Annotated in this window: 50 protein-coding genes, 3 pseudogenes and 1 riboswitch (1 of these 54 running past the window's edge); of the genes and pseudogenes, 24 read left to right on the forward strand and 29 right to left on the reverse strand. The window is 37.2% G+C overall.

The genetic code is table 11. The features are described from left to right. On the forward strand, positions 1 to 1021 hold a 1021-nt coding region (locus BAU27_RS00290; RefSeq protein ID WP_071769810.1), incomplete at its 5' end, for a polyamine aminopropyltransferase. Positions 1022 to 1039: 18 nt separating this feature from the next. Continuing rightward, the gene (gene speD / locus BAU27_RS00295) at positions 1040 to 1411 is read left to right on the forward strand and encodes an adenosylmethionine decarboxylase (RefSeq protein WP_044738101.1); all 372 of its coding nucleotides are present in this window, start codon (positions 1040 to 1042) and stop codon (positions 1409 to 1411) included. 352 nt (positions 1412 to 1763) lie between these two features. Here the strand turns inward: speD and BAU27_RS00305 are convergent, their stop codons facing one another. From BAU27_RS00305 to BAU27_RS00315, 3 genes are read right to left on the reverse strand one after another with little or no spacing between them, the layout of a single operon-like run. Beyond that, positions 1764 to 2081 (reverse strand): PTS sugar transporter subunit IIA, encoded by a 318-nt coding sequence (locus BAU27_RS00305; RefSeq protein ID WP_071769811.1) that lies wholly within the window; start codon positions 2079 to 2081, stop codon positions 1764 to 1766. 9 nt (positions 2082 to 2090) lie between these two features. Further along, complete coding sequence (gene celB, locus BAU27_RS00310; protein WP_071769812.1) at positions 2091 to 3392, reverse strand: PTS cellobiose transporter subunit IIC; 1302 nt, start codon at positions 3390 to 3392, stop codon at positions 2091 to 2093. Positions 3393 to 3406: 14 nt separating this feature from the next. After that, complete coding sequence (locus tag BAU27_RS00315; RefSeq protein WP_071743925.1) at positions 3407 to 3709, reverse strand: PTS sugar transporter subunit IIB; 303 nt, start codon at positions 3707 to 3709, stop codon at positions 3407 to 3409. A 225-nt stretch (positions 3710 to 3934) separates the two neighbouring features. On the opposite strand from BAU27_RS00315, the gene BAU27_RS00320 reads away from it, so the two are divergent. The 3 genes from BAU27_RS00320 to BAU27_RS00330 all read left to right on the forward strand — a co-directional run bounded on the left by BAU27_RS00320 (position 3935) and on the right by BAU27_RS00330 (position 6891). Continuing rightward, positions 3935 to 5152, forward strand: coding sequence for a dicarboxylate/amino acid:cation symporter (locus BAU27_RS00320; RefSeq protein ID WP_000649358.1), 1218 nt, complete (start codon positions 3935 to 3937; stop codon positions 5150 to 5152). 159 nt (positions 5153 to 5311) lie between these two features. Continuing rightward, positions 5312 to 6469, forward strand: coding sequence for an acyltransferase (locus BAU27_RS00325; RefSeq protein WP_071769813.1), 1158 nt, complete (start codon positions 5312 to 5314; stop codon positions 6467 to 6469). A 41-nt stretch (positions 6470 to 6510) separates the two neighbouring features. Next, positions 6511 to 6891: a VOC family protein gene (locus BAU27_RS00330; protein ID WP_071769814.1), complete on the forward strand. Its 381-nt coding sequence runs from the start codon at positions 6511 to 6513 to the stop codon at positions 6889 to 6891. 39 nt (positions 6892 to 6930) lie between these two features. Here the strand turns inward: BAU27_RS00330 and BAU27_RS00335 are convergent, their stop codons facing one another. After that, a complete protein-coding gene (locus BAU27_RS00335) occupies positions 6931 to 8931 on the reverse strand; it encodes a YhgE/Pip domain-containing protein (protein ID WP_071769815.1) in 2001 nt (666 codons plus the stop codon). A gap of 135 nt (positions 8932 to 9066) precedes the next feature. Here BAU27_RS00335 and BAU27_RS00340 point away from each other — a divergent pair, with 135 nt between their 5' ends. Next, complete coding sequence (locus tag BAU27_RS00340) at positions 9067 to 9951, forward strand: LysR family transcriptional regulator (protein WP_071769816.1); 885 nt, start codon at positions 9067 to 9069, stop codon at positions 9949 to 9951. A gap of 66 nt (positions 9952 to 10017) precedes the next feature. Here BAU27_RS00340 and BAU27_RS00345 read toward each other — a convergent pair whose 3' ends face one another. Both BAU27_RS00345 and BAU27_RS32170 read right to left on the reverse strand, forming a co-directional pair. Further along, complete coding sequence (locus tag BAU27_RS00345) at positions 10018 to 11103, reverse strand: transcriptional regulator (protein ID WP_071769817.1); 1086 nt, start codon at positions 11101 to 11103, stop codon at positions 10018 to 10020. A 90-nt stretch (positions 11104 to 11193) separates the two neighbouring features. Further along, positions 11194 to 11343: a hypothetical protein gene (locus BAU27_RS32170; protein ID WP_000283176.1), complete on the reverse strand. Its 150-nt coding sequence runs from the start codon at positions 11341 to 11343 to the stop codon at positions 11194 to 11196. Positions 11344 to 11611: 268 nt separating this feature from the next. Here BAU27_RS32170 and cydA point away from each other — a divergent pair, with 268 nt between their 5' ends. The 3 genes from cydA to BAU27_RS00365 all read left to right on the forward strand — a co-directional run bounded on the left by cydA (position 11612) and on the right by BAU27_RS00365 (position 15683). Further along, the gene (gene cydA, locus BAU27_RS00355) at positions 11612 to 12967 is read left to right on the forward strand and encodes a cytochrome ubiquinol oxidase subunit I (protein ID WP_071769818.1); all 1356 of its coding nucleotides are present in this window, start codon (positions 11612 to 11614) and stop codon (positions 12965 to 12967) included. Next, positions 12960 to 13985, forward strand: coding sequence for a cytochrome d ubiquinol oxidase subunit II (locus BAU27_RS00360; protein ID WP_000544179.1), 1026 nt, complete (start codon positions 12960 to 12962; stop codon positions 13983 to 13985). Before cydA ends, BAU27_RS00360 begins: the two co-directional genes overlap by 8 nt. A 339-nt stretch (positions 13986 to 14324) precedes the next feature. Continuing rightward, complete coding sequence (locus BAU27_RS00365) at positions 14325 to 15683, forward strand: arsenic transporter (protein WP_071769819.1); 1359 nt, start codon at positions 14325 to 14327, stop codon at positions 15681 to 15683. A gap of 252 nt (positions 15684 to 15935) precedes the next feature. Here BAU27_RS00365 and thiC read toward each other — a convergent pair whose 3' ends face one another. Both thiC and lldP read right to left on the reverse strand, forming a co-directional pair. After that, on the reverse strand, positions 15936 to 17696 hold the full coding sequence (gene thiC / locus BAU27_RS00370; protein WP_071769820.1) for a phosphomethylpyrimidine synthase ThiC: 1761 nt from the start codon (positions 17694 to 17696) through the stop codon (positions 15936 to 15938). A gap of 112 nt (positions 17697 to 17808) precedes the next feature. Next, a riboswitch (TPP riboswitch) is annotated at positions 17809 to 17924 on the reverse strand. Positions 17925 to 17995: 71 nt separating this feature from the next. Then, positions 17996 to 19654: an L-lactate permease gene (gene lldP / locus BAU27_RS00375; protein WP_071769821.1), complete on the reverse strand. Its 1659-nt coding sequence runs from the start codon at positions 19652 to 19654 to the stop codon at positions 17996 to 17998. Between the two features lie 284 nt (positions 19655 to 19938). Between lldP and BAU27_RS00380 the strand changes: the two genes are divergently transcribed. Next, positions 19939 to 20256, forward strand: coding sequence for a magnetosome magnetite crystal formation protein family (locus BAU27_RS00380; protein ID WP_071769822.1), 318 nt, complete (start codon positions 19939 to 19941; stop codon positions 20254 to 20256). A 161-nt stretch (positions 20257 to 20417) separates the two neighbouring features. Here the strand turns inward: BAU27_RS00380 and BAU27_RS00385 are convergent, their stop codons facing one another. Next, entirely contained in the window at positions 20418 to 20909 is a 492-nt protein-coding gene (locus BAU27_RS00385; protein ID WP_071769823.1) for a metal-binding protein, read from the reverse strand. Between the two features lie 50 nt (positions 20910 to 20959). Next, positions 20960 to 21325, reverse strand: a complete 366-nt coding sequence (locus tag BAU27_RS00390; RefSeq protein WP_071769824.1) for a YkvA family protein — start codon at positions 21323 to 21325, stop codon at positions 20960 to 20962. 548 nt (positions 21326 to 21873) lie between these two features. Here BAU27_RS00390 and BAU27_RS00395 point away from each other — a divergent pair. The 6 genes from BAU27_RS00395 (at position 21874) to BAU27_RS00420 (ending at position 31002) form a co-directional block, all read left to right on the forward strand. Next, positions 21874 to 23802: an LTA synthase family protein gene (locus BAU27_RS00395; protein WP_071769825.1), complete on the forward strand. Its 1929-nt coding sequence runs from the start codon at positions 21874 to 21876 to the stop codon at positions 23800 to 23802. A gap of 503 nt (positions 23803 to 24305) precedes the next feature. After that, positions 24306 to 25190: a D-amino-acid transaminase gene (locus BAU27_RS00400; protein ID WP_071743912.1), complete on the forward strand. Its 885-nt coding sequence runs from the start codon at positions 24306 to 24308 to the stop codon at positions 25188 to 25190. A gap of 210 nt (positions 25191 to 25400) precedes the next feature. After that, positions 25401 to 27119: a C40 family peptidase gene (locus BAU27_RS00405; protein ID WP_071769826.1), complete on the forward strand. Its 1719-nt coding sequence runs from the start codon at positions 25401 to 25403 to the stop codon at positions 27117 to 27119. A 362-nt stretch (positions 27120 to 27481) separates the two neighbouring features. Continuing rightward, positions 27482 to 28693: a NupC/NupG family nucleoside CNT transporter gene (locus BAU27_RS00410; RefSeq protein ID WP_071769827.1), complete on the forward strand. Its 1212-nt coding sequence runs from the start codon at positions 27482 to 27484 to the stop codon at positions 28691 to 28693. A 255-nt stretch (positions 28694 to 28948) separates the two neighbouring features. After that, positions 28949 to 29704 (forward strand): diguanylate cyclase domain-containing protein, encoded by a 756-nt coding sequence (locus tag BAU27_RS00415; protein WP_071769828.1) that lies wholly within the window; start codon positions 28949 to 28951, stop codon positions 29702 to 29704. After that, positions 29701 to 31002 (forward strand): glycosyltransferase family 2 protein, encoded by a 1302-nt coding sequence (locus BAU27_RS00420; RefSeq protein ID WP_071769829.1) that lies wholly within the window; start codon positions 29701 to 29703, stop codon positions 31000 to 31002. The genes BAU27_RS00415 and BAU27_RS00420 overlap by 4 nt, the downstream gene beginning before the upstream one ends. Before the next feature lie 220 nt (positions 31003 to 31222). On the opposite strand, the gene BAU27_RS33180 is transcribed toward BAU27_RS00420, so the two are convergent. Both BAU27_RS33180 and opuD read right to left on the reverse strand, forming a co-directional pair. Beyond that, a complete protein-coding gene (locus BAU27_RS33180; RefSeq protein WP_000833065.1) occupies positions 31223 to 31357 on the reverse strand; it encodes a hypothetical protein in 135 nt (44 codons plus the stop codon). A 248-nt stretch (positions 31358 to 31605) separates the two neighbouring features. Next, positions 31606 to 33123 carry a glycine betaine transporter OpuD gene (opuD, locus tag BAU27_RS00430; RefSeq protein ID WP_071769830.1) on the reverse strand — a complete coding sequence of 506 codons (1518 nt, stop codon included), beginning with the start codon at positions 33121 to 33123 and terminating at the stop codon, positions 31606 to 31608. 677 nt (positions 33124 to 33800) lie between these two features. Between opuD and BAU27_RS00440 the strand changes: the two genes are divergently transcribed. Together BAU27_RS00440 and BAU27_RS00445 are read left to right on the forward strand one after the other, a co-directional pair. Continuing rightward, on the forward strand, positions 33801 to 34682 hold the full coding sequence (locus BAU27_RS00440; protein ID WP_071769831.1) for a cell wall-binding protein EntA: 882 nt from the start codon (positions 33801 to 33803) through the stop codon (positions 34680 to 34682). Between the two features lie 85 nt (positions 34683 to 34767). Further along, the gene (locus BAU27_RS00445; RefSeq protein WP_071769832.1) at positions 34768 to 35070 is read left to right on the forward strand and encodes a DUF3910 family protein; all 303 of its coding nucleotides are present in this window, start codon (positions 34768 to 34770) and stop codon (positions 35068 to 35070) included. Positions 35071 to 35303: 233 nt separating this feature from the next. Here BAU27_RS00445 and BAU27_RS00450 read toward each other — a convergent pair whose 3' ends face one another. After that, the gene (locus BAU27_RS00450) at positions 35304 to 36683 is read right to left on the reverse strand and encodes a zinc ribbon domain-containing protein (protein WP_071769833.1); all 1380 of its coding nucleotides are present in this window, start codon (positions 36681 to 36683) and stop codon (positions 35304 to 35306) included. Between the two features lie 397 nt (positions 36684 to 37080). Here BAU27_RS00450 and BAU27_RS00460 point away from each other — a divergent pair, with 397 nt between their 5' ends. Beyond that, positions 37081 to 38700, forward strand: a complete 1620-nt coding sequence (locus BAU27_RS00460; protein WP_071769834.1) for an SWIM zinc finger family protein — start codon at positions 37081 to 37083, stop codon at positions 38698 to 38700. Then, entirely contained in the window at positions 38684 to 41440 is a 2757-nt protein-coding gene (locus BAU27_RS00465; protein WP_071769835.1) for a DEAD/DEAH box helicase, read from the forward strand. Before BAU27_RS00460 ends, BAU27_RS00465 begins: the two co-directional genes overlap by 17 nt. Positions 41441 to 41570: 130 nt before the next feature. Here BAU27_RS00465 and BAU27_RS00470 read toward each other — a convergent pair whose 3' ends face one another. Next, positions 41571 to 42056 carry a VanZ family protein gene (locus BAU27_RS00470; protein ID WP_001080721.1) on the reverse strand — a complete coding sequence of 162 codons (486 nt, stop codon included), beginning with the start codon at positions 42054 to 42056 and terminating at the stop codon, positions 41571 to 41573. A gap of 111 nt (positions 42057 to 42167) precedes the next feature. Here BAU27_RS00470 and BAU27_RS00475 point away from each other — a divergent pair, with 111 nt between their 5' ends. The 3 genes from BAU27_RS00475 (at position 42168) to BAU27_RS32175 (ending at position 43427) form a co-directional block, all read left to right on the forward strand. Further along, positions 42168 to 42338, forward strand: coding sequence for a DUF1659 domain-containing protein (locus BAU27_RS00475; protein WP_071769836.1), 171 nt, complete (start codon positions 42168 to 42170; stop codon positions 42336 to 42338). Positions 42339 to 42552: 214 nt separating this feature from the next. Next, complete coding sequence (locus BAU27_RS00480) at positions 42553 to 43191, forward strand: hypothetical protein (protein ID WP_098322725.1); 639 nt, start codon at positions 42553 to 42555, stop codon at positions 43189 to 43191. After that, positions 43191 to 43427: a hypothetical protein gene (locus tag BAU27_RS32175; protein ID WP_175546512.1), complete on the forward strand. Its 237-nt coding sequence runs from the start codon at positions 43191 to 43193 to the stop codon at positions 43425 to 43427. The genes BAU27_RS00480 and BAU27_RS32175 overlap by 1 nt, the downstream gene beginning before the upstream one ends. On the opposite strand, the gene BAU27_RS00485 is transcribed toward BAU27_RS32175, so the two are convergent. The 3 genes and pseudogenes from BAU27_RS00485 to BAU27_RS00495 form a co-directional block, all read right to left on the reverse strand. Further along, on the reverse strand, positions 43424 to 43609 hold the full coding sequence (locus BAU27_RS00485; RefSeq protein ID WP_071769838.1) for a hypothetical protein: 186 nt from the start codon (positions 43607 to 43609) through the stop codon (positions 43424 to 43426). The two genes, BAU27_RS32175 and BAU27_RS00485, sit on opposite strands and share 4 nt — an antisense overlap. A gap of 382 nt (positions 43610 to 43991) precedes the next feature. After that, positions 43992 to 44141, reverse strand: a pseudogene (locus tag BAU27_RS00490) (IS6 family transposase); the annotation flags it as partial. A gap of 147 nt (positions 44142 to 44288) precedes the next feature. Continuing rightward, a complete protein-coding gene (locus tag BAU27_RS00495; protein WP_070170703.1) occupies positions 44289 to 44687 on the reverse strand; it encodes a DUF4359 domain-containing protein in 399 nt (132 codons plus the stop codon). A 195-nt stretch (positions 44688 to 44882) separates the two neighbouring features. On the opposite strand from BAU27_RS00495, the pseudogene BAU27_RS00500 reads away from it, so the two are divergent. Beyond that, a pseudogene (locus BAU27_RS00500) lies at positions 44883 to 45370 on the forward strand (competence protein ComK). Between the two features lie 84 nt (positions 45371 to 45454). Here BAU27_RS00500 and BAU27_RS00505 read toward each other — a convergent pair. The 12 genes and pseudogenes from BAU27_RS00505 to BAU27_RS00560 all read right to left on the reverse strand — a co-directional run. Continuing rightward, positions 45455 to 45762: pseudogene (locus BAU27_RS00505) on the reverse strand (sigma-70 family RNA polymerase sigma factor). A gap of 1039 nt (positions 45763 to 46801) precedes the next feature. Then, positions 46802 to 47482, reverse strand: coding sequence for a YknW family membrane protein (gene yknW, locus BAU27_RS00510; protein ID WP_071769839.1), 681 nt, complete (start codon positions 47480 to 47482; stop codon positions 46802 to 46804). A gap of 121 nt (positions 47483 to 47603) precedes the next feature. Next, complete coding sequence (locus BAU27_RS00515) at positions 47604 to 48806, reverse strand: ABC transporter permease (protein ID WP_000054401.1); 1203 nt, start codon at positions 48804 to 48806, stop codon at positions 47604 to 47606. Next, complete coding sequence (locus BAU27_RS00520) at positions 48803 to 49483, reverse strand: ABC transporter ATP-binding protein (protein ID WP_071734692.1); 681 nt, start codon at positions 49481 to 49483, stop codon at positions 48803 to 48805. The genes BAU27_RS00515 and BAU27_RS00520 overlap by 4 nt, the downstream gene beginning before the upstream one ends. After that, positions 49480 to 50673, reverse strand: coding sequence for an efflux RND transporter periplasmic adaptor subunit (locus BAU27_RS00525; RefSeq protein WP_071769840.1), 1194 nt, complete (start codon positions 50671 to 50673; stop codon positions 49480 to 49482). The genes BAU27_RS00520 and BAU27_RS00525 overlap by 4 nt, the downstream gene beginning before the upstream one ends. Before the next feature lie 243 nt (positions 50674 to 50916). After that, positions 50917 to 52251, reverse strand: coding sequence for an MFS transporter (gene pgtP, locus BAU27_RS00530; protein ID WP_000477572.1), 1335 nt, complete (start codon positions 52249 to 52251; stop codon positions 50917 to 50919). A 19-nt stretch (positions 52252 to 52270) separates the two neighbouring features. Further along, complete coding sequence (locus tag BAU27_RS00535; RefSeq protein ID WP_071769841.1) at positions 52271 to 53305, reverse strand: ABC transporter substrate-binding protein; 1035 nt, start codon at positions 53303 to 53305, stop codon at positions 52271 to 52273. Further along, on the reverse strand, positions 53302 to 54084 hold the full coding sequence (locus BAU27_RS00540) for a DUF3919 family protein (RefSeq protein ID WP_071769842.1): 783 nt from the start codon (positions 54082 to 54084) through the stop codon (positions 53302 to 53304). The genes BAU27_RS00535 and BAU27_RS00540 overlap by 4 nt, the downstream gene beginning before the upstream one ends. 66 nt (positions 54085 to 54150) lie before the next feature. Then, the gene (locus BAU27_RS00545) at positions 54151 to 55581 is read right to left on the reverse strand and encodes a sensor histidine kinase (protein ID WP_071769843.1); all 1431 of its coding nucleotides are present in this window, start codon (positions 55579 to 55581) and stop codon (positions 54151 to 54153) included. 11 nt (positions 55582 to 55592) lie between these two features. Further along, positions 55593 to 56261 (reverse strand): response regulator transcription factor, encoded by a 669-nt coding sequence (locus BAU27_RS00550; RefSeq protein ID WP_000699582.1) that lies wholly within the window; start codon positions 56259 to 56261, stop codon positions 55593 to 55595. Between the two features lie 124 nt (positions 56262 to 56385). Continuing rightward, positions 56386 to 57300, reverse strand: coding sequence for a polyisoprenyl-teichoic acid--peptidoglycan teichoic acid transferase TagU (tagU, locus tag BAU27_RS00555; RefSeq protein WP_033658499.1), 915 nt, complete (start codon positions 57298 to 57300; stop codon positions 56386 to 56388). Between the two features lie 259 nt (positions 57301 to 57559). Continuing rightward, positions 57560 to 57671, reverse strand: the final stretch of a protein-coding gene (locus BAU27_RS00560; protein ID WP_071769844.1) for a class D sortase. It continues 524 nt past the right edge of the window; 112 of the gene's 636 nt are visible here — the last part of the coding sequence; the start codon falls outside the window, past its right edge — the gene reads right to left on this strand; the stop codon is at positions 57560 to 57562.

The following is a 57671-nucleotide window of genomic DNA, read 5'->3' on the forward strand; positions in this document are numbered from 1 at the left end:
GGACAAACAAGATAAACAGGACAAACAAGATAAACAGGACAAACAAGATAAACAGGACAAACAAGATAAACAAGACAAGCAGGATAAGCAAGTACAATCGGAAAATGTAATGATAGTACCCACAGATTCGCACAGCTTAGATATATGGGATGAAATTTCGCTAAAAGAAATACAAACTGGTGAACATACAAGTTTATTTGAAAAAAAAAGCAATTATCAAAACATTGATTTACTCCAAGTAAGCGATATCCGTCTATATTTGGATAAACAGCTACAATTTAGTTCCGTCGATGAGCAAATCTATCATGAAGCACTTGTTCACCCGATTATGTCAAAGGTAATAGATCCAAAGCGTGTTCTCATATTAGGCGGTGGCGATGGTCTTGCTTTAAGAGAGGTTTTAAAATATGAAACGGTTACCCATGTAGACCTCGTCGACTTAGACGAAGAAATGATTAAGATGGCTCGCAATGTTCCAGAATTAGTTTCTTTAAATCAACAAGCATTTTTTGATGATCGTGCAAATGTACATGTATGTGACGCGAAAGAATTTCTGAAATCTCCTTCCTCTTTATATGATGTAATTATTATTGATTTTCCTGATCCAGCGACAGAAGTGCTAAGCACTTTATATACAAGTGAACTTTTTGCCCTTATAGCTACATTCCTAACTGAAGATGGAGCATTTGTCTGCCAATCTAATTCACCTGCTGATGCACCTCTTGTATATTGGAGCATCGGTAACACAATTGAAAATGCCGGATTAATTGTAAAAAGCTATCATACAATTGTTCCTTCTTTCGGAACTGACTGGGGATTTCATATTGCTGCTAACTCCTCGCTTGTACTCAATCAAATCGAACAATTTTACGTAGTACCATCCCCTCGAACATTACCTTCTCTTCTTACTCCTTTATTTCAATTTAAAGAAGAACAGTTAGAGCACCGTAATAATGCCGTTTTAAATTTAGAATCTGATCTTACCCTACATCATTGCTATCAAATAGAAATGGAGTTTTAACAAGGAGGCTACAAATATATGGACTATTCTACATTTGGGCGTCATATAATAGTAGATTTATGGGGCGTAGATTTTTCTCTATTAAATGATATTCATTTTTTAGAGCATCATTTAATTGCTGCTGCGAATCGCTCTGGTGCTCACGTTTTAAATGTAAGTAACAAAGAATTCCACCCATATGGAGTGACGGTATTAATTTTATTATCAGAAAGCCATCTCTCTATTCACACTTATCCTGAAAAGGAATTTGCAGCCATTGATTGTTATACTTGCGGTACATCTGTTGATCCTCAAAAAGCCATTGATTCTATAATAAGCGTTTTAAAACCAGACCGTATGCATATAAAAAAATTAATTCGTGGTGTAGGAGAATTTGTTACTATCGATTAGTTATCACCCCCATTTATCCATGAAAAAGGAGGCTTGTTAATATAAAAATACCGTCAGTGGAACTTATAACACTCCACTGATGGTAAGCACACATACATAGTTTATTCACTCCGCTATTCGCCGGGCAGTAAAACCCCCACTGATTAAAGTTTCACTTTATCTTAATTGATGATTTAATTTTGCTATTTTTCGTTTCCAATATAAAGTCATCATAAACCATATAATGAAGCTCACTTTACCCTTTCATTTTTACATAAACCTGGAAATAACACATGCAATCCTGCGTAAGTGGCCCTCTTATTGTCATAACTGTCTCTTTTAAAAACATGAAAAAACCTTGCATAAGCAAGGTTCATTCAGCTACTGACATCTTCCTATATAATTCTACAAACTCACTCGCCAATTCCTTCACTGTAATTGCGTTCATTAAATGATCTTGCGCATGTACCATCAGCAGGGTAACTTCTGTCTTTTCCCCGCCAGCCTCTTTCTGTATGAGCTCTGTTTGTAAGCGGTGCGCCTCTTGCAATTCATTTAACGCTTCTTGTAGTTTAGCTTCTGCTTCCTGAAATTCACCACGCTTCGCGCAATCAATTGCTTCCATTGAACAACTTCTCGCATTTCCTCCATGCAAGATTAAATGAAAAGCTTTCGTCTCTATCGTATCCATTTTAGTTCTTTACTCCCCCTTTTCTTCAGCTAATTTTTGTTTATCCCATATTTTTAAGAATGGTAAGTAAATAAAGAATGCTAGTGCAAAGTTAACAAGTTGCAGAATAACACCTGAAATTTTCCCACCCGATCCTAAATATCCACTAAAAAGAATAGGTGTCGTCCAAGGTACAGCCGCTCCGCTCGGACGAGCAACTAATCCCCATTCCATTGCAAAATAAGAAACAATCGTTAACACGACTGGCACCAATATAAATGGAATAAGTAAAAGTGGATTCATCACAATCGGCATACCGAAAGTCACCATTTCATTAATATTAAAAATACCTGGAGCAATCGATAATCGTCCGATACTTTTTAATTGCTGACTTCGTGCAAATAATAACATTCCTACAACTAAAGCAAGTGTTGCACCAGAACCTCCCATATAAATCCATAAGTCAAAGAACTGTGCAGTAATCGTATTCGGTACGTCTTGCCCAGCCTGAAAAGCAATTCGATTTTGGTCCATTAACGACAACCAAATCGGACTCATTACACCACCAACAATTGCAGCACCATGAATTCCGCATGCCCAAAGAACATGGACAATAATAACTGCAATTACTGCGCCCCAAAGACTAGCACCAAGTACACTAAGTGGCTCTTGCAGTAGCTTCCCTACAACATTATGAATACTTCCGAAAGTTGTGTGTTCAAAAACCAATCTAATGATCCAAACAACTGTCACAACAATAAATCCTGGAATAAGAGCAGCAAATGAACGTGTTACTGCAGGTGGAACTGTCTCAGGCATCTTTATAATCATTTTTTTCTGTACAATAAATCGGTATATTTCAGTAGATATAATTGCAATAATCATCGCTACAAATAAACCTTGACTGCCCATTAACGCCGCTGGGATTGCTCCATCTACAATCACACTTTCCTTCGTGCTTGGTATAATATATGCAACTTGAAATGGAGTCGCAAGTAAAAATGTCACCAGCGACAATGCCCCGGATGCTAAAGCATCCACTTTATAATATTCTCCAAGCCTGTAAGCGATTCCAAAAACAGCTATTAAAGCCATTATATTAAAAGTTGCACTAACTGGATACCCCAAAGCTGTTTGCCAATTCTCACCAAACAACCCTGCCATAAAATCATTATAACCTGGTATTGGTAATGCACTAATAATAAGAAAAAATGATCCAATAATTAAGAAAGGCATCGTTAAAACAATTCCATCACGAATCGCTTGCAAATGTCTCTGTTCTGCAACCTTTCCTGCCACTGGCATCACATATTTCTCTAAAAACCGTATCATCTATCCCACTCTCCTCATGGTTTCATTGACAAAGCTGCTTGTAAGATAGCTTCTCCATTACAAAGCCCGTAATGGACGGATTGAATTACATCAACAGGTATTCCCTTCTCTTTACATAATTCTTTCATTTTCGGTAATAAATAGCGTACTTGCGGCCCAAGTAAAAGTACATCTGCATCATCAATATGATTTCGTACTTCTGAACCTGATACAGCCCAAATCTTTACCTCTATCCCCTTTGCCCCTGCTGCTTTCTCCATTTTTGTAACTATCAAACTGGAAGACATTCCCGCTGCACAGCAAAGTAAAATATTCATCCCGCTTCCCTCCCCCTTTTTCTACACCTAATTTATGGTGCAGCCCTTGCCACCACTAGGTTACAAATATATATGTCTAGATTTCTAACTGTATGCCGAGCTTAAAAACAAAAATTTCTTGGTTTTCATGCTATTCCATCTATCGTATTTTCCTAGTAAAGATGTCTCTAACTCGCTATAATGATTCAGTATGATTTTTTTTATAATCGATAGGAGGGTTTATTTATGAAGGCATATCGCTTTCCACTTATTTTATTATCTTCTATCCTAATTGGTGGTTTCATTGGTTATTTCATGGGTGCCGATGCAGTTGCTTTAAAGCCGCTTGGTGACATTTTCTTAAACTTAATGTTTACGATTGTTGTACCTTTAGTATTCTTTAGCATCGCGTCATCTATTGCTAATATGGATGGATTAAAACGTTTCGGTAAAATTATGTCTAGTATGGCTGGAACTTTCTTATTTACAAGTATTTTAGCTGCTATTTTTATGATTATTATCGTGAAAGTATTCCCGCCAGCACAAGGTGTTGTATTAGAACTAACACAGCCTGATAAAGCTGAAAAAGCAGTTAGTGTTGCGGATCAAATCGTCGGTATCTTAACAGTATCTGACTTCTCGAAGTTACTATCTCGTGAAAATATGTTAGCCCTTATTTTCTTCTCTATCTTAATGGGGATTGCAACTTCAGCAGTTGGTGAAAAAGGTAAACCGTTCGCTACATTCCTACAAGCTGGTGCAGAAATTTCAATGAAAGTCGTATCTTTCATTATGTACTACGCTCCAATCGGACTTGCTGCTTACTTCGCAGCATTAGTTGGTGAATTCGGGCCACAACTTCTTGGAACTTACTTCCGAGCAGCAATGGTATACTATCCTGCATCTCTAATTTACTTCTTTGTATTCTTTACGTTCTATGCATACCTTGCAGGTCGCAAGCAAGGTGTTCAAATATTTTGGAAGAACATGGTCTCTCCTACAGTTACATCACTTGCAACTTGTAGTAGCGCCGCAAGTATTCCAGCGAACTTAGAAGCAACGAAGAAAATGGGTATTTCTTCAGACGTTCGTGAAACAGTTGTCCTTCTTGGGTCTACACTTCATAAAGACGGATCTGTTTTAGGCGGCGTATTAAAAATTGCTTTCTTATTCGGTATTTTCAACATGGAATTCGAAGGACCGAAAACATTGGCAATCGCACTTGTCGTTTCTCTATTAGTAGGAACTGTAATGGGTGCTATTCCAGGCGGCGGTATGATTGGTGAAATGTTAATCGTTTCTCTATACGGATTCCCGCCAGAAGCATTGCCGATTATCGCGGCAATTAGTACAATTATTGATCCTCCTGCAACGATGTTAAACGTAACAGCAGATAACGCTTGTGCCGTAATGACAGCTCGCCTTGTAGAAGGTAAAAACTGGATCAAAAACAAATTTGCTTAATAGATAGAAAGAAGATGCTCGTTTCGAGCATCTTCTTTTTTTCGTTATTTATTGATATCAATTACTATCGCCACAAATTTGTTGAAATCTTCACAAATATTCCACACCTATCATCCATTCTCCGTACTATAATCATGTATGGAAAAGGAGATGGACACAATGACACAAAGCGCACCAGAATTTAAAGTTTTGCAAAGCATTGCATTTCTTGCTGTCGTTTTGCAAAGTTCCTTATTATATACAATGAACCAAGGAAATGCCTTACTCGAGCAATCCCTCATTATGGGCATGCTATTTAATCTCGCAAAATTTTCAGCACCTGCATTCATATTTATCGTCGGCTTCCATTTAATTCGGCTATATACGAAGCAACTCGTTTACAGAGAATATATTTATGAAAAAGCCGCACATTTACTCATTCCTTATTTCTTCTGGTCTATTCTTTATCTATTAACAACAAACGATGTCATTACACTGCAAGGCGGAATAAAAAGTTTATTACTCGGAACGGCTGCACCTCATCTTTGGTACGTTATTATGATGTTCCAAATTCACTTATTGTTCCCTTTACTATGCACACTATTTTATTGGTTTCAAAAACGAACAGAAAATAAAAAAGACATATACAAATATATGACCATTTTCGCTTGCCTATATTTCCTTTTAATGTGGTACTCTTCTCACTACATTTTTAATGGAGAGAAATTGACGAGCTCAACCATTTTACATTATACAGATCGTTCCTTCTTCTTCTACTCATTCTATTTCGTCATGGGGGGAATAGCTGCTGTCGCATTAAAAACTTGGCGTTTATTCGTCATGAAACATATCCCGCTCATAACAATACTATTTTTCATCTTATTTTTATTCATCAATTATGAGTTATTTAGTTTTTACGGCGTGAACTCTATTCATTTAACTGTTTCTACTTATTTAAAACCATCTATGTTTCTATATATCGTATGCGAAATTATCATACTATACGTGCTATCTATTACAATTGTACAGCGACGCGGTTTCTTATATAAAGCTTTACGATTTATCGGGAATTACACGTATGGTGCTTATTTAGCTCATTTTTTCTTCTTACAACTATGTACAAAATTTCTTTCTTTATTCACATTGCAAGAAAACACAATATTATATAGCCTATTATTATTTATACTAACAGCCACAATCTCTATTTCAGCAATGGTCATTTGCAGCATACTACCCTTTCATACTTGGATTACAGGGCCTTCCCCTACGACAAATATGAAATGGGCCAAGATTGCCATTCGGAAGAATCATGAAAAAGTATTTAAACCATATATTTGATATAATAATACCTATATAAAAAAAGAAAGCAGGAGACACCTATGATTACTCAAATCGGACAAATTATGTTATATGTAAATAACCAAGATGAATCAGTGCAATTCTGGACAGAAACAGTAGGATTCCAAATCGTTGCGGAAGAAAATAACGGTCAAGGATTTCGATGGATTGAAATTGCGCCGGCAAAAGAAGCTGGAACAAGCATTGTCCTTCACGATAAAGCGTTAATCGCGAAGATGCAACCTGAATTAAACTTAAATACACCGTCTCTAATGTTCTTCTCTACTAACTTAGATCAACTATATAAAGATCTTTCTGAGAAAAATGTCACAGTTGGACAAGTTGTAGATTTACCTACTGGTAGAGCCTTCAATTTTGCTGATAATGAAAATAATTACTTTGCAGTTATGGAAAAGAAATAAGAAAAAGCTATCCGGAAAAATCGGATAGCTTCTTTTATTTTAAGAAACTTGTTCTGCACTTTTTTCTCTATGCTGTATATGACTCGTGATCCAAGCAATCCCTCCAGCAACAACGAGGTAGCATAACAATATTAAAATTTGCATTTGTAATTGCGACCAATCTCCTAAAGAGATAACATCTTGTAATCCTCGAAGGGAATGAGACATTGGGAGAAACTGTCCAATTTTGCTAAGAACAGCTACGTTTAATTCTCCTGGGAAAGTCCCCCCACTCGTCGCTAATTGCAGGACAAGGAGCGTTACCGCTGCGAACTTCCCAACAAGACCAAATACGGTTACTAACATAAGAATAAACGTCATGAACGTAAAGGAAATAACAATACTGGATAAAACAAAGAGTGGCACACTGGCAACTTCTAATTTCATAACGCCTAGCACAACTACATCTACAAGTAGCGCTTGAATAAGTCCAATTAAATATACCAATCCTAGTTTATTAACAAAGTGTACCGTTCCACTTACCTTCATATTTTGTCTACGGCCAAGCGGTAAAATATTCGATGCCATAATTCCACCAACATAAAATGCAAGCGATAAGAAATATGGTGCAATACCTGAACCGTAGTTAGGCACGTCAGAAACTGTTGACTTCACTAATTGAACTGGTTCTGCAAACATCGTATTGCGTGCATCATCATTGCGAACATCTGCTATCTTCTCTGCGCCCTCTCCCAATTTCGTGGAAAGTTCTTTCGCACCCTCGTCAAGTTTGACAAGTCCGTTCGTTAACTTCTCAGCACCGTTATTTAGCTCCGTTCCACCACTCGCAAGCTGATTTACACCTTCTTGTAGAGAAGTAAATCCATTCCCCCACTTCGCAAATCCATCAGCTAAATTCGAAGTGCCATCTGCTATCTTTTTCGTTCCAGCAGTAGCTTCACTTAACTTAACTCCGAATGTATTCATGCCTTCTTCAACCTTATGCTGACCGTCAGCAAGCTTCTTCGCGCCTTGTGTCAATTGTTGTTGGCTATTATTCAAAGTATTTGTTGCTTTAGCTAATCCATTAGAAGTAGCAACGATTTTTTGAAAAGCAGGATCTTGCTGTGCTTCTGGATGATTTTTCATGTACTCCTCTAATTGCTTCTTCATACTACTTGCCACATCATCCGCATTTACTTGTCCCTCAGCAAGTTTCTCACTTCCGTTCACCCATTCATTTGTACCGGCACTTAATTCACTAACTCCTGATTGTAAAGTTTTTTCACCTTGCGCTAGTAACTCCATACCACTATGAAGTGATGTCGCTCCTTGACTAAGCTCATTTGCTCCCCCTGTTAACGCCGATTGGCTAGAAGCAAGCTTACCACTTCCTTCTTTCAACTTCACTGTCCCGTCACTTAAACGATTAATACCATCTGCAAGCTGATTCGCCCCATTTTTTGCATCCGTCGTTCCTTCATGTAACTTCCCAGCACCGTTACTCGCATCACTCAACCCTTGTGCCAAATCTTGAAACTTTGAAAAGACACCTTCTGTATAAGATTTCGTAATGCTATTCGAAATTTTTGTTTTCATATTTTCAACAGCTGTCGTTCCAATTTGAGCTGCTACAAAGTTTTTACCCGGATTTACTTTGTACTGCAACTTTGCCGGCTCTGGTTTCTCATCCATAAGTGTACTTACCTTTTTAGAGAAATCCTCTGGAATCGTAACAACCATATAATACTTGTCTTCTTTTAGCCCTTCATCAGCATTTTTTTCTGATACGAAATGAAAAGCCAGTTCCTTATTCTCTTTTAAATTTTTAACAAAATCGTCTCCTGCATGAATTATTTTTTCATCCATCGCAGCACCCTTATCTAAATTTACAACTGCAACAGGTAATTTATCTAATCGTCCGTATGGATCCCAATATCCAGCTAAGAAAAATCCTGAATAAATTAAAGGAACGATTAACAAAAAAATTAAAGCGATACGTCCATGTTTATGGTTCCACATCGCCTTCCAATCTTTAAATATAAGTTGAATTCCCTTCATGAAACATACTCCTTCTCCTAATTTAACACCCTTCGAATGGTTTAACAGATTCACTATACACGTCACTTTCCATACTGTATAATACATCTTTAATTATAAATTCATTCCTTTTGGTCTATAGAAAGGAGATTCGAAATGGAACTTCTTCAATTAAAATACTTTCAGACAGTCGCACGACTAGAACATATGACAAAAGCAGCTGAGGAATTACATATCGCGCAGCCTTCACTCAGCAAAACAATTGCTAGACTAGAAAAGGACTTAGGCGTTCCATTATTTGATCGCCAAGGTCGACAGATTACATTAAACTCTTTCGGAAAAGTATTTTTAAAACGAGTAGAACGTATTCTTCATGAATTAAGTGAAGGAGAACGAGAAATTAAAGACTTAGCTGAATTACAACAAGGCTCTATTACACTTGCAGTTTCTATTCCAAGAATATTACCCGAGCTACTCGGTTCTTTTTTACTAGAACATCCTAATGTTCGATTCCAGCAATTTCTCGCATCTACTCCTTCTATGAAAAGACAACTAGATAATATGGAAATCGATTTTTGTATCTCATCTGTGCCAATTGAAGGCGAGGAAATAGTTTGGGAACCACTTATTACAGAAGAAATTTTCTTAGTCGTTCCTTCAGGCCATCGGTTATCAAACCGCGAAAGTATTCATCTACATGAAGTAAAAGACGAACCGTTCATTAGTATGAACACTGGTTACGGATTTCGGCACTTAACAGATGAATTTTGTAAAGAAGCTGGTTTCACTCCGCATATCGCTTTTGAAGTAGATGAACCAACCGTGATTAGCGACCTCATTAAGCAAGGTCTTGGCATCGCATTTGTTCCAAGCTTAACTTTATTAAAAAACTCTACTTTAGCACCAAATAAGTTACGTATTATTGAACCTAATTGCGAGCGAACCATCGGCTTAAGTTGGTCGAAGAAACGTTACTTATCAAAAACTGCCCAGCAATTTCGTGAATTCGTGATTGATTACTTCTCCAATATTAGGGCGTAAAATTATATCGCTTTACAAACAAATAACGACACAAATAGAAGGTGCCACCCTATAGGATGGCACCTTCTATCCCTTGCTCTTCTCTAATTCCATTTCAGCTAAAAGCGGTAATACATTATCGAAAATATGTGTATTATTATTCTCACCTGTTACATATCCACCATAATATCTACTAAATACATTATCATTTCGGAATGTAGTCATCCGGTCATACAATTCCTTCGCAAACTTTGTATTACCTGTTTGTAATACGTACAAAATTGTTAATCCATAAGATGCTGGCGATTCATAGTTTACAGTTTGTTTTCCCGTTTCTAAGTTATAACGACCGTATAACTTTCCGTCCTCATGGAATTTTTTCTTTATAAATTCCAAATAAGCATCTGATGAAAGACCGCCTAAGCTACGATGATACGCAACGTAGGATTGATCAATAAGATTCACTTCTTTATCGTATGTAAATGTACCATCTTCTTTATACTCTTTCGGAAACGCCCAACCCTCTCTCGGATAATCTGCTAAAAACTGAACTACTTCCTGATACTGCTGTGCAGAAATTTTTCCGTACTTTTTCATATACGAGAATGCATGAGGATTTATGTAAGATGTTGTTGTAAATTTATTTTGTTTACCTGCATCTGCATCATAATAATCCACGTAATAATTATCTTTTTTATTATAACGAAGTACAGCATTGCTCAATTGATCAGCAAGGTTTTTATAGCGCTCTTCCTTATACATTTCATAAGCACGATATAATTGTTCAATAATACGAAGATCATCTATAAGTGCATTGGTGGCTGACTGCATTTCTCCCTTTTCAGAGATTTTCCATAAAATGATGTGATCCTTATGTACAAAATTATTTTGAATAACCTTTACTTGTTCATCGAATAGTAACTGATCATCTTTATCAAGCGTATATTGTAACCATAGTCCTGCCGATTCTGATAAAGCTTCACGGCCCTTCGCCTCACCTGTTCCTGCCTTTGTATCTGCTAAACGGTAGGTTGCAAGTGTTCCATTTTCATTTACCATATGCCTTAAAATAAAATGCTCCGTACGGTTTCCTTGTAAAGCTGACCAAAATACAATTCCGCCTAAAGCGATTAAGAGAATAACCCCAATCCCTATATATAAACGTTTTCGCAAACTTTTCACCTCTTTAGTAAGGCTAACCTTAATTTTATCAGAACATACGCGAATATAAAAAAGACAATCCTTTAGATTGTCTTTTTCTCACTACCCCTCACAAACCTCTTTAGAAGGTCTATATAGCGATTCCACAAGTCGATCATATTCACGACGCGTAATTTCTTTATTATATAACTTTAATAATAAATCTCTATGCTCTTTTGAAAATGCCATCTTTTTAATGACTTCAGGATACATAAGACACCCTCTCCATTTCACATAAACTTCTTCATTTCATAAACGTAACACGCCGAATCAGAACTTATGTTCGCATAAAAGATTATAAAATATTCTTCTCTAAAAAACAAACAAAATATTACCTAATATATATTTCTTTCTTTTTCGAATATTCAAAACTATGTTAACACATTCTCTTTTTTTAATGCATATATATTTTCGGCATTTTATTGAATAAATCTTCCAATTCAATCAGAAAATAATGGCAAAAAAGAAGAGGAGTATACATATGGATACCGTAACATTAGCAAGAGCATTTTTTGGTTCTTCATTAGCATTCCACATTATCTTTGCAACACTTGGAGTTGGGCTTTCATTGATGATTTTTATAAGTGAAGTACTCTATCACTGGAAGAAAGATTCCGACTATGCCATTATGGCAAAAAGATGGACAAAAGCTTTTGCGATTCTTCTCGGTGTAGCAATTCCAACTGGAACCATTGTTGGTGTGCAAATTTCACTACTTTGGCCTGGCTTCGCTAAAATTGTTGGGCAAGTTATTTCCGTGCCGTTTCAAATTGAGATTTTCGCCTTCTTTTTAGAAGCTTTATTCATGTCTATTTATGTATATGCAGCTGATAAACTACCTCCATTTATGAGATTAGTCTCGTTATTTTTCGTTATGCTTGGTGCCACTGCATCTGCCGTGCTTATTACATCAGCAAACACATGGATGAATACACCTGCGGGCTTTTCAATGGGACCAGATGGCTCAGTTTTTAACGTTGATCCGTGGAAAGCTTTCTTTAATCCAAGCTTTGGCACAAGTGCATTCCACGTCGTTATTACAGCTTATGCAGCCGGAGCAGCCGTCATCGCTTCCATCGCTGGATTTAAATTATTAAAGAAAAATTTAAGTGCGCGTGAAATTGCTTATCATAAAAAAGGATTATTGTTAGGTCTTGTCGTTACATTTATCACAGGTGCTACGATGTGGATTTCAGGACACGAATCAGCTATTGCCTTACATAAACATTCACCTGAAAAACTAGCATCTGCTGAAGCTCTGTTTGAAACGACATCACACGCCCCTTTATCGATTGGCGGGGTTGTGGATCCTAATACACTTGAACTAAACTATGCACTCGAAATTCCGAATATGCTCAGCTTACTAGTAGGACTCGATCCTAGCACCGTCGTAAAAGGGCTCAATGAATTCCCTCAAGAAACGTGGCCACCATTTTATACACATACACTTTTCAACTTAATGGTTGGAGCTGCCGCCTTTACCTTTGCAGTTGCAGCGATTGCTCTCTTGTATTGGTACTTTGTTTATCGAAAAAAAGGGGCGGAGTTACCGAAGTGGCTTCTTTGGGGCACTGCAGCATGCGGACCAGTTATGATGCTCGGTATTGAATTTGGATGGATTTTCAGTTGTAGTGGTCGTCAGCCATGGACAATTTATGGCATGCAACGCACAATAGATGCTTCTACACGCGCTGATTTCGTCGGACCTTTATTTGTTCTATTCATCATTTTATATATCGGACTCGCTATTTTAACAGTCTTTGTACTACGGACATTCTTTAAGAAACATCCGTTAAAGAATGACTTACATCACCAAGGAGGCGATTCTCGTGCATGAGGAAAGCATTGCAATCATCATCTTATGGGCTCTTATTTTCGTATATAGCATACTAGGGTCCATTGATTTTGGAGCTGGTTTTTGGGGCATGGTATACGCTAAACATCCGACGCTCGCTGCGAAGCTTGCTAATCGATACTTATCACCAACTTGGGAAGTAACAAATACGTTTCTTGTCTTTGTCGTTGTCGCTTTTCTCGGTTTCTTTCCAAAAGCGGCCTTTACCCTTGCAACCGTTATGTTCGTACCCGTTATGTTAATTTTAGTACTCGTTGCGATTCGCAGTACATTTATGGTATTTGCTTACTCTCTGCCAAAGTACCAACACCTTCTTCGGATTATTTCAGGTATCACCGGGCTCTTAATTCCAGCTCTATTAATTACCGTTCTACCCGTTACAGAAGGTGCCTATATTACGATGTCTGAAGGAAAAGAAGTGCTCCTTTACGGAAAGCTTCTTTCTAGTCCTGTTATTTATTGTTATATGCTCTTTGGACTAACTTCGGAACTATTTCTATCCTCTCTCTTTCTTGCTGATTTTGCGAGAGAACAAGGTTCAGAAGATGCATATAGAATTTATAGAAGAAATGCCATCATACTTGGTCCGGCAACGCTCGTTACTGCTATTATTGCCCTCGTTGTAATGGACCCTGAAACACACTGGCTTATGCAAGGATTAATAAAGCAATTCCCATGGTTTACAGTCTCTATCGTTTTATTTGTTATCGGATATTCCTCCCTTTGGTGGACAAATAAGAAGTATGGCACACTAGGATTTCCTCGCATTGCAGTTTTAGCTGTCGTCGCTCAATATGCATTTGCAAGCTACGCTTACGGCGTCGCCCATTTACCGTATATCATTTACCCGGATGTAACTGTATTTACAAGCTTTACGACGGTCGAAACATTCTATGCACTTCTTATTCTATACGCAATTGGGATTGCAATTTTACTCCCAGGATTCATTTTTTTCTGGAATTTATTCTTAAAAGACCGCACATTTTTAAAGGAAAAATAATAAATTGAAACTATAATCAGTGGGGGTTTTGTTCATCCCCCACTGATTATTAGACTTCACCAATCGGGCGTTTACGGGCAGTCCCCACCGATCGTGAGGGCTATTTAGAAATAAAAAGATACATGCAGGGCATTCATACTTAGAATGCCCTGCATTTGTTAGGCTTCTATCCTCCTGGTTATTTCACTACTAGTTATACTTGCCCTATAGCATAAAAAACACATATTCACTTCACTCCATTATCCGTCTAGTTCCTCTTATTTTTCACTGAATATACTACCAATATAAACTTGAGATAAGCTACATTCGTTCAAGGAAAAATAGAAAGGTAGGCAAAATATGAGTACTGAAATATGGATTACTATTATTGTATTCTTCTTAACGATGATTGTTATCTTTTGGCGACCTCGTGGCTTAAATGAGGCGTGGCCGGCAGCAATTGGCGCTGGTATTATCCTGATTACTGGCCTTGTATCAAAACCAGACGTCATAGACATTATAAGTAAAATCGGAGGTGCCTCCATAACAATATTAGCGACCATCGTTATGGCGGTTATATTAGAAAGCTTTGGCTTCTTCCATTGGTCCGCAGCAAAACTAGCGAATTTAGCAAAGGGATCCGGTCGCCGTTTATACTGGTACATTCAATTACTTTGTTTTCTTATGACTCTTTTATTCAATAACGACGGTAGTATTTTAATTACAACTCCGATTTTAATTCTACTTCTGAAAAACCTTCAATTAAAACCACATCAACAAATCCCTTATTTATTAAGTGGTGCTTTAATCGCCACTGCATCTAGTGCACCAATTGGTGTAAGTAATATCGTAAACTTAATCGCATTAAATATCGTTCATATGACTCTTTATATGCACACAGCTATGATGTTTGTACCAGCAACATTAGGACTACTGTTTATGTCATGGCTTATGTATACAGTTTTAAAGAAAAAACTTCCGAAAAGATTACCTGTTTCTTCATATGATATTGAGGAGATTTTCTTCACAAAGAACTTCCATCCACTTAAAGGAAAAAATTCTGTTGATACAAAACAAAAACGTACAAGATTCATGTTAAAAGTATTAGGTTTCGTCTTCCTTATGCGCTGCCTTCTATTCGTTGCATCCTTCTTATCCATCCCAATCGAAATTGTTGCGGTACTTGGTTCACTCGTTCTTCTCATCTGGAGATGGTACTACTTACGAACAAACCCAGTCGATATTTTGAAAAAAACACCGTGGCACATTTTAATTTTCGCTTTCTCTATGTATGTAATTATTTACGGGCTTCACAACGCAGGGTTAACAGCGGCACTTGTAAATTGGCTTGAGCCAGTTGTGAGTCAGCATCTACTCTATGCTAGCTTTGCAATGGGTGGACTTGTATCTATCCTCTCTAACATATTCAATAATCACCCTGCACTTATGATCGGTACCATTACGTTAACAGAAATGGGCCTAGATCCAGTCACATTAAAAACTATCTATCTCGCAAATATCATTGGTAGTGACATCGGTTCACTATTATTACCAATCGGTACGCTAGCTTCCCTCATTTGGATGTATATCCTAAGACAAAATAAAATTAAAGTGAAATGGAAAGATTATTTAAGCGTATCTCTCATCGTAATCCCACTCACAACAGCCGTCACATTATTCCTCTTATACTACTGGGTACAATTATTCTTCGCCTTATAAAGTGAAACTTTAATCAGTGGGGGGGTTGTTCATCCCCCACTGATTATTAGCCTTCACCAATCGGGCGTTTACGGGCAGTTTATCTCCCACCTAACTTCTTTGCTCCAGCCGAATTTTGAGGTGGGAGTTTTACTGCCCACAAATAGTGAGATAGAAAACAGAAGCCCCCTTTGCTACCGTCTTAGCAGAGGGGGCTTCTTCTATATTTAAGTTAGGTACAGTGTGATCAATCAAGTAAAGAGGTGTAACGTGTTATTGATATAAGTGACTACCAGTTTCTTTGAATTCTACCGCTTTCTCTCTCATTCCTTTTTCAATTGCTTCTGTCGTTTCTAAATCATTTTCTTTCGCATATTCACGAATATCATGCGAAATTCTCATACTACAAAACTTCGGTCCACACATTGAACAGAAATGAGCTGTTTTCGCCCCTTCTGCTGGCAATGTTTCATCATGATACTCCATTGCGCGTTCAGGATCTAAAGATAAATTAAATTGATCACGCCAGCGGAATTCGAAACGCGCTTTTGAAAGTGCATCATCACGCTGATGAGCCGTTTTATGCCCTTTCGCAAGATCAGCTGCATGCGCAGCGATTTTGTACGTAATAACCCCCGTACGAACATCATCTTTATTCGGTAAACCTAAATGCTCTTTCGGAGTTACATAACAAAGCATCGCCGTTCCAAACCAGCCGATCATCGCAGCCCCAATCGCTGATGTAATATGGTCATAACCTGGTGCAATATCTGTCGTTAACGGCCCAAGTGTATAGAACGGCGCGCCCTGACAAATATCAAGCTCTTTCTCCATATTCTCTTTAATTAAATGCATCGGTACATGCCCAGGTCCTTCAATCATAACTTGCACATCATGTTTCCAAGCAATTTTTGTCAATTCACCAAGTGTTTCAAGCTCAGAGAATTGTGCTTCGTCATTTGCATCTGCAATCGAACCTGGACGTAATCCATCTCCAAGAGAGAACGAAACATCGTACTGCTTCATAATTTCACAAATCTCTTCAAAATGAGTATATAAGAAGTTTTCTTTATGATGGAATAAACACCACTGCGCCATAATCGAACCACCACGCGAAACAATACCTGTCGTACGCTTTGCAGTAATTGGAATGTAGCGAAGTAATACACCAGCGTGAATCGTAAAGTAATCAACACCTTGCTCCGCTTGCTCAATTAACGTATCACGATACACTTCCCACGTTAAATCCTCTGCAATTCCGTTTACTTTTTCAAGCGCTTGATAAATGGGCACAGTTCCAACTGGTACAGGAGCATTACGAATAATCCACTCACGTGTTGTATGAATATTTTTACCTGTAGATAAATCCATAATCGTATCTGCACCCCAGCGAGTCGCCCACGTCATCTTCTCCACTTCTTCTGCAATAGAAGACGATACAGCAGAGTTTCCGATATTTGCATTGACCTTCACGTGGAAGTTACGTCCGATAATCATCGGTTCTGCTTCCGGATGGTTAATATTCGCTGGTAAAATAGCGCGACCTTCCGCGATTTCCTTGCGAACAAACTCCGGCTCTACTCCTTCACGAATCGCAACATATTCCATCTCAGACGTAATGATGCCATTACGCGCATAATGCATTTGCGTAACATTTGCACCTTGCTTCGCTCTAAGCGGCTGGCGATCCATTTGCGGAAAAACAGGTGTATGTTTCGAAGCCACCTTCACACCGTCATCCTCTGGTTTCACTTCGCGCCCTTCGTATGCTTCTACATCTCCGCGCTCTAGGATCCAAGAGTGGCGCGGCGCCTGCAGCCCCTTTTCCAGCTCCACTTTATACGCAGGATCTGTATAAGGTCCACTCGTATCATACACACGGATTGGCGGATTTGGGACACCGTTCGTTTCACTTTGTTCAATCTCGCGCATCGGCACTTTCATACCTGCACGTGGTCCATCCACATACACTTTCTTACTTCCTGGTAAACTCGATTTCAATTCAATTTGCTCAGCTGAAACAGATTGTTTCATAACTTTTGTTGCCCCCCTGTACGTGACAAGGACGAGATATGGCCAGCGTATGCCAAAATAAAAAGAGCCAGGTCCATAAAAAAATAAGGACCTGGCTCATAAAGACATCATTATGTAAAGCCGTTAACTTCCCTACGCTGGTACGAGCCAGATCAGGTCCAAAGGGTTAAGAAGTTCACACGCTTCTCTCTCAGCCTACGCATACGTTAGGCACCCCTAGTTTATCACTGATTTAATTTTCAATACTTTCCCATCATACACGATAATCTGAAAAATGCAAAGTTTATTTCTTTTGTTGTTTATGGAATCATCCACGTTAAATAATATGCCTGTACATACGTCATAATACCAACAATAATTACGAAGAATAAACTATGCTTCACTGTAAAGCGGAACAGATCTGATTCTTTCCCAGCAAGACCAACTGCCGCACAAGCGATTGCAATCGATTGCGGAGAAATCATTTTACCTGTTACACCGCCCGTTGTATTTGCTGCAACGAGAAGCACTTCAGGCACGCCAATTTGCTGTGCTGTAATTGCTTGTAAATTCGAGAACAGTGCGTTCGCTGACGTATCTGATCCTGTTAAGAATACGCCGATCCAGCCTAGGAATGGTGAGAAGAACGGGAATAACCCGCCAGTTCCTGCTAGCGCTAACGCTAATGTAGAAGATAAACCCGAATAGTTTGCGATAAATGCGAATCCTAATACGAATCCGATAGATAGAATTGGCATTTTTAGTTCGTTTAACGTTTCTTTAAATGTTGCTACTGCATCTTTTGCACTCATTTTTAAAATAAAGATAGAAATGATACATGCAATTAAAATCGCTGTTCCAGTTGCTGATAAAATATCTAATTTCAGGACTGCTTCATAAGGCGTTGGCTTATTTACTATCGGCTCTGCTTTCATTACTAAATTGTGCAATCCTGGAATTTCAAACTTAACTACAAGGCTTTCTAAAGCCCCTCCTGGAGCGAATAATGCCTTAAAGAAACTTTGGCTCCAAATCACAACCATCACCGTTAAAATAATGAACGGAGACCATGCTTTTACTACTTTTCCTACTGTTAGTTTCGGCATAGATGTCGCAGCCGTTGCTGCTACTTCACTATTTGCTTGTTTAGACTGATAGATTTCTTTCGGCTGCCAAACTTTTAAGAAGAGCGATAAACTTACTAAACTTACAAGTGCCGATGTAATATCCGGAAGTTCTGGCCCTAAGAATGTCGCTGTAATAAACTGCGTAATTGCAAATGAACTACCCGCTACAAATAGAGCAGGCCATGTTTGTCTTACCCCTTTAAATCCATCCATTAAAAATACGATAAAGAATGGAACAAATAATGATAAGAACGGTAATTGATGTCCAGCCATTTGTCCGATTTTATGCGGATCAATACCAGTTACTTGTCCAGCTACTGTAATCGGAATTCCCATCGCTCCGAATGCTACTGGTGCAGTATTTGCGATTAAACAAAGACCAGCCGCATATAAAGGATTTAAGCCAAGACCTGCAAGAAGCGCTGCCGTAATCGCTACTGGTGCACCAAATCCTGCTGCCCCTTCTAAAAATGCTCCAAATGAAAAACCGATCAAAATAACAAGTAAACGATGGTCATTCGTAATTGATAATACAGATGCACGAATAACATCAAATTGACCTGTTTTCACGGAAATTTTATATAAAAATACTGACATAATAATAATCCACGCAATTGGCCATAATCCGTATAAGAAACCGTATCCGGTCGCTGCCATTGCCATAGTGAATGGCATTTTATATGCAAATAACGCCACCAAAATTGTAAGTACAACTGTAATAAATCCTGCCACATACCCCTTCATGCGGAAAACTGCTAAAGCTAAGAAAAAAAAGATAATCGGAATAAGTGCGACCGCTGCAGAAACCCAAATATTCCCGAACGGATCATAAACTTGTGTCCATGTGTTCATTGTTCTCTCCCCCTCAATAATCCCCTTTTAAATAAACATAACCCCATCAATAGACTATCAGGTCATCATACCTTTAAGCCTAAAATAAAAAACGCTTAAGAAAACGTTTTCATTAATTTTATCACAACAATTTTCATTTAAAAAGATTTTTTGAAAATTTTATCATTTAAAACAGAAATCTTACAAAAGAGTCACGTTCTTGTAATGTTAATCGATAGGAAGCTCGCCAAATTTACTGCATACTAAAGGTATAAACAACGGACATTACTTATGAGGTGATATATATGAACGGAAACAAAATATTAGCAGCTTTATCATACTTTAGTGTACTATTCGCCCCTATCTTATTCCCTATTATCGTGTGGATTGTAGGCGATTCTGAAACAAAACCACATGCAAAACGTGCGCTATGGACACACATTATCCCAAGTATCGCTACATTCATTGGCTTAACTATTTTAGGAATTATGGGTATCGGATCTGATCAGGCAGATGTAACACTTGGAATTGGCGCAATGATTGTCTTATGTATTTGCGGAATCATTAGCTTATACTACTTCATTTGGAATATCGTAAAAGGTGTTAAAGTGCTGAAAGCTTAACTTTAAACAAACGTTTGATCAAAAAGAAACTGTCGCATGATGATAATGAAATTTTATTAGCGATTCGACAAGGAATATCGACTTAACTACAAAATGCGACAAGCATAACCTACCTATAAATAAGAAAAAACCGTCCCAAAATACCTTTTGGGACGGTTTCTTTATCTTCTGCGTTTCTTCTTTTTTCTCATCATTTTCTTTCGGCGTGTGTTCACTTTATCCGCTATAATGTGGAGCGTACTCGCCACTACAATGCCCATTACGAACGTTACAATTTCAACCTCATGTTTCTTCGCAATTTCTATTAAATTTCCATCGAGTACGATTACATTTAATAGGAATAAAAACGGAGAAAATACGATTAACATGTATGCGATACGAATAATATCACCAATTATAATCGTATGTGTGAAGAAGGAACGATGGGGCATTACGCTCCTATATGGATACCAAAAAATACGGAGTAACCCCCATTTATTATACGCATTACTATACGTATCTAAATCAGGTGTTAAAAATGAAGTACCTACTAAAAATCCGATTGCAAAAGTTAATAAAAAATCAAAATTTGTTAATCCATACGAAAAGAGCATAAACAAAACAACCGGAAGGGATATTAAGTTTATTTTCGTATGCGTTCTTCCTGATGGCATAATGCACTTCCTCGCTTACGTTCGCCCTGTCACTCTATGACAGTTCTCACCTATTGATCTAATTTCTGATCGATAAATGATGTGTCTATATCCGAACCAAACCATTCTGCCAACTTCACTCGTGCCTTATCTTTCACATCTTCATTAACGTATAACGACGCTTGTAATAATGCAGCCATTAACGCCCCTAAATCATCCGTATAACCAACTCCAGCAATGAAATCTGGAATGGCATCAATCGGTGCAATGAAATAAGCAAGTGCTCCAATTACAATAATTTTCACTCGTTTTGGAACATCAGGTCTTTGCAAAACGTAAAACAACAATAAACTCGCATAAATTACCGACTGCCCTGCCTGCTTCGCAACATGTTTTATTTTTTTCCAAAACGCTTCAACTGAAAATTTTTGTTTCATTTAAAAGCCTCCCTATTTTTCAAAAAAAATAAGCTACAATATGTTATCAGTAAAAGTTCATCAAAATTACACATAATCTATCAATGAAATTTCATTGTAACAAACAAACCCAAAAAGAACAAGTGTTCGTTAATTTTTTCTACATTTTCCTTCATATAATAGTTTTCTAGACACCGATTTTAACGTTTCTATTCCATATTTCTCAACCAAAAAACTTTCAATTCCACTTAACATTCTTTTCTATTTTTGTTATATTTTCTAGTTGACGGGTATATAAACGAATGTTAAAGTTTTCTCTGGTAGTGACAAATCACATACAAAAAATGTAAAATGTTATAGTGTTTCTCAGAAATGAATTTTGTTGTATAATACAGAAATGACGTTATGCTTATGAGCAGCAAAAGAAACCAGAAAAGGGTATGCATAGTTAAAGTCGTATATGGGTGAATATAGAAGCTCTAATTATGGCAAAAGAAACTATGTATTTTTTATTTTAACATTTTTCGCTCCAAAATCGACCAAGCCTGATAGAGAAAGGGTGGAAATGAATGAAAGAAACCTTGAAATCACAATTTCAAAATGTGCGTTTCACTTTATTCGTAGCTTTGGCCGTATGGCTAAAAACCTACATCATTACACGCACTAGCTTTGATTTAAAACTTGAATCTTTTATGCAAGAATTCATTTTATTCATTAGTCCATTAGCAGCATCATTACTGTTTGTGGGACTTGCATTATTTGCAAAAGGTAAAAAACGTAACTATATAGCACTAGGAATTAACTTTATCTTAACGTTCATTCTCGTTGGTAACGTAATGTTCTACGGATTCTACAATGACTTCGTTACTTTACCAGTACTAGGACAAACGTCTAATTTCGGAAGTTTAGGTTCTAGTGTGAAAGAATTATTTAACTACAAAATCATCCTTGCATTTGCGGATATTATTGTATTCTTCGTTCTGTTGAAGAAGAAGAAAAATTTTGCACCGACAGAGCGTGTAGCACGTCCGATGCGTTCCCTATACTTCGTGTCAACAATTGCTATTTTCTTCGTAAACCTAGGATTTGCAGAAGCTGAGCGTCCAGAACTATTAACACGTTCATTCGACCGCGTTATGCTTGTTAAAAACTTAGGATTATATGTACACCAAGCATACGATCTTGGCTTACAAGCAAAATCAAGTTCACAAAAAGCGTTTGCTGATAGTAGTAAATTGCAAGAAGCAGAAAACTATGTGAAAACAACACAAAGTAAACCAGATCCAAATATGTTTGGTACTGCAAAAGGGAAAAACGTAATTGTTGTCTCTCTTGAATCATTACAAACATTCTTAATTGGTGCGCAAGTTAACGGACAAGAAGTTACACCATTCTTAAACCAATTTGCGAAAGAAAGTTATTACTTCGATAACTTCTACCATCAAACTGGTCAAGGTAAAACATCTGATGCTGAATTCTTAGTAGATACTTCATTATATCCACTAGACCGTGGTGCTGTATTCTTCACACACGGTAACAACGAATATACAGCAACTCCAGAGATTTTGCGTCAGCAAGGGTATCACACATCAGTATTCCACGCAAACAACGCAACATTCTGGAACCGTAACATTATGTATCCGGCACTTGGTTATGATCGTTACTACAACGAACTTGACTACAAGATTACGCCCGAAACAAAACTAAACTGGGGACTAAAAGATATCGAATACTTCGATCAGTCTATCGATATGTTAAAAGAAGTGAAGCAACCGTTCTATACTCGCTTCCTTACTTTAACAAACCATTACCCATTCACTTATGATGACAGTACGAAATTAATCGACGAATACAATTCAGGCGATGGCGTATTTGACCGTTACATGGTAACTGCTCGTTATTTAGACGAAGCAATGAAACACTTTATTGAGCGTCTAAAAGCTGAAGGCATCTACGACAACTCTGTGATCGTATTCTACGGTGACCATTATGGTATTTCTGAAAACCATAACCGTGCAATGGCACAGTTCTTAGGAAAAGAAGAAATTACTGCATTTGACCATATGAACTTACAAAAAACACCGATGTTTATTCACGTTCCAGGTCAAAAAGAAGGTAAAACAATTTCAAAACCAACTGGTGAAATTGACATTAAACCAACAATTCTAAACTTACTTGGTGTAGATTCTACGAATCAAATTCAATTCGGTCATGACGTATTCTCACCTGATAATAAAGGATTCGTTGTTCTTCGTGACGGTAGTTTCATTACAGATAAGTACATGTACACGAACAGTACATTCTACGACCGTACTACTGGTGAAGTTGTACAATTACCGAAAGAAGAAGCTCAACCACTTATTGATCGTGCACATAATGAATTAAACATGTCAGACAAAATCATTGAAGGCGACTTACTTCGCTTCTCTGAAAGCAATAAAATCAAAACTGGTGAAGTAAAAACAGCTATTAAAGAAGAAAAGAAGAGCGCTGAGTAATCTCAGCCTCTTTTTTTATTTTCTGCTATCCTTCCTCTCCTAATTCATTAACTTTAAAATTACATAACCTTCACCGAATATTTACACTACATTCATGAATTATCTTTATAATAAAATATGTAAACGAGGTTTCACATATTTCTTATCTCTCATCTGTAATAAGATCTCTTAGAGAAATATGTGCACCATTTGTTTTCAACTTTCTTATGATTGTCTTACTAAAACTTTTAATAAGACGATATCCCTACGAAAGATAGCTACCCTCCTTGTGCAGCATTCAATACGAATGTTGCTTTTTTTATTTCAAAAAGCAGGATTCTCATTTACTATTTTCGAATTTGTATATACAAAATGCTATAAAGTGAAAATTTAATCAGTGGGGGGTTAACGGGCAGTTAATCACCACTACTTCTCTATAATTTATAAATACATATACGTCATATGAAGAGAATTGCTCACATAAAAATAACTAGAGTGCTTTTTATTCATGTACTAACGAAAGGATGGGACGAAAATTGGCATACGAAAAATTTGTACTATGGAATGATGCAGTTATTGATACAACAAAACATAGCGCGTACATAGAACTTGAAGAAAGAGGCTTGCAGTTTGGAGATGGTGTCTATGAAGTTATTCGCCTATATAAAGGGAACTTTCACTTATTAGATCCGCATATCACAAGGTTATATCGCTCCATGGAAGAAATAGAATTATCACTTCCTTTCTCAAAAGCAGAGCTTATTATCCTACTTTACAAACTAATTGAAAGTAATAATTTCCACGAAGATGGTACTATTTATTTGCAAGTATCTCGTGGTGTACAAGCCCGTACCCATACATTCTCATATGACGTCCCTCCGACAATCTATGCCTATATTACAAAAAAGGAAAGACCAGCTTTGTGGATTGAATATGGTGTACGTGCTATATCAGAACCAGATACGCGCTGGCTACGCTGTGATATCAAATCTTTAAATTTATTACCCAATGTATTAGCTGCTACGAAAGCTGAACGCAAAGGTTGTAAAGAAGCACTTTTCGTACGAAACGGTACTGTAACTGAGGGGAGCTGTTCTAATTTCTTTCTCATAAAAAATGGAACTCTTTACACACATCCAGCCAATCACCTTATTTTAAATGGCATTATTCGTCAATATGTCCTTTCCTTAGCGAAAACCCTTCGCATTCCAGTACAAGAAGAACTGTTCAGCATTCGCGATGTTTATCAAGCAGATGAATGCTTCTTTACGGGAACGACTATTGAAATTTTACCGATGACCCATCTCGATGGAACTGCGATTCAAGATGGGCAAGTTGGGCCTATTACAAAATTACTACAAAGTTCATTTTCTCAAAGCCTTTTAAAATCTAACAGCACATCTTACTAAATACGAATAATCTTCTCATTTTCTACATCAAATATATGTATTCAAATGGAAATCAAGGTGTAGATTTATACCTTGATTTTTTCTTGTAATCTTTTTGTCATATTCAGATTCCCGCATAAGTCTTGACAGTAATCGACATGCTCTTTAGAATTTTTAACAGTTGGTAAATATTTCTTAACTACATTACAGACAGAAAGGAATCGACAAATTATGAAAAAATACCTTGCCGGTCTTGCGGCAGTGTCTGTAGCAGGAGGAGCAGCACCTACACTTGATAGCGTTCAAGCTGCCCCTGAACAAAACACACAAAAAGCTGCTACACAAACTGTCCAAGCTTCCGCATCAAACAGTTCATCTTATACGGTGAATGCTAGCGTGCTACATGTTCGTGCAGGATCAAGTACTTCTCACGACATCATCTCTCGCGTTTATAATGGTCAAACATTAAACGTAATTGGAGAAGAAAATGGTTGGTTCAAAATTAACCATAATGGGAAAACAGGTTATGTGAGTGGTGAATTTGTATCAAAAAATGGAGAAAAAACAAATAACAATGTAAGTACAGGTGGAAACAATAAAGTTACTGCTGATGTATTACGTGTACGTACCGCTCCTAACACTTCTAGTTCTGTTTCAGGACGTGTATATGAAGGACAAACATTAAACGTAATTGGTCAAGAAAATGGTTGGGTGAAAATCAACCATAATGGACAAGTTGGCTATGTAAGTGGCGAATTCGTATCTGGTGTTTCTTCTAATGCAGGTTCTTCAAACAACAATACGAATAATACTGTAAAACCAGCAAGCGGAAACTATACAGTAAACGTATCTTCCCTTCGCGTTCGTACAGGTCCTAGCACTTCTCATACAACTATAGGTTCTGTGAAAAAAGGACAAGTCGTACAAGTCGTTGGTGAAGTTCAAGATTGGTTCAAAATCAATTATGCAGGACAAACAGCTTACTTAAGCAAAGACTACGTAACAAAAGGCGGTTCTAACGAAAACGCCACGCAAGGTAACAACCAGGAACAAAACAATAATGTAACTGTTCAAACTGGTGGCACTTACGTCGTTAACGCAACATCACTACGTGTTCGTACGGGCCCTGCTACTTACCATAGCGTAATTGGTGGCGTATTAAATGGTACGAAATTAAACGTAGTTGGATCTGAAGGTAGCTGGTTTAAAGTTAATTATCAGGGAAAAACTGGCTATGTTAGCAGCGAATTCGTAAAATTCGTTAAAGGTGGCACTACTACTCCTGAACAACCTGAGCAACCTAACCAAGGTGCAATTGGCGACTACTACATTAATGCTTCTGCACTAAACGTACGTAGCGGCGAAGGTACAAATTATAGAATCATAGGCGCACTTCCACACGGACAGAAGGTTCAAGTAATCTCTGAAAACTCTGGATGGAGCAAAATTAACTACAATGGTCAAACTGGTTACATCGGAACACGTTTCCTATCTAAAACACCAGTTGGGGGCGCAGTAGATAATAAGCCTAACGACAACCAAAATAACAATCAAAACAATAACAACAATAATACAAACAATAATAGCGGTGACAGTTCTTCTCTTCTTGCATACGCAAAATCTATGCAAGGCGTACCATACGTTTGGGGCGGTACTTCTGCTAATGGTGTTGACTGCAGTGGTTACATCTATCACGTATTTAAGAAATTTGGTCATAACATTAGCCGCCAAAGTGTTGCAGGATATTGGAGCAGCTTACCACAAACTTCAAGTCCACAACCAGGTGACTTAATTTATTTCAAAGACACTTATAAAGCAGGTCCTTCTCACATGGGTATCTACCTTGGCGGCGGATCGTTTATCCAATCTGGAGATAAAGGTGTAGCAATCGTTTCATTAAACAACTCTTATTGGAAAAGCCATTTCTTAGGGTATACAAAAGCACCTTAAGTGATAGTTTCAGAGCCTTCTAGTTTACTAGAAGGCTCTTTTTTAAAGGGCTCAATATAGTAATCCCCTTTCATTCTCTCTACGCAAAAATTATGCGTTCATTTCTCTATTTCATACACTATATTCTATAAAAATTATCCAAAACGTTATCATAATGTATATATTTCCACAAAAAACATAACCTATTTCATGTCGATTCATTTATATGTGTTTTTTCAAAGAATTTTCTTTTTATTTAAACTTTTCGTTAGACGTTTGACCTCCGATGTCCATTATGATACGTTACTTAAGATGTTATATTCGCAAAAGTATAGACAACTGGTTTATACACTTTTTTACTATGAGGAAGGAGCATACACTGCATGAATGTTTTATGGGGAATTGGCGGCGTGATTGGAGTATTAGCAATCGCTTTCTTATTATCTTCCAACCGCAAAGCTATTAATTGGCGCACAATTTTAATCGCGCTAGCATTACAAATGTCATTTTCATTTATCGTATTACGATGGGATGCTGGAAAAGCAGTTTTAAAACACGCTGCTGACGGTGTTCAAGGATTAATTAATTTTTCTTACGAGGGAATTAGGTTCGTTGCTGGGGATTTAGTCAACGCAAAAGGACCTTGGGGATTTATCTTCGTGATTCAAGCACTACTTCCAATTGTATTTATTAGTTCATTAGTTGCAATCTTATATCATTTCGGCATTATGCAGAAATTTGTTAGTATTATTGGTGGCGCATTAAGTAAACTTCTTGGAACTTCGAAAGCAGAAAGTTTAAACTCAGTAACAACTGTATTTTTAGGACAAACTGAGGCACCAATTTTAATTAAACCATACTTAGCACGTTTAACTAACAGTGAATTCTTCACTATTATGGTAAGTGGTATGACAGCTGTTGCCGGATCAGTTCTTGTCGGCTATGCAGCAATGGGAATTCCGTTAGAACACTTATTAGCAGCAGCAATTATGGCAGCTCCATCAAGTTTATTAATTGCAAAACTAATTATGCCAGAAACAGAAAAAGTAGATAATAACGTTGAACTTTCTACAGAACGTGAAGACGCAAACGTTATCGACGCAGCTGCACGTGGTGCATCTGAAGGTATGCAACTTGTTATTAACGTAGCAGCAATGTTAATGGCTTTCATCGCATTAATCGCTTTATTAAATGGCTTATTAGGATGGGTTGGTTCTTGGTTCGATATTAAACTTAGCCTTGATTTAATCTTCGGTTACTTACTATCACCATTTGCAATCTTAATCGGGGTTTCACCGGGTGAAGCTATACAAGCAGCAAGCTTTATCGGTCAAAAACTTGCAATCAACGAATTCGTTGCATACGCAAACTTAGGACCTCACATGGCAGAGTTCTCTGCAAAAACAAATCTGATTTTAACATTCGCAATCTGTGGTTTTGCAAACTTCTCTTCTATCGCAATTCAATTAGGTGTAACAGGAACATTAGCTCCTACTCGCCGTAAACAAATTGCACAATTAGGGATTAAAGCAGTTATCGCTGGTACACTAGCGAACTTCTTAAACGCAGCAGTTGCAGGTATGATGTTCCTATAATTTAATGTAAAGTCTCCTCTTTAAAAGAGGAGACTTTTTTGTATACCATAAATATATTTTCCGAATATAATAAACAATTCATATTTAGATTATATGTTACAACGATTAGTATGTCTGTTTATCTTTTTTTGCAACGAAAGGAATACTATTTGATGTCACACTCTAAAAAAAGAATTCCAGCTACACGGTCCATTTATTAATAATTGTGCATACTACAAATATCCTGCATGAATCATCTTTAAGGAGGAAAGTTTCGTGAAAGATAAATCCTATAAAGTCCTTTCTATGTGGATTTTGCAAATTTTATTTTATTTTACTACTGTACATGTGACGAAATATGAGCACGCGCTCATTTTTACAATTATATATGTCATCATAAATGTACTATTCCTATTTTTAGCTGATAAAACAGCATTTATTTTCTTTATACTGGGAACGATTATTTCAGTATTCTATTTATTTTATGAAGCGTGGCTTTACTTATGGAGTACATCAGATCAATGGGAATACATCATTACCCACTTCCTGATGGCAGCTAACTTCTTCCTTGTTTATATTTCAACCCACTTATTAAAAAAGGTTATCCTTAAAAATAGAGAGCTAACTGAGCGAGTGCGGGTGCTTGAGCAATACATTGGAGAATCCAAATTATTAACAAGACAAGAATTCGAAAGACGACAAGCATTATTAAAGACTGCGATGAATCGCCGCAATGAAACAGGCATTATTATTTTCTTTGATTTCACTTCCTTTAGTAAATATACGAAGGAAAGTGTCATGGATCGTGTAGCTTCATTATTAGTTGATACAGTAAGAACTAACTTTGACCTTGCTGCTGAATATGACAGCAACACATTAGTCATTTTATTACAAAACACAAATGAAAATGGTGCTGATATTGTAATGAACCGTCTACAACCAAAAATGGAGCAATGGCTTACCGCTGAAGCAATTCAAGATATTAAAATAAAACGAGAACAAATCAACATAAAAGGACAAACACCATTATGATGACACTCGTTATACTCCTTTTATTCCTTCTGTTCTGCGTACTCGTATTTTGGATTAGCATCACATTTTCAATTAAATATGTACTTATTTTTACTGCCTTTCTATTCTCAGGCCTACTCGTTTACTACTCTCTCTTAACACTCGCGGGCTTAATTCATCGAAATAGTAAACGAAAAGATCGTACGCTAGAACATTATCCAAGTGTAGATATTTTAATACCCGCCCATAATGAGGGCGTCGTTATTAAAGATACATTAGAAGCGATGGCAAAGATTGAATACCCAGGCAAACTAAACGTTTATTTATTAAACGATAACTCTCAAGATGAAACACCTGAAATTGGCGATGATTTCGACAAAGCTTATGCTCATATTCATCACATTCGTGTACCACCTGGCGAACCGAAAGGAAAATCGCGTGTATTAAACTACGGTCTTAGCATTTCAAATGGTGAATATTTCTGTGTTTACGATGCAGATAATCAACCTGAACCACATGCACTACGAATGCTCGTAGAACATGCTGAAACCATCCAGGATGCCGTTGGAGCAGTTGGACACGTTCGTACAGTAAATGAAAAGAGAAATTGGCTCACACGAATGATTTCATTAGAATTTCAGATTTTCCAGCTCCTTATGCAATCTGGACGCTGGCTATTATTCCAAACAGGCTCACTGACCGGAACAAACATGCTCCTTCGTCGTTCCGCATTAGAAGAACTTGGCGGCTATGATCCTTACGCAATTGCAGAGGATGCCGAATTAACATTGAGAATTACCCAAAAAGGCTATCTCTTACCAATCGTCCCGGAATCGATTACATGGGAACAAGAACCTGAACATTTAAAAATTCTTATTAAACAACGTACACGTTGGCTTCAAGGAAACTTATATATTTTAGAAAAAATGTTTTCTTCGCTAAGCTTCTTTAAAGGAAAGCTACTCATCCACTCCTTACAGCAAGTTTTAGTATATGTCGTATTTTGGCTATTCTTAATCATTTCAAACGTTTGGTTTGTAATTGGACTGCTGGGGATATTCCAAATTCAATACAGCATTCCATTACTATTTATGTGGTATGTCGCATATATTACATATGTTTCTCAATTATTTAGTGCCCAGAGCGTCGAACGAACCTTTACACCAACCAACATTTTCATAAGCGTCATTATGTACTTTACGTACGCACAGCTCTTTACGTATTTGTTTATTCGCAGTCTCATTCTTTACTTACGTGCAAAGAGCAAGAAACAAGTAATTGGCTGGGATAAAACAGTACGATTTAAAAAGGAAAAATAAAGTGAAACTTTAATCAGTGGGGGTTATTCATTTCCCACTGATTATTAGCCCTCACCAATCGGGCTTTTACGGAATAAAAAATAAGCACAGAGCGCCGTAAGCTCTGTGCTTATTTTTTACCGTAATACTATATATCAGACAATACCCCTTAGCTGAAAGTAATTTCACGTCCATCCCCCAACGAACGATCGACCTTCATTTATATACGAAAAAGTGATTGCTATTTTTGTAGAACCAGTTGCTTTTCTTGCTGCTCTTTGCGCGTTTCAGTCTTAGGTTCCGTGCTTTCTTGGACATTGCGATGTGCCACACGTTTCAAACAAATATGCTTCCACTTTCTTTCGTAACGTTTCATTATTCTAGATGTCCCCCTTGAATGCGATTTAAAACTATTTGAAATCGCTTACAGGAAATAATATAGCACATATACATAAAAGTGACAACACATTTCCGACATATTTTTGTCAAAAATATGAACATAATTTACACAACATCGAATATTGTCGAAACATATCGATTTTCCTTTTCGAACTGCTGATATCACCCTTTTCCTAATAGGTGCATTAAAAAGGAGCTGATATAAAATCAGCCCCTTTCCTTCTATTATTTATGTTGCTTCATACGCCCTTCTTTTTGCAACTCTTTAAATAGTGCTGCAATCATAAAGAAAATAACAAATACAAATGGGAATGCCGCGATAATCGACGCAGTTTGCAGCGCCTCTAATCCACCAACATACAATAAGGTCGAAGCTATTACTGCTAAAACAATACCCCAAACCATTTTGATGCGATTTGGTGGGTTTAAACTGCCATGTGTCGTTAACATCCCTAGTACAAACGTAGCAGAATCTGCTGATGTGATAAAGAATGTTGAAATAAGTAAAATAGCTAGGACAGATAAAGCCGGTCCCATGCCGCCCATTTGATCTAACATAGCAAACAATCCTACTTCTGTGCCCATCTCTTTAATTTGGTCATATATATTCGCTCCATCGAACAATTCCATGTGAATACCTGTTCCTCCGAAAACAGAGAACCAAAGCGCACCGATTATTGTTGGTACGAGTAACACACCGATGACAAACTCACGAATTGTACGTCCACGTGACACACGAGCAATAAACGTCCCTACGAATGGTGACCATGCAATCCACCATGCCCAGTAGAAAATTGTCCATGACTGAATCCATTGATTTCCGCCTTCATTTAATGGACTTAAACGGAAACTCATACTTGGCAATTCTTGAATGTATGAACCGATTGTTGAAGTGAAATAATTCATAATAAAGTTTGTCGGACCTGCAAATAATACAATTATCATAAGTGCAAACGCTAAAATAATATTCGCATTACTTAAATATTTAATTCCTTTATCGAGTCCCGTTTGTGCAGATAGCATATAAAGAACAGTTACAATTCCGATGATTACTAACTGTGTCGTTAATGAGTTCGGAATGGACGTTAAATAACTAACACCACCCGCAATTTGCTTCGCCCCAAGTCCTAATGATGTTGCCACACCAAATACTGTCGCAAATACAGCTAGAACATCAAACATATGGGCAATACGGCCATGTTCACCGCCCTTAAATAGTGGACCCACTGTCGCACTAATTGTACTTGCCCTTCCTTTTCTAAATGTAAAGTACGCAATACATAATGCTACAAGTGCGTATAATCCCCACGGATGTAATCCCCAATGGAAAAATGAGAAACGAAGTGCAAGACGTGCACTCTCTTCAGTTGCACCATCTCCAAACGGAGGTGTGTATAAATGATTCAATGGTTCTGCAACGCCCCAGAAAACCAAACCGATTCCCATGCCGGCACTAAATAGCATAGCGAACCATGTCATATAACTATAATCAGGTTCGTCATCATCTTTGCCTAAACGAATCGAACCGTACTTAGAAACAATTAAAAAGATAGTAATCCCTAAGAAAATAGAAACAGAAATAATATAGAACCATCCAAACTTACTTACTAACGCAGCTTGAATTGCAGTCGTTACATTTCCTAAACTACCTTTTCCAATAATAGATTCGGGAATAATCCCCCAAATTGTAAATGCAATACATAATGTTAATGAGACAATAAATGTTTTCGTCAGTTTCCTCATCAAATCCCCCTTCGTATGTTTCATTTCTTGTAAATAACATAAATTCCGATATGTTAAATCGGATAGAAAACTATAGTTTTTGCGGTGATTTTCTTTCAACTCGCTCAGTTTTGCCTTCACCAATTAGAATTCTTATGGACAGCCTTACCTTCCGTGCAACCTTTTCACTCTGCAAGAGCTACAAGATAGGAATACTACTGTCAAATTGCGTGAGAAAAATGCGGATGGGAAGAGATTTTCCCAAAAAAGGATGTGTTACAGATGTAAAAAAGGGCAGATTTGTTCTTTACAACCCTTTCTTCTTGTAACAATTATGCGGTTTTTTTGCTAGTATATAGCGCATGTTTATAACTTCACAAACGAGATGTTTATGTTTATATAACTATATTACCCATAAAACGGTAAAATACTCAAGGAATGTAACTGTATAGTAATCATTATGTAACACTAATGTAATATTTTTATTTACGTCGAAAAAAATATGTTGCATTAAATATTTTGAATATAACCAGAAACCTAATAATGATATGGAATGAAAAACGCTTCCTTCTAATTCTAGCTATATTACAAAGTGTTAACGACTTATTACGAATGGTTTGTAATTGTGTGTTTTCCCAAAATCCGAAAAAATCTGTTGCTATAATGAGGACACGAAAACAAACGCAATGGAGGCTATCATGAAAAAATTAATTGGTATAGCAACAGCAGCAGTTTTTGGTCTTGGGATTTTCACATCATCTGCCAATGCAGAAACTGTTGTAACAACAGACGTACTAAACGTACGAGAAAACCCTACTACTGAATCAAAAGTTGTCGGTAAATTACTAAACGGTAATAAAATAGAAGTTCTAAATACAGAAAACGGATGGTCACAAATCAAATTAGATGGTAAAGACGCATTCGTAAGTACAGAGTTTACAAAAAGCTCTTACTATGTAACAGCTAACGTATTAAATGTACGTGCTGAAGCGAACACAAACTCAGAAATTCTTGGAACGCTTAAGAAAGACGATATGATCGAAACAACGAACCAAGTACAAAATGAGTGGTTACAATTTGAATATAACGGGCAAACGGCTTATGTTCATGTTCCTTTCTTAACAGGTACAGCACCTGTTATTGAGAAACAAGAAACGCCTGCTCCTGCTAAAGCTGCAGCACCTGCACCAGCTAAAGCTCAAGCACCTGCACCAGTAAAAACAGCTGCTAAGCCTGCAGTAAAAGCTGCTGAAACTAGCGAACCTTCTGGTGGTCGTGAGTTAACAGTTGAAGCTACAGCATATACAGCTCACCCGAGCGAAAATGGCGGCACATATGGTGGCCGTGTATTAACTGCAATGGGTCATGACCTAACAGCGAACCCAAACATGAAAATGATCGCTGTTGACCCGAAAGTAATCCCATTAGGATCTAAAGTATGGGTAGAAGGTTATGGAGAAGCTATCGCTGGTGATACTGGCGGTGCAATTAAAGGTAACCGTATCGACGTTCTACTTGGATCAGATAGCGCTGCTCAAAAATGGGGACGCAAAACTGTTAAAGTGAAAATTTTAAAATAACCAATGACTACTAAATTACAGCCGGTTCTCTTTATTGAGAGCTGGCTTTTATTTTTTATATAATACATATAAGGAGGTGACGTCCATGAATTTACAAGCTAAGGTAGACTGGGTCGGTACACCAAAACCGTACATATATAAAGATGATATAACATATGATGCTATCGCAATTGACTTCTCACTCGCAAATGATGACAATCGCTATAAATTAATTGTGCTCAAGTCTGAAGAAAATACACATTACAAAATCGTACAATATGGAATAAAACCAGGCTCTCAAAAGCCATTCCCTATTGATATTCCATTCGAGCAAGGAATGCTACCGCTCATAGAACAAATATTAAATGATCCATATGTACAGGCGATATTAAAGCAAACACGATCCTAATCGCAAAAAAGGGTATCACCTAGTAGAATTTTCCGACTAAGTGATATCCTTTTTATTTTCCCTTAGTAAACACGAGTAGAGAAAATTATATCAATGATTTTTTCGAATATATCTATCATAACTTACAATATATCAACGGTTCGACATGAAATATCGATTCACAGGCAAAGATTGAAAATAGCGGCGCCACATAAAAAAGAGACTGTTCAAAATTGAACAGCCTCTCTCTTATATTAACGAGTCGGACCAGATACTTCCTCTGACTTCAGCATATTATTCGCTCCAAGAGAATGGTACAATATCTTTCCATTTCCATTAACAGTAACGATATGGTCATTATTAAAGCTTTTGAATTTTACAGAGCCATCACCATAACGAATATGATATTCTTCATATGTCGTTACTTTATATTTCGTTTCACTTTGACGCTCTACATTACGAATTTCCATTGTTAATAAATCTTCTGTAATTCCTTTTTTGTGTAGATATTGTAAGTAATCACGGTCTTCCTTATACGATTTCCCGCTCTTATCATAATCATTTTCAATTAAGCTAAAATCATTTAATGCAATTGCACGCACGTTATTATAAATATGATTTTGTACAAAGTCACCAACTGCTGAGCTTGAAGCTTCTTTCGGGAACCTTAAATAATATGTGCTTTGGTCTCCAACTTTGATGCTTTCAGATTTAATGACACCAAAATCAGTGTTTTTCTCTAAATGTACTTCTACCGTTTCATCTGTCGGTACAGGACCAAGTTTATAGCTACCGTAACTTAATTTTCCGCGTTTCTTACCATTAACAAAAACAGTTGCGTCGCTTTCATCGGAAGAAATGGTTACATAATTCCCTTCAAGTGACAAATTCACTTCTACTGTCCCATTCTTTTCGTCTGCTAGATCTACTTCTTTTTCTGTCTCTAATTCAGTAAGTTCTGTCTTCGCCTTCGCCTTTACAACATAAGCACCTGGGAAGTATGGACCTAATTCTTTTGAGGTTTTACCACTAGAAAGCTCTGTTTCTTTTTTATCATTTACATATATTTCAGCATTCTTTGCAGTCGCGCTAACACTCATGTAATAAGATTTCATGCTGAACTTATACTTCGGATATAAGAACCACTCTTTCCCGTCTTCTATAATTTGCCCATCTTTAAAAGATGCATTATCACTTGCTAACTTTTGATTTACTGCTTCTTTTTGTAAATAAGACAGTAATGCTTTATTGTACGAAGGATTATCCTTTAAATAACGTATGTAAGCTTTAATATCTTCTGTCTTCACTTTTAAGCTTGGATCGTCTACTTTCAAAAACTCATCGATTGCATTCACATCTTTCTTTTGGAATGCTTCGATCATTGCATTTACTTGCTTTTCCTTCGAAAACTTGCTTGCACCGAATTTATATGCGCCAAACAAAATAGCAACAACAATGACAAAACCTATAAGTAAAAACATGTTTTTCTTACTTTTCACTCGCTTTGTTTCTCTACGCATTTCTGAATGAGAAGAAGCTGTTTGATCAGCAATTTCTTCTACTTTACTTCCACACTCAGGACAAAAGTTCAAATGGTCTGCAAGCTGATTTTTACAAGTTCCACAAAACTTCAATATGCTCTCCCCCTATTTCTTAGCTAATTTCATTCCAGCGAACGCCGCTACATATGTCACAATGAAACTAAACAAAGTTAAATATATAAATGAATTTTGCATAGATAGCACCGTGCCACTTGCATTTCCTTTTTCAATTGAGTAATTTCTTATGCAATTTGCAACTTCTGCTTTCCTTGTTCTATTCCCTCTTGTAACTTATTCATTCCACTACCTAATCTCGTCTGTAAATCTGACAAGCTAACTCTCTCACGATAAATATATAGTAATATACAAAATTAACTTCATATATATTACCATGATTTTCTAATTGTGTAATTAGAATTTCATTTTTTCTGTTTTGAGCATTTTTTGTTTATAATGGTAAAGGAAAGAAATCTGTGTACGGAGGAATATTATGCTGCAACACTCAATTACGAAAGATGAAATTATGATGATTGCGAATGAGTTCGTTCAAGGGCTTGATCCGCAGCAAGTTGCTGATCAGGAGCATGTCGCTACAGCTCGGCACCTATATCGTAGTGGTGTTGTCTATAACGTTGACTTTGATGGCTATACGCTATCAGGAACTGTAGATGCTGAAGGCAGTGTATATAGCGTTCACATCCCGATTCGTAACGTCGCTGAAAGCTATTGCGATTGCTTCGCGCCAACGCAATGTGAGCATATGCTTGCTGTGTTACTATCTGCAGCTTCAAGTTTTGGGCAGGTAGGGGACGTATTAACTTTATTTAAAAATAATACGAAACCTTCCCTTCCTCCTATTCGAACTGCAAGACAAGTATTGCAATCATCAGCTTTTGAAGAAATGGATTATAAAAGTTGGCACACATACTTTGAAAATGAATTTGAATCATTTAAAAAGGAACAGGCTCGGCTCACTTATAAACAAATGTATTTTCTTATGAGTCTTTTTACAGACTTCTATACAAAATTAGAACGGAAAGCTCCGCGCGTCATTGCTATTCATGAATTATTTAAATTGCACGCGGCGCTTTATTGCTTTCAAAAATTATTAGAAGAAATTCAAGAATTTGAAGCAAACAAACTATATTCTTATCACCAACCAGTTAACGTCGTTCGTCTATTCGTTGATAAAGTTGAATCTATCGTTAGGGACTTAAAAACAGAAGCGATTCCGGCAGAATCCGAACCGATTTTACAAGCAACCGCTCGGCTCACGCATGAAGTATTCTTCTCTACCGATGCCTATACACAAGAGCGATTCTTCATTTATCGTCACATATGGGGTGAATTGTTAAGAACAGAGGCACAGCTAAAAGAAGAAGAAATACGGATCGATACTAAAATTAATCCACTTTCCAAAGCATTAGCCTCTTCTCATCTGCTCTTTTTAAATAATGAAGATTTATTGGCAATGGAATTACTCGAAAAACAGCCTGCTTCTGTCGTAAGCCTTTATTTTTATTGGTTAGAAGAGTTATTAGGTGCAATGCAGTGGGATCGCGGGAAAAACTGGCTTTCCTTTACGTATAAACAAGTAAAGAAAACAATACTCGAACAAGAGAATACCGTCTTCATACAAGATATCGTTCGGTTATTTGTAATGATGTATGAAACGTATGCAACACACACGAATGAACAAGCGGGATTAGAAATGATTTTACAAGAACTCCTGCCGTATAGTTTCGCAAATTACGAACAATACGTACTAGCGAAAAAACAATACCGTGCATGGGCAGAACTTCATCTCTTATATGGATTTGAGGCAATCGAACTTTTGAAAGAACCATTGAAAGATATTGAAAAAGAAGCGCCTGAAGCAGCACTTCCTCTTTATCATCTTGCCGCAACAGAAGCAATTGAAGAACGGAATCGCAAATCATACAGACGTGCCGTTCGTTACTTAAAGAAATTACGTATGCTTTATAAACGACTGAAACGAACTGATGAATGGGATACATTCATTATTCACATTGCTAATTTACATTCACGTCTGCGCGCACTACAAGAGGAATTACGGAAAGGAAAATTAATCGATGATCATACAAACTGAAGTAACAATTAGGCTCCAGCACGTTAGTCAAGGTTGGTTCCTTTGGGGAGAAGATGATAGCGGTGCTCCCTTATCCGTAGCAATTTGGAAACAAAATGCATTCACATGGCACTCTACTTCCTTCTACGGCACTTTTCTAAAAGAAGCAACGTATGAAGGTAAACAAGGCGTTATGCTAACGAATGTGCAAGCATTTGAATACATCGCAAATAAACCGATGAACTCATTTGCAAATATGCAAATGAACGGTCCTATTACAGCACTTACAAAGGATGCAAATGAATTATGGGACGCTTTCGTAAGTGGAAGCTTCGTACCCGATATGGAGCGTTGGTCTCATCAGCCATCTTGGAAAGTTCAGAATACCCCAATTGAAGATGACACGTTAGCATCACTTTTCACTTCAGCTGTGAACGAAAGTATTTTGCAAGATAGTCGCTCAAATGATGGCTGGGAAGATGCAAAGAGACTATATGAACATTACGACTTTACGAAAAGGCAATTGGAAGCAGCACTACATGAAGAAGATTGGCTTCGAAAAATTGGTTACATTGAAGATGATCTTCCATTTATAGTTGGATTAAGACTTCAAGAACCACAAGAAGAATTTGAAATGTGGAAGCTCGAAACAATCGTTACGCCAAAACGTGGTGCGCATCGCATATATGTATATGAGAATATCGATTCCTTGCCAAAAAGATGGCACGATTACGAAGAACGTATTCTTGAAACACAAGAAGGATTCAGTAAGCTCGTACCGTGGCTAAAAGAGGACGACAAGTTCAGGGAAGAACTCTTTGAAACAGAAGCTTGGAACTTCTTAACCGAAGCAAGTAATGAATTACTCGCAGCAGGTATTACAATTTTACTACCATCATGGTGGCAAAATTTAAAAGCAACAAAACCGAAGTTACGTGTACAGCTGAAGCAAAGTACAGCACAAACACAATCTTTCTTCGGCATGAATACGCTCGTTAATTTCGACTGGCGCATTTCAACGGACGGAATTGATTTATCAGAAAGCGAATTTTTTGAACTTGTTGAGCAGAACAAACGCCTTTTCAATTTAAATGGTCAATGGATGAGACTTGATCCTGCCTTTATTGAAGAAGTAAAAAAACTAATGAACCGTGCAGATAAATATGGACTAGAAATGAAAGACGTGTTGCAGCAACATTTATCTAACACCGCGGAAACAGAAATTGTAGAAGACGATAGTCCGTTTACCGATATTGAAATCGAACTAGATGGATATTATGAAGAGCTTTTCCAAAAACTTCTGCACATTGGAGATATTCCAAAAGTAGATGTACCCTCTTCGCTACAAGCAACACTCCGTCCATATCAACAACACGGCATTGAATGGTTGCTATACTTACGAAAGCTTGGATTTGGAGCATTATTAGCCGATGATATGGGACTTGGAAAAAGTATTCAAACGATAACTTACTTACTATACGCTAAAGAAAACAATCTCCAAACAGGACCTGCATTAATTGTTGCACCAACATCAGTCCTTGGAAATTGGCAAAAAGAATTTGAGCGTTTCGCACCAAATTTACGTGTTCAGTTACATTACGGGGGTAACCGAGCTAAGGATGAGTCATTTAAAGACTTCCTTCAATCAGCAGATGTTGTATTAACTTCTTATGCATTAGCTCAGCTTGATGAAGAAGAACTTAGTACCTTATGCTGGGATGCTGTTATTTTAGATGAAGCTCAAAATATAAAAAACCCACATACGAAACAGTCGAAAGCAGTCAGAAACCTACAAGCAAATCACAAAATTGCTTTAACCGGTACACCAATGGAAAACCGACTTGCTGAGCTTTGGTCTATTTTCGACTTTATCAATCACGGGTATCTCGGAAGCTTAGGACAATTCCAGCGCCGCTTCGTCACGCCGATTGAAAAGGACCGTGATGAAGGAAAAATCCAGCAAGTACAACGATTTATCTCGCCATTTTTACTGCGTCGTACGAAGAAAGATCAAACAGTCGCATTAAACTTGCCAGATAAACAAGAACAAAAAGCTTATTGTCCACTAACTGGTGAACAGGCTTCCTTATATGAACAACTTGTTCAAGATACATTACAAAATGTAGAAGGATTAAGCGGGATTGAAAGACGCGGCTTTATATTACTTATGCTGAACAAGCTAAAACAAATTTGTAACCATCCGGCTCTTTACTTAAAAGAAGAAGAACCACAAAATGTAGTTGAACGCTCTATGAAAACAAAAACGTTAATGGAGCTCATCGAAAATATAAAAGACCAAAATGAAAGTTGCCTAATCTTCACGCAATACATTGGCATGGGGAACATGCTAAAACGTGTACTAGAAGAAAATTTCGGTCAGCGTGTCCTCTTCTTAAACGGGAGTGTACCGAAGAAAGAACGTGACAAGATGATCGAGCAGTTCCAAAACGGAACGTATGACATCTTCATCTTATCTTTAAAGGCCGGCGGAACAGGATTGAACTTAACCGCTGCCAACCATGTCATTCACTATGACCGCTGGTGGAATCCTGCTGTAGAAAACCAAGCAACAGACCGTGCATATCGTATTGGTCAAAAACGCTTCGTTCACGTTCACAAACTGATTACAACAGGAACACTCGAAGAGAAAATTGATGAAATGTTAGAACGAAAACAATCATTAAACAACGCCGTCATTACAAGCGACAGCTGGATGACCGAACTATCAACAGACGAACTAAAAGAATTACTTGGTGTATAAAGTGAAACTTTAATCAGTGGGGGGTTCCATCCCCCACTGATTATTAGCCCTCACCAATCTGTTTTTTTACGGGCAGCAAGGCTCCCACAAATAGCGGGATAAACAAAAAAGGAGCAATCTCTAAATGAGATTAGCTCCTTTTTCTATGCCAAAACCAATTACTTATTATAATTCCTGTTAACCCGCCGCACGTATCAAGCAATGAATCCTGCCACATCGGTGTACGGCCTCCTGTTAACCCTTGATGAATTTCATCAAATATTGCATATCCCGCAACGAAAAGAAGTGCATATATAAAGCACCTTTTTCTCGAGTAACCAGATTTATAAAAAGCATAATACGTCAATGAGCCGAGTATAAAGAACACCGTAAAATGAGCACCTTTACGAAGGAAAAACTCGATAAAACCACCTACACCTTTATTTGCGATACTAACAGGTGTACCTCCGCCATAATCGATAGATACCCCTGAAAAATGCTCTTTCACAAACTCAACATTTGCGGATTGCTCAATATCCGAGCGCATATCCTGTTTTTTATATGGCTGTGCTGAGGAATAGAAAATAATCCCCATCCATACTAATACAGGAATCCAAAATAACCATTTACGATTCATTCTTCCGTAAGCCCCTCTCTTGCTCTATTAAGAGTACCAAAAAAAAGAAAAAATTTCACGCCAAAACATGACATTTACTCCCTATTTATAAAGCGAAAGTGGGTGATAAACATGGCAGTTGAAACGATCGTTATGGACTTAACTTTACGTCTCGTATTAAACGGTGGATTAGACAAGAACGGAAAAACAGTTTTTAAGAACAAGCAATTCAAACATGTTAAAACAAATGCAGATTTAGGGAAAGTACATGCTGTAGCACGTGCTCTTGCTTCATTACAATGATCACCACTTCATGCTGTACAACTTGTAAGCACTTGATCTTTCTAATCTATAAAGTGAAACTTTAATCATTGGGGTTTTCCCTATTCCCTCGTCAATGTAGCTTATCCGATTTCGATAGCCAAGAACCACCGGATTTGTTAGTTAAGTATAGACGCAATACAAATTAAAGTTGTATTATGAAATTAACTATAAAAATATAAAGTGGTGAATGGAAATGAAAAAAGATCTAGAAATCAAATCTAAACAACTAATCGATAAGTTGGTTGGAACTGATGAAACTTCAGTTAAGAAAAACGCCAGGTTCGGATTTAAAATTTTCGGTTCGGTTGGGAGTCAAAACATCATTTGGTCAAAATATAAAATGGACAGGATGATAAGAACATTAGACCAAACAATGTTAGAAAAAATGGTAGCTGAAAAAAACATTGAACAACAAAAAAATATTATTAAAGAGAAAACGGATCGGATTGAGAAGTTAGAAAAAAATCAAAAGAAGTTGGAAGAAGAATATAAAAAAATAGAGGCTCAACACAAACGATTATTAGAGCAATATTACAAATTCCGTAAAAACCAACAAAAAGGAATGATAAAAGAAAGAGTTCTAACTACACCAGTTAAAGAAACAATTAAAGAAGCGTGGGAACAAGGTTATAAATTAAAAGATATTCATGAAGGGCTTGTATTATCGGGTATAGATATCAGTTATGAAGCCATTAGAAAATATGTAAAAGTGGGGAAGGAAACAGGTGATTGGCGTATTTCGAAAGAAGAAAATAAAGCTTCAGCGAGTCTTGCAGCAGAAGCTATAGCAAGTGTTATAGACCAACGAAACAAACAACAAGGCAATGAATAATGGTTCATAAGAGAAATAGTAATTGGACTAAAAAACTGAAAAGTATTAGAAATTATGAAGCCTTACCTCCAGTTATTATAAGGGCCATATGGAGTCGTTATGACCGTGGACAATCACCACAGAAGATATACGAAAGGCTAAAAGAGGAAAGGCAACTTATTGCTAGTTTTGAAACTGTAGAAACCTATATAGAGCAAGTGGTAAAACCTTATTATGAAAAAGAGAGGAAGAATTAAACCTCCCACTTTTTGAGACAGTCAGGGCATTGCCATTGCATGATTCTATCGAGTGCAATGTGTGTGATTCCTATTTTCCTTGTGAAATGAGTTGCGTTATAGGATTTTTGTGATTCTTTAGGAATTGAATCGCCTTGCAAATTAGCGTTGCAATGAGGACAAAATTCTTTGCTATCGTTCATGCAATTCACCTCCTTGTTTTTCGATGTGAGTGTTGTGTCTGAGTATAAATTTGATAAAAATAAAAAAGACAAGTTCCTCTCAAGAACTTGACTTTAAATAATAACTTTTAATTTAATTATCTAAATTATATGTAGATTAGATTTATTCAATCCTTTTGGTGCGACCAACACCGAGAGGATTTTTTTATTTTTTTGACGGACTTATTATACCATAAATTTAGTTTTTTTCTCAATTCAATGTAGTTATAGTTTTGTTTTATCATAAGGTTTTAATTTTTGTCCACAGTCTAACGAAAATCAGCTCAGTTTAGCGAAGTATCCGTTCATTCTCATAAAGCATTAGCTTAGTCTAGCGAAAGGGTAGTTTCGTTTGACGAGAGGTCAAATTGTTTTGAGGAAGGGATAGCCCGCGTTCTTCCATCATTTCGACTAAATCACGAAAACTGAGGTTGTACCGTAGGTACCATCTCACGGTTAATACAATAATATCCGGTTGATAATGTTTCCACTTGAATAGATTTTGCTCTTCCATACCAATCACATTCTTTTTTAGAGTACTAGTATCAGTATTTGCAAGTTTAAGAGGTTATTTACAAGCGTTTTGGAGTGTTTGCACCAGAACCGAAAAAACTGTATCTGAAGTTCAAATTACTCCGTAAATCAAAAAAATGAATCTGCATTATTTTGCAGATTCGTCTTTTTTCTTCGGCATTTCAATTGGAATAAAGATGTTTGAAAAACCAACACAAACATACTTATAATTCTCTCCGCCTAAATCAAACTCTGTCGTATATGTTGAGAAGAACATATAATCATTTCGCTTTGTATAATGGTCGATTAATAATCCAACTTGTGGTTCAACATACTTATTTGCCAATTTTTTCCCCGCCGATGCTAAGTCGCCAAGGAGACCCTCTTTGTTTTCTTTCTCAACCTCTTCTAGCTTCTTACTCACATCATTACGCTTCATAAATTGTTTTGCTGCCCAATCCGTATATTCTCCCTTACTCGGATTACTGTTTGCTAAATAAACTAAGAGAACAACAGCTAGAGCCATAATAATATACTTTTTCTTCATGCTATATCACCGCCTACTCTTTTCTATTTTCATATATATGTACAAGCGATGCAAATTAGAAAGACTATCATCTATTGATTGTAAACGAACAACAAAAATTTACAATACGCAACAGAAGATTAATATTGAATTTACATAATTTATATATAATTATATCCGGAATAGGAAACTTTTTATAAGGGAGGATTTAGAATTATGGATAATGAAAGTAATATTTTTATTTCTAGTTCTACAAAGATGCTTGAGCCATACAAACGCCCTTATTAACGTACAAAAATTATCGACAGTAGTGAGAAAACCACCTGTACTCATGCCAAACAGCTCTCCAACTCATAAAGGAATCTTGTCTAACAAGTGTTCATTCTACTTATCAAGGTAGACGTGCTGCAGTCCAAGCAAAATTTAATTTCAAACAGAATGTTCCGATTCCAATTAATCATAGGGAATATATTTTTACTTTCCCAACAGAATCTCCTTCGTCTCCAAACTGTATTTGGTTGTTCTATAACCATATAAATGATATAGAGTTTTTCAAAAAAACTAAAAAAACTAAAAAAGCTAAAATTCATTTTTTAAACCGAACTACCGTAACAATACGAATAAGTTCCCATAAGTTAAGACAGCAAGTATTGAAAGCTGGATATGTATTATCACGGATGAACATGCAAGATTCACTACACTAAAAAAAACTCATGCTACATTTACTGCCTTAAAATTAATAGAATGGAAAGCAATATTTTCCTTGCCTTCCATTCTATTTATTATTCTTATCCCCTTACACTATCTCGCATTTTCTCAAGCGCTTGTCGATATAACCATCTCGTTTGATAGTACGTCATCCCCATTTCAATGGCTATCTCTCCCATCTTTTTACCTGCAAAAAATCGTTCTGAAATAATGTGCCTCTCTTGTACTACACGTTCTTTCTTCAACCTTTCCAATATATAACCACGCACCGTTACGACAGCATAAGCAGGAAAACTCCCTTTGCATACCAAAGACCAATTAAACCACAGTGATAATACTCTTCATAATCTTGATAAATATTTAACCTCTTTATTTGATTTGCAATCATACCTTCTTACAAAACAACCGTATCTACAAAAGCCTCTGGCTTCACACAATACCCGTTTTTAAAAGGTATACCCAAATGCCCTATACGTTTACAAGACTTCTAGGTATAGATAACACCCTTTTTTATTTTCCGTTCGTATTAAGTTACTTTTATTTTCACGCCATCAATATACAAAAAGCAACAAAAATATTGATGTATCAACGTTTATTACGCTTTTCCATATAAAAGAGAACACTGCAAACTAACCTCATAGAGGTCACCATATCTACCGAAACTGTTTTAAGGTAGCACAGACAAGTAGACAAAAGTCTCGTAAAAAGTGTGTACTTTTTTGACACACTTTTTACGAGACTCTATCATTTTTGCATAAAAGAAGTTGATTTATAGCCGTTTTTAAAAAAATGAACTTATACATGTCCATAAAATACCTCAAAAATAACGAGACAATAGTCCACCTATTTTATAAACAAAAAACTTTTTCATGATAATCAGTGAACAAAAACACAGCTCTTATGGTGTAATAAATTCCTCCATCTTTTTAAAAATGACACTTTGTTAGATAAAACTGATATTACCTTAGTCAGTACTAATGCTTTGTTAGTCAAAGCTGATATCAACTTAGTCAGAACTTACGCTTTGTTAGATAAGGCTGATATCAACTTAGTCAGAACTTACACTTTGTTAGTCAAAGCTGATATCAACTTAGTCAGAACTTACGCTTTGTTAGATAAGGCTGGTATCAACTTAGTCAGAACTTACGCTTTGTTAGTCAAAGCTGATACCAATAATTTCAAAAATATTCTTAAATTTCTTTTGATCAATCAAACTAATATGTGTATCCATCTAACATAAAAATATGGATAGAATGTCGACGAGCTTGTAAGTATAAGGGTTTACAGTCGTAGAAAAAGCCGTTAGGTTAAATGCATCATTAATAATCCAAATCATTTTATATTGAAATTTGAATAGGGTTAACTTGAAATAGGGGTAAAAACAAAAAAGGTGACTCTAGGAAGAGCCACCTTTTCAAAATAATATGTTATGCGCCAAAATCAGAGAACATACCGCCTAACATACTAAACCCAATTGTAAGGATAAAGAATATAGAAATTAAAATTATTGCTTGTTTTTTACTTAAACCAGCAACGATATGCAAGCCTAAGCCAGTTAAAATTAAGCTCCAAATGTTAAAGACTTCAAATGCAGAACCAATGCCATATGCAATTGTTCCTTGTTCAAATAAAGGCCCTAAACTTGTATATTTATCAGCGCCATTCCCACCAAGAATATATCCTAAAGCTACATTGAGAAGACTACCAACATAAAAGACCACATTGGCATATATATAAATAGATAGTATCTTCATATACGGAGTATCATTGCTCATAAACATCATAATAACTTTATAAAATCCTGCTACCACAAAAAGACCAACAGCTGTTCCAACTAGACCTCCAATAGATCCAAATCCAAGTGTAGTCCACTTCATTATCCCCGTCGTATCATCCTTAACCAGCTTCGCTAGCTCCGGATTATTAAGTAACCCTAAATAAGCTACCGCTGCTGATAAGATTGTCCCCATTAAAAGAAATAAGAAAAATCCTCCCCAGACTGGGCTTTTCGTCTTCATTCTCTCAAACTGTAAGCCTGGAGAAGTAACCATTCCAAATAATGACGGCTTCTTCGCACCTTCATCTTGCGTATTAATATTCATTTCCATTATAACGCCTCCTTCTATTTATATATCCCGTTCTAACGGGCGGTTCACATCCTCATTTAGAGGCTACGAACCGCCCACTAGAACGGTAATGTGTAGTAGAGAGTCCCCTCTCTACTACAACTTATTCATAACGCAGTGCTTCAATCGGATCTAACTTCGCAGCTTTGTTTGCTGGAATTAATCCGAAAATAATACCTAGTGTCATAGAGAACAGTACGCCTCCAACGACAACTTCCCATGAAACGAGCGGTGGCCATTTTGCGAATGTAGAAACGATATATGCCCCACCATATCCAAGACCAATTCCGATTAAACCACCTAGAAGCGTTAACATAACGGCTTCAATTAAAAACTGTAATAAAATTTTACTACGCGTTGCCCCAAGTGCTTTACGTATTCCAATTTCGCGCGTACGCTCCGTTACAGATACGAGCATGATGTTCATAACACCGATACCACCAACGACTAATGAAATACCAGCGATACCGCCGATGATCATCGTCATGATACCAGTTACTTTAGAAACATTTTCTTGGAATTCTTTTAAATTCACCAGTTCATATTTACCTGGAATTTCACTTGGCTTACGACTATTTAATACATCGATAGCTTTTTTCCCAGCTACCTCTAAATCGTCTACATTTTTAGCTTGAATTGCGATATTTTGAATATCATCGGTTCCGTATAAAACAGGCCATAACGTAAGGGGGATTAACGCTTCTTCCATTTCAAAGCCCATAAACTCATTATCGGATCTATACACACCAATAATTTGCATTGGCTGCCCCTTCATCTCAATAATTTGTCCAACTGGGTTTACGTCCTTAAATAACGTCTCTTCTGTTTTTGTACTAATCATCACAACGTTATTTGCATGAGAAATATCTGATTCATTTAAAGTACGTCCCTTTACGACCTTTACTTTATTAACTGCAAAATATTCATTATCAAGACCAATAACATTCAGATTTGCTTTTTTATCATTTACATCAAGCACCTCTGAATTCTGGTTTGTCGTAATAACGTGTGAAACATCTTTCACTTGTTTTACTTCCAAAATATCCTCTTCAGTTAACTTTGGTATTTCAAATCCACCCATAGCAAACTCATCATTAATATCTGGTTTAAATTGAATTGGCATAAGGTTATTACCGCCAGAACCTGCGAATTTCGACTTCAGCATCGCTTCCCCGCCTTGCCCAATCGCAACGACAGTAATAATAGAACCTACACCGATAATAATACCGAGCATCGTAAGGGCAGAACGCAGTTTATGAGCTAGAATAGAAGATAAGGCGATTTTCATACTATCTAGTAAACTCATACCGCACACCTTCTATCTTCTGTAATTTTCCCATCTCGCAGTACAATACGGCGGGATGAATAAGCTGCAACCTCTTCTTCATGCGTAACCATAACAATCGTCGTACCTTCTGCATTGAGCTTCGTGAAAATATCCATAACTTGCTCACCAGACTTCGTATCAAGCGCACCTGTCGGCTCATCGGCCATAATGAACGTTGGATTATTCGCAATCGACCTCGCAATAGCGACACGCTGCTTCTGTCCACCTGATAACTCATTCGGCAAATGATGAACTCTGTCGGACAAACCAACTTTACTAAGTGCTTCCAGAGCTCTTTGACGTCGCTCTGCTTTCTTCACGCCACCGTATACGAGCGGAAGTTCAACATTTTCTACTGCTGAAAGACGCGGCAGCAAATTAAAATGCTGGAACACAAAACCGATATATTCATTACGAATTAAAGCAAGCTTTGACTCGTCTGCTGTTAAGATATTCACATCATTCAGCATATATTCACCTTCTGTTGGACGATCTAAACAACCGATAATATTCATAAGCGTTGATTTACCAGAACCAGACGGCCCCATAATCGAAACAAATTCACCGCTCTGAATCGTTAAACTAATACCGTGCAAAATCGGCACTGCCAATTTCCCTTGATAATACGTTTTAGCAATATTATTTAACGTAATCATTTCTCTTTCACTTCCATTCCGTCATACACGTCGTCGGAAGGATTTTTAACCACCTTTTGCCCCACTTTTGCGCCTTCAGTAATCTCTGTCCAATCTCCATCAGTAGAACCTTTTTTCACATTTTGTTTACGAAGCTTTCCTTTATCCTCAACATAAACAAATGCATCATCGCCTTTTTCTACAATGCTCTTACTTGGGACAGCAATCATCGTCTTATTCTCTAAATTTACTTGCAATGAAACATGGTACCCTGGAGATAAACCATCTTGGCTATCCAGGCTTGCCTTATATGTATATTGAGACATATTTTGAGTCGCTTCGCCTACACCACCAGCTTGAGCCATCTCTGCACTCGTTGGGAATTCACTTACCTCTGTAATCTTACCTTTCCACTTCTTCTTATTATTTGCTTTCGCAGTTACAGTGAATGTTTGATCTTTTTGAATTTGTGACTTCTGAAGCTCTGTTAAAGTCCCTTGAACTTGGAACGGATCTTTAGAAGCTACTTGTAAGAATGCTTTTCCTTGACCACCTAATGCTTGTGATGAACTTTGTGCTGCATCTTTATCTAACTTTTGAACAACACCCGTAAAGTTACTATAAATCGTAAGTTCTTTCTGCTTTTTACTTAACTCTTCTTTTTGCAACTTCCCTTTTTCTTTCTCAAGATCAGTTGTTTTCTGCGTCATCTCTAACTCACTTACTTGCTCTTCCATCGGATCTGTTACTTCTTTCCCAGCTCCGCTATCTTTCACCTTCTTAATTTCTTTCTTCAACGAATCAATCTTCTTCTTCCCTTGATCGTAACGCATATCTGCCATCTTTTGATCAAGCTCAGCTTGCTTCATTTGCAAATTAATCTCTTCATTATCATAAGAGAATAACTTCGTACCTTTCTCTACCTCTTGCCCTTCTTTTACCGCAATATCTTTCACTTTTCCTTTGGTCGGATCCGCATAGAAACTTTCAATATTACCCGGCTTCACCTGACCAGAAATTAACTTCGTATTATTCAGCTTACGCTCTGTTACTTTCTCAAAACTTACAGCATCAGCCGTTGTTGATGCACCCTTCTTCTTGCCTTGCATAATAAAAATATTAACTGCTGCCACAATAACAATTAGTGCGATAACACCCATAATGATCCATTTCTTCTTCTTGTTTGGAGTACGAACCGTATTTGGTACCATATTCTCTCTCCCTTTATAAATTAATAGTTTAATAAACACTCAAATTGTATAAAACTTTCTGAAAACAAATTACATATTATTACATTCTTTTTACAAAGTTTTACACATTCATTTATATTGTAACAAAAATTCCAATGATTAGAAATATGACATCCTATCTTTTAAGATAGTTTTAAGGAAAGATTATATTATATAGAAAAAGCCATCCAAAATGATAATTGGATAGCTTTTCTATATAAAATATTACGCCGCTTTAGGATCTTTTCTCTCATGCCCACGTTGAACGATGAACAAGAAGACTGTTGATAAAATTGCACCTGTTAATAGTAAGATAAAGCAACCATCCCAGCCAGAACGATCAACAATAACACCAATTGCTGCGTTTGCTACAAGACTTCCGCCTACATAACCGAACAGACCACACATACCGACTGTCGTACCTACTGCAAATTTCGGTACTAATTCCATCGCACTTAAACCGATTAAAAACTGTGGTACGTAAATTAAACAACCGATAATAGAAACTGCAATACTTACAACAAGTACGCTAGTTGCTTGCCAATATACAAACGTACCAATAACAACTCCAACCATACTAATAATACACAATGGCATACGTTTCCCTTTAAATAATTTATCACTTAAAAGACCAACAATTAATGAACTTGGAATTGCCATACCTTCAAAGATTGCGTATGCTGCATGTGCTTCATTTTTTGAAAAACCTTTAACTGTCGTTAAATAAAGTGGAACCCAGTTAATAACACCGAAACGAATTAAATAAACAAATGCATTCGCAATACATAAGAACCATACAAATTTATTTTTCACTACGTATTTCATTAAGATTTCTTTTGGTGACATCTTGTTAGCATTATCTGCTTTTTCAAGATTTTCATAGTCATTACGATACTCATCAATTGGAGGAAGACCTTCAGACTCTGGTGTATCCTTCGCATTAATCCAAACAAGAACTGAAATTACCATTGCGATAATCGCTGGAAAAATAAACACGCCGCCTTGCCAATGACTTTCACCGAAAATACCTACACCAATTCCGACAAGTGGTGGCACAAGCATTCCGCCAACGTTATGTGAAATATTCCAAATGCCTGTTTTCGTACCACGTTCTTTCTTTGAGAACCATTTCGTCATAACGATACTACAAGGTGGTGCTCCCATACCTTGTACAATACCGTTCAGGACAAGTAATGTAACAATCATTCCAAAAGAAGATGCAAACCCGAAACAAATATTTACAAGCCCTGATAAGAATAATCCGACTGCGATAAAGCGCTGGGCAAAAGCTTTATCTGATAAATTCCCCATAAAGAACTTACTAAATCCATAAACAATCGCCATTACTGAACCTAGTAGTCCAATTTCAGCTGTACTAAAACCATATTCTTGTACTAAATACGTACTTGATAACGTAAAGTTACTGCGCACTAAATAATAAGCAGCATATCCAACTGAGATTCCGATTAGCACACGAATACGTAGTAATGTATATACTTTCGCGATCATATCCGCTGGTAATCTCTCAATTGCAGGTGCTGGCTTAAGCCATTTAAACATATACTCTCGTCTCCTTTTCTCACTTTTTAGAGAGACGCTGTCTATTCCATATCTCGATTATTCCACTATTTGATATATTTTGGTTCGTCCTTCTAACCGGCTGTCCTTCTATTTCTTTCTCATTCTTCGCAAACATCGTCGGTACGCCAAACGAAACTTTTTCTAAAATGTGACCCGCTTCTTCTGATAAACAATAATCAATAAATAAATCCGCAATAATACCACTCGGTGCACGTTTTAGTTTTGAAATCGCATTGACAGACAAACCTGTTTGCTCAGGTTCGTTACTTAAAATAGGAAAGCCTCGTTTTTGAAGCATTCTCTGATCTCCCATAAAATTGATGCCTATCATATATTCACCACTTGCCACAAGTTCTGCTGGTATGTAACCATTCACTGTTACTTCTCCAACCTGTCCTGCAAGATGCTTCACATACGCCTTCGCTTCCTCTTCACCTAAAGTATCAATAAGTGATTGAAAAAACGTATATGCAGTACCCGAAACATTTGGATCTGGCATAACAATCTTTCCAGTGTACGCAGAGTTTAATAAATCTTGCCACCTGGATGGATATGGTAGACCGAGCGGTGCTATTTCTTCGTTCCACCGCTCTTTATTAATTGCGATTGCCAATTTCTCTACTTCGTAACCGTACCAATAACCATCTTTATCTTTAACAGTTTTTGAAATACGATTCGCATGCTGGCTCGTCACAGGAATAGACAGATCTTTTTGCTTCATCATTTGATGTGCATCTACTGTACCGCCAATAATAATATCCGCTTTCGGATTTCCAGATTCCTCTTCCACTCTTCGAAGAAGTTCTTCTGTCGAAAGACGAATAAATTCATACGTACATCCTCGCGGTTTACAAAATGATGAAAGCAATGCCTCGCCAACTTCCTCGCGGGCCGCTACATATGCAACAAGATGACGATCATCCAAAATAGGGAGACCACTTTTATTATATTTAATAGAGGTTGTATCTCGAGAGCAACTAGACATCGCTCCTCCAATTACTAGCAAAAAGAAGAAAAAGGCTATCTTTCTCATGACGCATTCTCCTTTACGAATAACTCTGCTAGAGAGCCTTTCATATACATGACATTCCCGTTATTATCACCGAGATATTGCACAACAAAGTACGATGGATACACAGAAATAGTTAGAATATCCTCCCGCTCATTCTTTACACGCTTGCCTGTTTTATAGGCAGTAATATAAGCAATCGGCTCATTCTGTGATTGTAATAATTTCTGAATTTCTCCGTAATCTGTAATTTGCTTTGCGTATCGAATAGAATCAAATATTTGCGTAAGATCTATAGTACGTATTACATCCCCTTGCCTCACTACAACTTCCTTTGCCTCCGCAAAGAAATTACTAATGCGCTCTGGTGTATAATACAGACTTAACAAATACGTTTGCAATGCTGAGATCATCGGATCCGTACCATTCTTTCCGTATACATTAGCCTCATACTGGAACAAGTCACCTACTGCAAAAGTACGTTTATGTCCATTCAAGTACGTTACTTCTCCAGTAAATACTTGTTCTTGATTCCTCGCTTCTCTCGGTTCTATTCGAATTCGGTCAAAGAATGAAACAATCGTATGCAAACGAACTTCATCTGTTACAACAACTTCTCCCCATTTCTCATGCCTTACTTTCACTTCAGTAGGAAGGGATTCATTCACTCTTTGTAAAACGGCTTGTTTGTCATCCACAATCGTGATTCGATTATATATTTGCTTCTCAATAACATAAAACAAAATAAGAGAAACGATCATACAAAAGACAAAAACAAGAATTTGAAATGATAGCCTTTTCATTTCTGCCTACCTCCAAGATAAAAAAACGTTGTTTCGAAAATACCGCATAATTGTTTCATAAATGTATCATTTAACCGCTTTCAAGTTTTTTATGTCTTCCATCCGTCTTGGGAGTAAAAATGTCATACATATTGTAGTTCCCATTTCTTCACTACTCTCAATTCGCATACTCCCGCCTTGCTTCTTCATAATCTCCTGACAAATGTATAAACCATAGCCATTCCCGTAACTAGAAGGAAGCACCTTACCTTCCGGAGACTCATTCCACTCTGCAAGCACACCTTCATCCATACCAATACCATCATCATGAACAAAAACCTTTGCTTCCTGTTCATTTATAATTACATTCATACGAACTCGCGTAGCATCACTATATTTAATCGCATTATCAAGCACATTCAAGAAAATTTGCTTCGTCTTATCAAAATCCGCAACGACGTGCACTTCCATTAACTCATTCATAACTTCAATTTCAAACTGCTGCAACCTGAGTTTCACAATCGAAACTGCTTCCTCTGCCAATTCCTTTATATTCACGACTGTAGGTGACACTTCAAACGTACTCTTCCCGTACTTTGAAGACTTAAGTAATTCCTCTACAAGTGATAATAGACGCTCACTTTCTACAGCCACATAACGGAGACTCTCCTGCACATCCTCCTTCGATTGTAACTTCGGAATTAAATCGACATAACCGATAATTGCCGTAAGCGGTGTTTTCAGCTCATGCGTAATGCGATCTAAGAAATCTTTCTGTTTCTCTTTCTCTTCCTTCAGCTGCTTAATATGCAATTCAATCCCATCAGCCATCGCATTAAAGGATGCTGAAAGCTGTGCAATCTCCACATATTCATTTAGCTCAATCTTACTTTCATAATCCCCATTCGCAAGCCGCTGCGCCATTTGCCTTAACTGATCAATTGGTTTATGAAGAGACTTCGCCAAACGAATCGCAAAGAAAATACCAGCAGCTACTAAACAAAGCGACGTCATCAAAAACGTCCAACTCACATTTGTTAAAACTTCCTTCTCATCCGTTAACTCATTTATAAAACGAATACTCCCAATGACATCGTTTCCATAATAAACTGGACTTGAAAACAAAAGAATTGGAGCTGGGTCTCCCTCCTCAAAAACATAAGATTTCTTTCCCCTCAGAGAACTCTCAATATCAATATTCCGATGAAGTAATGCCCCTTTTTGTGTATCTGCAACAACATCTCCATTCTTCCCAATCATCTGCACCCGGACATCCATTCGCTTCGCTAAATACGAAGCAATTAAAAGCGAATTGGGACCTAACGTCTCTACTTCCGCTTCCTTCTCTAAATAATTCATCGTATAAATTTGCGCTTCCACACTTAACTTTTCTAAGGAATCTGCCGCATTATGATACACATTCTTCTCCAGTGCAATATAAACAACCGCATACAAAAGAACAAGAATTGGAATCAACAATCCAACTATCCCAAACACCATATTTCGTTTTAAAGACATATCATCACCTTTTAGCAATCAAGCTTATAACCCACACCATAAATCGTCTTAATATACTCTCCGCTCTTCCCTAGTTTCTTTCGAAGCCTTTGTACCATAATATCAACCGCTCTCGTATTTCCGATATACTCAAACCCCCATACCTTCTCTAATAGCTCATCTCTCATGAATACACGCTGCGGATTCGAAACAAACAACTGACACAAATTAAACTCTCGGTACGTTAATTGAATCTCCTGCCCCTCGACATGTACCTTTCTCTCCTTAGGACAAATCACTAACCCACCTGCACGAATTACTTCGTGGCTTACAGCTACCTCCTTCTTCACACGCCTGCTCATATTCTTCACCCGAAGAATAAGCTCCGCATAATTAAAAGGCTTCGTCACATAATCATCAGCTCCAAGCTGAAGACCAAGTAACTTATCATTCATCTGACTCTTCGCCGTCAGCATAAGCACCGGAATATCACGATCCTTCTCCCGGAATAACCGTAATAACTCATACCCATCCGTATCAGGAAGCATCACATCTAAAATAAGTACATCTGGCTGCTCATTCCACCTCTCTAAAGCTTCTCTCCCATCAGCCGCCGTCAATACTTCATATCCTTCCATCTCTAACTGCATCCGAATCAAATTACGAATACTCGATTCATCATCAACTACAAGTATTTTCATCATTCTCCTCCTTCCATCCTGTATTATAGTACAGTTTAGTATAGCAAAAATCAGACAAAAAAAGAGAGGGTATTGTCGAACATATTTTGTCGACGATCCCCTCTCAAAACTTTCTATATTTACACTACTGCTTAGGTAACTCTAAATGCTCTCTTAACTTATTTGAAAGGTCCTTACGATCTTTCTCTGAAACAAAATAGTACCAAATGCCATCTTGCTTGCGACCATCTCCAGGAATTTGGATTTCTTCTTTCTTATTCATCGCAGCTTTATAGTTACTTTGAAGATCCCACATTTGATCCTGGTTTAAATTTGTTTTTACGTTTTTCTCAACAGCCTCTAACATCGTGCCAAGTTTTGTAATAGATGATATATTTGCACCTTTACTAATAACCGCTTCTAGCACTTGACGTTGACGCATTTGACGACCAAAGTCACCGCGCGGATCTTCCTTACGCATACGCGTATATTTCAGTGCTTGTTCACCATTTAGATGAATAGTCCCTTTTTCAAATGTTTGTCCTTCAAGTGTGAACGCTAAATCATTATTCACATCCACTCCGCCAACTGCGTCTACAATATCTTGGAAGCCTTCCATATTCACTTCAATATAATAATCAACCGGTACATCTAAGAAATTCTCAACTGTATTTACAGACATTTCGATTCCACCAAATGCATATGCATGATTGATTTTATCCTTCTTCCCTTTACCAACAATCTCCGTATATGTATCACGAGGAATACTAACCATCTTCATTGAACTATCTTTCGGATTTAACGTTAACAACATAATGGAATCCGAACGCCCCTTATCTGCGCCACGCTCATCTGCCCCTAATAATAGGATAGAGACTGGTTGACTATTACCAAGCTTCACATCTGTAGATCGTTTTGTTGAATGATCCCGCTCAAGTGGCGTATGCATTTTATCCAATGTACCCGTAACAGATGAGTACATATAATACGCATAACCGCCTCCGGCAATTACAAGAAAAACAATAATACCAAGTATCCATAATAGAATTTTTTTCATCATGTAACCTTCTTTCTTAGATCAGCCTTATAAGCGTACAAAGGAATAAAGTTCCAATCCTATTATACATGGGATTGGCGCCCTCCATCAAATACTGATATGTTTCATATCTAACATCTAACTTATATATTCCCTCATATAACCACTTATCTATACAAAAAACTCTCCGACTTATCCATGCACTGAATAAGTCGGAGAGTTTCTTCTACCAATACAAAGAAAGCCCAGTTGCACAAATGGCAATTGGGCTTTCCACTTCAAACTAAGATTGTTTCTCTAAATCTGGCTTAGACACAAGCTTTGTATACACGATAAAGCGATCTGGTGCATCACCAATATACTCAAACGGATAACATGTTGTTAACGTCAGTGTC

This window comes from Bacillus sp. NH11B, assembly GCF_001884205.1.
Taxonomy (GTDB): Bacteria; Bacillota; Bacilli; order Bacillales; family Bacillaceae_G; genus Bacillus_A; species Bacillus_A proteolyticus.

Bases quoted from the DNA above. Each gene is read 5' to 3' on its own strand.
- speD (WP_044738101.1), top strand. From the start codon at position 1,040: ATGGACTATTCTACATTTGGGCGTCATATAATAGTAGATTTATGGGGC.
- BAU27_RS00305 (WP_071769811.1), bottom strand. From the start codon at position 2,081: ATGGATACGATAGAGACGAAAGCTTTTCATTTAATCTTGCATGGAGGA.
- celB (WP_071769812.1), bottom strand. From the start codon at position 3,392: ATGATACGGTTTTTAGAGAAATATGTGATGCCAGTGGCAGGAAAGGTT.
- BAU27_RS00315 (WP_071743925.1), bottom strand. From the start codon at position 3,709: ATGAATATTTTACTTTGCTGTGCAGCGGGAATGTCTTCCAGTTTGATA.
- BAU27_RS00320 (WP_000649358.1), top strand. From the start codon at position 3,935: ATGAAGGCATATCGCTTTCCACTTATTTTATTATCTTCTATCCTAATT.
- BAU27_RS00325 (WP_071769813.1), top strand. From the start codon at position 5,312: ATGACACAAAGCGCACCAGAATTTAAAGTTTTGCAAAGCATTGCATTT.
- BAU27_RS00330 (WP_071769814.1), top strand. From the start codon at position 6,511: ATGATTACTCAAATCGGACAAATTATGTTATATGTAAATAACCAAGAT.
- BAU27_RS00335 (WP_071769815.1), bottom strand. From the start codon at position 8,931: ATGAAGGGAATTCAACTTATATTTAAAGATTGGAAGGCGATGTGGAAC.
- BAU27_RS00340 (WP_071769816.1), top strand. From the start codon at position 9,067: ATGGAACTTCTTCAATTAAAATACTTTCAGACAGTCGCACGACTAGAA.
- BAU27_RS32170 (WP_000283176.1), bottom strand. From the start codon at position 11,343: ATGTATCCTGAAGTCATTAAAAAGATGGCATTTTCAAAAGAGCATAGA.
- cydA (WP_071769818.1), top strand. From the start codon at position 11,612: ATGGATACCGTAACATTAGCAAGAGCATTTTTTGGTTCTTCATTAGCA.
- BAU27_RS00365 (WP_071769819.1), top strand. From the start codon at position 14,325: ATGAGTACTGAAATATGGATTACTATTATTGTATTCTTCTTAACGATG.
- thiC (WP_071769820.1), bottom strand. From the start codon at position 17,696: ATGAAACAATCTGTTTCAGCTGAGCAAATTGAATTGAAATCGAGTTTA.
- lldP (WP_071769821.1), bottom strand. From the start codon at position 19,654: ATGAACACATGGACACAAGTTTATGATCCGTTCGGGAATATTTGGGTT.
- BAU27_RS00380 (WP_071769822.1), top strand. From the start codon at position 19,939: ATGAACGGAAACAAAATATTAGCAGCTTTATCATACTTTAGTGTACTA.
- BAU27_RS00385 (WP_071769823.1), bottom strand. From the start codon at position 20,909: ATGCCATCAGGAAGAACGCATACGAAAATAAACTTAATATCCCTTCCG.
- BAU27_RS00390 (WP_071769824.1), bottom strand. From the start codon at position 21,325: ATGAAACAAAAATTTTCAGTTGAAGCGTTTTGGAAAAAAATAAAACAT.
- BAU27_RS00395 (WP_071769825.1), top strand. From the start codon at position 21,874: ATGAAAGAAACCTTGAAATCACAATTTCAAAATGTGCGTTTCACTTTA.
- BAU27_RS00400 (WP_071743912.1), top strand. From the start codon at position 24,306: ATGGGACGAAAATTGGCATACGAAAAATTTGTACTATGGAATGATGCA.
- BAU27_RS00405 (WP_071769826.1), top strand. From the start codon at position 25,401: ATGAAAAAATACCTTGCCGGTCTTGCGGCAGTGTCTGTAGCAGGAGGA.
- BAU27_RS00410 (WP_071769827.1), top strand. From the start codon at position 27,482: ATGAATGTTTTATGGGGAATTGGCGGCGTGATTGGAGTATTAGCAATC.
- BAU27_RS00420 (WP_071769829.1), top strand. From the start codon at position 29,701: ATGATGACACTCGTTATACTCCTTTTATTCCTTCTGTTCTGCGTACTC.
- BAU27_RS33180 (WP_000833065.1), bottom strand. From the start codon at position 31,357: ATGAAACGTTACGAAAGAAAGTGGAAGCATATTTGTTTGAAACGTGTG.
- opuD (WP_071769830.1), bottom strand. From the start codon at position 33,123: ATGAGGAAACTGACGAAAACATTTATTGTCTCATTAACATTATGTATT.
- BAU27_RS00440 (WP_071769831.1), top strand. From the start codon at position 33,801: ATGAAAAAATTAATTGGTATAGCAACAGCAGCAGTTTTTGGTCTTGGG.
- BAU27_RS00445 (WP_071769832.1), top strand. From the start codon at position 34,768: ATGAATTTACAAGCTAAGGTAGACTGGGTCGGTACACCAAAACCGTAC.
- BAU27_RS00460 (WP_071769834.1), top strand. From the start codon at position 37,081: ATGCTGCAACACTCAATTACGAAAGATGAAATTATGATGATTGCGAAT.
- BAU27_RS00465 (WP_071769835.1), top strand. From the start codon at position 38,684: ATGATCATACAAACTGAAGTAACAATTAGGCTCCAGCACGTTAGTCAA.
- BAU27_RS00470 (WP_001080721.1), bottom strand. From the start codon at position 42,056: ATGAATCGTAAATGGTTATTTTGGATTCCTGTATTAGTATGGATGGGG.
- BAU27_RS00475 (WP_071769836.1), top strand. From the start codon at position 42,168: ATGGCAGTTGAAACGATCGTTATGGACTTAACTTTACGTCTCGTATTA.
- BAU27_RS00480 (WP_098322725.1), top strand. From the start codon at position 42,553: ATGAAAAAAGATCTAGAAATCAAATCTAAACAACTAATCGATAAGTTG.
- BAU27_RS32175 (WP_175546512.1), top strand. From the start codon at position 43,191: ATGGTTCATAAGAGAAATAGTAATTGGACTAAAAAACTGAAAAGTATT.
- BAU27_RS00485 (WP_071769838.1), bottom strand. From the start codon at position 43,609: ATGAACGATAGCAAAGAATTTTGTCCTCATTGCAACGCTAATTTGCAA.
- BAU27_RS00495 (WP_070170703.1), bottom strand. From the start codon at position 44,687: ATGAAGAAAAAGTATATTATTATGGCTCTAGCTGTTGTTCTCTTAGTT.
- yknW (WP_071769839.1), bottom strand. From the start codon at position 47,482: ATGGAAATGAATATTAATACGCAAGATGAAGGTGCGAAGAAGCCGTCA.
- BAU27_RS00515 (WP_000054401.1), bottom strand. From the start codon at position 48,806: ATGAGTTTACTAGATAGTATGAAAATCGCCTTATCTTCTATTCTAGCT.
- BAU27_RS00520 (WP_071734692.1), bottom strand. From the start codon at position 49,483: ATGATTACGTTAAATAATATTGCTAAAACGTATTATCAAGGGAAATTG.
- BAU27_RS00525 (WP_071769840.1), bottom strand. From the start codon at position 50,673: ATGGTACCAAATACGGTTCGTACTCCAAACAAGAAGAAGAAATGGATC.
- pgtP (WP_000477572.1), bottom strand. From the start codon at position 52,251: ATGTTTAAATGGCTTAAGCCAGCACCTGCAATTGAGAGATTACCAGCG.
- BAU27_RS00535 (WP_071769841.1), bottom strand. From the start codon at position 53,305: ATGAGAAAGATAGCCTTTTTCTTCTTTTTGCTAGTAATTGGAGGAGCG.
- BAU27_RS00540 (WP_071769842.1), bottom strand. From the start codon at position 54,084: ATGAAAAGGCTATCATTTCAAATTCTTGTTTTTGTCTTTTGTATGATC.
- BAU27_RS00545 (WP_071769843.1), bottom strand. From the start codon at position 55,581: ATGTCTTTAAAACGAAATATGGTGTTTGGGATAGTTGGATTGTTGATT.
- BAU27_RS00550 (WP_000699582.1), bottom strand. From the start codon at position 56,261: ATGAAAATACTTGTAGTTGATGATGAATCGAGTATTCGTAATTTGATT.
- tagU (WP_033658499.1), bottom strand. From the start codon at position 57,300: ATGATGAAAAAAATTCTATTATGGATACTTGGTATTATTGTTTTTCTT.